This is a genomic window from Leptolyngbya sp. ST-U4, from assembly GCF_039962215.1.
Classification (GTDB): domain Bacteria; phylum Cyanobacteriota; class Cyanobacteriia; order Elainellales; family Elainellaceae; genus Leptolyngbya_A.
The window spans coordinates 1-57,434 of sequence record NZ_JAMPKZ010000024.1; the positions used below are offsets into that span (position 1 = coordinate 1).

Annotated in this window: 52 protein-coding genes (1 of these 52 running past the window's edge); 23 read left to right on the plus strand and 29 right to left on the minus strand. The window is 50.5% G+C overall.

Annotated features, from left to right (window positions below; all coding sequences use genetic code 11):
* Positions 1-306 precede the first annotated feature (306 nt).
* On the plus strand, positions 307-912 hold the full coding sequence (locus NDA02_RS22265; RefSeq protein ID WP_190793072.1) for a hypothetical protein: 606 nt from the start codon (positions 307-309) through the stop codon (positions 910-912).
* A 126-nt stretch (positions 913-1,038) separates the two neighbouring features.
* On the opposite strand, the gene NDA02_RS22270 is transcribed toward NDA02_RS22265, so the two are convergent.
* The gene (locus NDA02_RS22270; RefSeq protein ID WP_199296683.1) at positions 1,039-1,428 is read right to left on the minus strand and encodes a CAP domain-containing protein; all 390 of its coding nucleotides are present in this window, start codon (positions 1,426-1,428) and stop codon (positions 1,039-1,041) included.
* Positions 1,429-1,778: 350 nt separating this feature from the next.
* On the opposite strand from NDA02_RS22270, the gene NDA02_RS22275 reads away from it, so the two are divergent.
* Positions 1,779-1,973 carry a DUF2795 domain-containing protein gene (locus NDA02_RS22275; RefSeq protein ID WP_190793074.1) on the plus strand — a complete coding sequence of 65 codons (195 nt, stop codon included), beginning with the start codon at positions 1,779-1,781 and terminating at the stop codon, positions 1,971-1,973.
* A 155-nt stretch (positions 1,974-2,128) separates the two neighbouring features.
* On the opposite strand, the gene NDA02_RS22280 is transcribed toward NDA02_RS22275, so the two are convergent.
* From NDA02_RS22280 to NDA02_RS22300, 5 genes are all read right to left on the minus strand, one after another.
* A complete protein-coding gene (locus NDA02_RS22280; protein ID WP_190793075.1) occupies positions 2,129-2,332 on the minus strand; it encodes a hypothetical protein in 204 nt (67 codons plus the stop codon).
* 190 nt (positions 2,333-2,522) lie between these two features.
* Positions 2,523-3,950 (minus strand): ATP-binding protein, encoded by a 1,428-nt coding sequence (locus tag NDA02_RS22285; RefSeq protein WP_348255925.1) that lies wholly within the window; start codon positions 3,948-3,950, stop codon positions 2,523-2,525.
* A 14-nt stretch (positions 3,951-3,964) separates the two neighbouring features.
* Positions 3,965-4,345: a response regulator gene (locus NDA02_RS22290; RefSeq protein WP_190794956.1), complete on the minus strand. Its 381-nt coding sequence runs from the start codon at positions 4,343-4,345 to the stop codon at positions 3,965-3,967.
* A 166-nt stretch (positions 4,346-4,511) separates the two neighbouring features.
* A complete protein-coding gene (locus NDA02_RS22295; protein WP_348248197.1) occupies positions 4,512-4,964 on the minus strand; it encodes a DUF4383 domain-containing protein in 453 nt (150 codons plus the stop codon).
* Positions 4,965-5,433: 469 nt separating this feature from the next.
* On the minus strand, positions 5,434-5,982 hold the full coding sequence (locus tag NDA02_RS22300; protein ID WP_348255927.1) for a TetR/AcrR family transcriptional regulator: 549 nt from the start codon (positions 5,980-5,982) through the stop codon (positions 5,434-5,436).
* Positions 5,983-6,130: 148 nt separating this feature from the next.
* Here NDA02_RS22300 and NDA02_RS22305 point away from each other — a divergent pair, with 148 nt between their 5' ends.
* Positions 6,131-6,748 carry a glutathione S-transferase gene (locus NDA02_RS22305; RefSeq protein ID WP_348255929.1) on the plus strand — a complete coding sequence of 206 codons (618 nt, stop codon included), beginning with the start codon at positions 6,131-6,133 and terminating at the stop codon, positions 6,746-6,748.
* A gap of 9 nt (positions 6,749-6,757) precedes the next feature.
* Positions 6,758-7,375: a pyridoxamine 5'-phosphate oxidase family protein gene (locus NDA02_RS22310; protein WP_348255931.1), complete on the plus strand. Its 618-nt coding sequence runs from the start codon at positions 6,758-6,760 to the stop codon at positions 7,373-7,375.
* A gap of 124 nt (positions 7,376-7,499) precedes the next feature.
* On the opposite strand, the gene NDA02_RS22315 is transcribed toward NDA02_RS22310, so the two are convergent.
* Entirely contained in the window at positions 7,500-7,739 is a 240-nt protein-coding gene (locus NDA02_RS22315) for a TfoX/Sxy family DNA transformation protein (protein WP_190794952.1), read from the minus strand.
* A 60-nt stretch (positions 7,740-7,799) separates the two neighbouring features.
* Between NDA02_RS22315 and NDA02_RS22320 the strand changes: the two genes are divergently transcribed.
* The 3 genes from NDA02_RS22320 to NDA02_RS22330 are packed head-to-tail and all read left to right on the plus strand — an operon-like array spanning position 7,800 to position 9,686.
* Entirely contained in the window at positions 7,800-8,237 is a 438-nt protein-coding gene (locus tag NDA02_RS22320; protein WP_348255933.1) for a nuclear transport factor 2 family protein, read from the plus strand.
* Between the two features lie 12 nt (positions 8,238-8,249).
* Positions 8,250-8,789: a GNAT family N-acetyltransferase gene (locus NDA02_RS22325; protein ID WP_190790052.1), complete on the plus strand. Its 540-nt coding sequence runs from the start codon at positions 8,250-8,252 to the stop codon at positions 8,787-8,789.
* Between the two features lie 3 nt (positions 8,790-8,792).
* Entirely contained in the window at positions 8,793-9,686 is an 894-nt protein-coding gene (locus NDA02_RS22330) for an EamA family transporter (RefSeq protein ID WP_190790053.1), read from the plus strand.
* Between the two features lie 68 nt (positions 9,687-9,754).
* Here the strand turns inward: NDA02_RS22330 and NDA02_RS22335 are convergent, their stop codons facing one another.
* Positions 9,755-11,089, minus strand: coding sequence for a peptidoglycan-binding protein (locus tag NDA02_RS22335; protein ID WP_190790054.1), 1,335 nt, complete (start codon positions 11,087-11,089; stop codon positions 9,755-9,757).
* Positions 11,090-11,547: 458 nt separating this feature from the next.
* On the minus strand, positions 11,548-11,718 hold the full coding sequence (locus NDA02_RS22340) for a hypothetical protein (RefSeq protein WP_190790055.1): 171 nt from the start codon (positions 11,716-11,718) through the stop codon (positions 11,548-11,550).
* 419 nt (positions 11,719-12,137) lie between these two features.
* Here NDA02_RS22340 and NDA02_RS22345 point away from each other — a divergent pair, with 419 nt between their 5' ends.
* On the plus strand, positions 12,138-13,511 hold the full coding sequence (locus NDA02_RS22345; RefSeq protein WP_190790056.1) for a leucine-rich repeat-containing protein kinase family protein: 1,374 nt from the start codon (positions 12,138-12,140) through the stop codon (positions 13,509-13,511).
* Positions 13,512-13,529: 18 nt separating this feature from the next.
* On the opposite strand, the gene rppB is transcribed toward NDA02_RS22345, so the two are convergent.
* Together rppB and rppA are read right to left on the minus strand one after the other, a co-directional pair.
* Positions 13,530-14,972 (minus strand): two-component system sensor histidine kinase RppB, encoded by a 1,443-nt coding sequence (gene rppB / locus NDA02_RS22350; RefSeq protein WP_348248155.1) that lies wholly within the window; start codon positions 14,970-14,972, stop codon positions 13,530-13,532.
* On the minus strand, positions 14,962-15,663 hold the full coding sequence (gene rppA / locus NDA02_RS22355) for a two-component system response regulator RppA (RefSeq protein WP_348248156.1): 702 nt from the start codon (positions 15,661-15,663) through the stop codon (positions 14,962-14,964). Before rppA ends, rppB begins: the two co-directional genes overlap by 11 nt.
* 260 nt (positions 15,664-15,923) lie before the next feature.
* Here rppA and NDA02_RS22360 point away from each other — a divergent pair, with 260 nt between their 5' ends.
* From NDA02_RS22360 to NDA02_RS22390, 7 genes are all read left to right on the plus strand, one after another.
* Positions 15,924-16,139, plus strand: a complete 216-nt coding sequence (locus NDA02_RS22360; RefSeq protein WP_348255935.1) for a hypothetical protein — start codon at positions 15,924-15,926, stop codon at positions 16,137-16,139.
* Between the two features lie 423 nt (positions 16,140-16,562).
* Entirely contained in the window at positions 16,563-17,351 is a 789-nt protein-coding gene (locus tag NDA02_RS22365; protein ID WP_348255937.1) for an acyltransferase, read from the plus strand.
* Between the two features lie 179 nt (positions 17,352-17,530).
* Positions 17,531-17,968 carry a hypothetical protein gene (locus NDA02_RS22370; RefSeq protein ID WP_199296336.1) on the plus strand — a complete coding sequence of 146 codons (438 nt, stop codon included), beginning with the start codon at positions 17,531-17,533 and terminating at the stop codon, positions 17,966-17,968.
* Positions 17,911-21,165 carry a DEAD/DEAH box helicase gene (locus tag NDA02_RS22375; RefSeq protein ID WP_199296335.1) on the plus strand — a complete coding sequence of 1,085 codons (3,255 nt, stop codon included), beginning with the start codon at positions 17,911-17,913 and terminating at the stop codon, positions 21,163-21,165. Before NDA02_RS22370 ends, NDA02_RS22375 begins: the two co-directional genes overlap by 58 nt.
* 651 nt (positions 21,166-21,816) lie before the next feature.
* Entirely contained in the window at positions 21,817-23,709 is a 1,893-nt protein-coding gene (locus NDA02_RS22380; protein WP_348248160.1) for a DUF4394 domain-containing protein, read from the plus strand.
* 201 nt (positions 23,710-23,910) lie between these two features.
* Positions 23,911-26,838: a GAF domain-containing protein gene (locus NDA02_RS22385; RefSeq protein ID WP_348248161.1), complete on the plus strand. Its 2,928-nt coding sequence runs from the start codon at positions 23,911-23,913 to the stop codon at positions 26,836-26,838.
* Between the two features lie 209 nt (positions 26,839-27,047).
* On the plus strand, positions 27,048-28,238 hold the full coding sequence (locus NDA02_RS22390; protein ID WP_190793483.1) for an MFS transporter: 1,191 nt from the start codon (positions 27,048-27,050) through the stop codon (positions 28,236-28,238).
* Between the two features lie 69 nt (positions 28,239-28,307).
* On the opposite strand, the gene NDA02_RS22395 is transcribed toward NDA02_RS22390, so the two are convergent.
* Positions 28,308-29,966, minus strand: coding sequence for an AarF/ABC1/UbiB kinase family protein (locus NDA02_RS22395; RefSeq protein ID WP_190793482.1), 1,659 nt, complete (start codon positions 29,964-29,966; stop codon positions 28,308-28,310).
* Between the two features lie 193 nt (positions 29,967-30,159).
* Here NDA02_RS22395 and NDA02_RS22400 point away from each other — a divergent pair, with 193 nt between their 5' ends.
* The 3 genes from NDA02_RS22400 to NDA02_RS22410 all read left to right on the plus strand — a co-directional run bounded on the left by NDA02_RS22400 (position 30,160) and on the right by NDA02_RS22410 (position 33,843).
* Positions 30,160-30,339 (plus strand): YqaE/Pmp3 family membrane protein, encoded by a 180-nt coding sequence (locus NDA02_RS22400; RefSeq protein WP_190793481.1) that lies wholly within the window; start codon positions 30,160-30,162, stop codon positions 30,337-30,339.
* Positions 30,340-31,144: 805 nt separating this feature from the next.
* Positions 31,145-32,617, plus strand: coding sequence for an aminobutyraldehyde dehydrogenase (locus NDA02_RS22405; RefSeq protein ID WP_190793480.1), 1,473 nt, complete (start codon positions 31,145-31,147; stop codon positions 32,615-32,617).
* Between the two features lie 170 nt (positions 32,618-32,787).
* Positions 32,788-33,843 carry an ABC transporter substrate-binding protein gene (locus NDA02_RS22410; RefSeq protein ID WP_190793479.1) on the plus strand — a complete coding sequence of 352 codons (1,056 nt, stop codon included), beginning with the start codon at positions 32,788-32,790 and terminating at the stop codon, positions 33,841-33,843.
* 546 nt (positions 33,844-34,389) lie between these two features.
* On the opposite strand, the gene NDA02_RS22415 is transcribed toward NDA02_RS22410, so the two are convergent.
* Positions 34,390-34,842, minus strand: a complete 453-nt coding sequence (locus tag NDA02_RS22415) for a cupin domain-containing protein (protein ID WP_348255939.1) — start codon at positions 34,840-34,842, stop codon at positions 34,390-34,392.
* Positions 34,843-35,364: 522 nt separating this feature from the next.
* Here NDA02_RS22415 and NDA02_RS22420 point away from each other — a divergent pair.
* From NDA02_RS22420 to NDA02_RS22435, 4 genes are read left to right on the plus strand one after another with little or no spacing between them, the layout of a single operon-like run.
* A complete protein-coding gene (locus NDA02_RS22420) occupies positions 35,365-36,228 on the plus strand; it encodes an ABC transporter permease (RefSeq protein ID WP_348255941.1) in 864 nt (287 codons plus the stop codon).
* Positions 36,225-37,028 (plus strand): ABC transporter permease, encoded by an 804-nt coding sequence (locus NDA02_RS22425; protein WP_190793476.1) that lies wholly within the window; start codon positions 36,225-36,227, stop codon positions 37,026-37,028. The genes NDA02_RS22420 and NDA02_RS22425 overlap by 4 nt, the downstream gene beginning before the upstream one ends.
* A gap of 40 nt (positions 37,029-37,068) precedes the next feature.
* Positions 37,069-38,169, plus strand: a complete 1,101-nt coding sequence (locus NDA02_RS22430; RefSeq protein ID WP_190793475.1) for an ABC transporter ATP-binding protein — start codon at positions 37,069-37,071, stop codon at positions 38,167-38,169.
* A 6-nt stretch (positions 38,170-38,175) separates the two neighbouring features.
* Positions 38,176-38,571: a RidA family protein gene (locus NDA02_RS22435; protein WP_190793474.1), complete on the plus strand. Its 396-nt coding sequence runs from the start codon at positions 38,176-38,178 to the stop codon at positions 38,569-38,571.
* A gap of 111 nt (positions 38,572-38,682) precedes the next feature.
* Here NDA02_RS22435 and NDA02_RS22440 read toward each other — a convergent pair whose 3' ends face one another.
* The 7 genes from NDA02_RS22440 to NDA02_RS22470 form a co-directional block, all read right to left on the minus strand.
* Positions 38,683-39,804, minus strand: a complete 1,122-nt coding sequence (locus tag NDA02_RS22440; protein WP_348255943.1) for a glycosyltransferase — start codon at positions 39,802-39,804, stop codon at positions 38,683-38,685.
* Positions 39,805-40,574: 770 nt separating this feature from the next.
* A complete protein-coding gene (locus tag NDA02_RS22445; protein WP_348255945.1) occupies positions 40,575-41,756 on the minus strand; it encodes an MFS transporter in 1,182 nt (393 codons plus the stop codon).
* A gap of 8 nt (positions 41,757-41,764) precedes the next feature.
* On the minus strand, positions 41,765-42,112 hold the full coding sequence (locus NDA02_RS22450; RefSeq protein ID WP_348255947.1) for a hypothetical protein: 348 nt from the start codon (positions 42,110-42,112) through the stop codon (positions 41,765-41,767).
* Positions 42,096-43,700 carry a cryptochrome/photolyase family protein gene (locus NDA02_RS22455; protein ID WP_348255948.1) on the minus strand — a complete coding sequence of 535 codons (1,605 nt, stop codon included), beginning with the start codon at positions 43,698-43,700 and terminating at the stop codon, positions 42,096-42,098. The genes NDA02_RS22450 and NDA02_RS22455 overlap by 17 nt, the downstream gene beginning before the upstream one ends.
* Before the next feature lie 199 nt (positions 43,701-43,899).
* Positions 43,900-45,045: a DNA topoisomerase IB gene (locus NDA02_RS22460; RefSeq protein ID WP_348248167.1), complete on the minus strand. Its 1,146-nt coding sequence runs from the start codon at positions 45,043-45,045 to the stop codon at positions 43,900-43,902.
* A gap of 158 nt (positions 45,046-45,203) precedes the next feature.
* Entirely contained in the window at positions 45,204-45,587 is a 384-nt protein-coding gene (locus NDA02_RS22465; protein ID WP_190789599.1) for a BON domain-containing protein, read from the minus strand.
* 225 nt (positions 45,588-45,812) lie between these two features.
* The gene (locus NDA02_RS22470; protein WP_190789598.1) at positions 45,813-46,022 is read right to left on the minus strand and encodes an acetyltransferase; all 210 of its coding nucleotides are present in this window, start codon (positions 46,020-46,022) and stop codon (positions 45,813-45,815) included.
* A 359-nt stretch (positions 46,023-46,381) separates the two neighbouring features.
* Here NDA02_RS22470 and NDA02_RS22475 point away from each other — a divergent pair, with 359 nt between their 5' ends.
* Positions 46,382-47,095 carry a hypothetical protein gene (locus tag NDA02_RS22475; protein WP_348248168.1) on the plus strand — a complete coding sequence of 238 codons (714 nt, stop codon included), beginning with the start codon at positions 46,382-46,384 and terminating at the stop codon, positions 47,093-47,095.
* On the opposite strand, the gene NDA02_RS22480 is transcribed toward NDA02_RS22475, so the two are convergent.
* From NDA02_RS22480 to NDA02_RS22520, 9 genes are all read right to left on the minus strand, one after another.
* Complete coding sequence (locus NDA02_RS22480; RefSeq protein ID WP_348255949.1) at positions 47,092-48,204, minus strand: glycosyltransferase; 1,113 nt, start codon at positions 48,202-48,204, stop codon at positions 47,092-47,094. The two genes, NDA02_RS22475 and NDA02_RS22480, sit on opposite strands and share 4 nt — an antisense overlap.
* A 7-nt stretch (positions 48,205-48,211) precedes the next feature.
* The gene (locus tag NDA02_RS22485; protein ID WP_199296749.1) at positions 48,212-49,420 is read right to left on the minus strand and encodes a glycosyltransferase; all 1,209 of its coding nucleotides are present in this window, start codon (positions 49,418-49,420) and stop codon (positions 48,212-48,214) included.
* On the minus strand, positions 49,420-51,624 hold the full coding sequence (locus NDA02_RS22490; protein ID WP_190793753.1) for a glycosyltransferase family 9 protein: 2,205 nt from the start codon (positions 51,622-51,624) through the stop codon (positions 49,420-49,422). Before NDA02_RS22490 ends, NDA02_RS22485 begins: the two co-directional genes overlap by 1 nt.
* 14 nt (positions 51,625-51,638) lie before the next feature.
* Complete coding sequence (locus tag NDA02_RS22495; RefSeq protein WP_190793754.1) at positions 51,639-52,445, minus strand: glycosyltransferase family A protein; 807 nt, start codon at positions 52,443-52,445, stop codon at positions 51,639-51,641.
* Positions 52,446-52,505: 60 nt separating this feature from the next.
* A complete protein-coding gene (gene waaF / locus NDA02_RS22500; RefSeq protein WP_190793755.1) occupies positions 52,506-53,621 on the minus strand; it encodes a lipopolysaccharide heptosyltransferase II in 1,116 nt (371 codons plus the stop codon).
* A 33-nt stretch (positions 53,622-53,654) separates the two neighbouring features.
* Entirely contained in the window at positions 53,655-55,154 is a 1,500-nt protein-coding gene (gene rfaE2, locus NDA02_RS22505; RefSeq protein WP_190793756.1) for a D-glycero-beta-D-manno-heptose 1-phosphate adenylyltransferase, read from the minus strand.
* Positions 55,151-55,909 (minus strand): HAD family hydrolase, encoded by a 759-nt coding sequence (locus NDA02_RS22510; protein ID WP_199296750.1) that lies wholly within the window; start codon positions 55,907-55,909, stop codon positions 55,151-55,153. Before NDA02_RS22510 ends, rfaE2 begins: the two co-directional genes overlap by 4 nt.
* Positions 55,910-56,055: 146 nt before the next feature.
* Positions 56,056-56,781: an SDR family oxidoreductase gene (locus tag NDA02_RS22515; protein WP_190793757.1), complete on the minus strand. Its 726-nt coding sequence runs from the start codon at positions 56,779-56,781 to the stop codon at positions 56,056-56,058.
* 111 nt (positions 56,782-56,892) lie between these two features.
* Positions 56,893-57,434, minus strand: partial view of a glycosyltransferase gene (locus NDA02_RS22520; protein WP_190793758.1) — the end only. The gene runs 1,429 nt beyond the window's last position; 542 of the gene's 1,971 nt are visible here — the last part of the coding sequence; its start codon lies beyond the right edge, outside the window; the stop codon is at positions 56,893-56,895.

The window sequence follows — 57,434 nt, forward strand, 5'->3', positions numbered from 1 at the left end:
TATGGTACGGTGGACCCACCCTGACCCATCCCGAACTCAGGTGTGAAACGCTGAAACGGCGACGATAGTTGGAGGGTTGCTTCCTGCAACAATAGCTCGATGCCAGGGTAATTTTCTGAAATCTCCCCCTTGTGATTATGCTTGGGGGAGATTTTGTTTCGCTCGATTTGAGGCTTAGGGCGTAAGTAAGTATGATCACTTTACTTTTTTAACCCATACCTAACGATCGACGAGAACAAGAAAACAGATAGGTTATGATTCCCTCAGAAGTGAGGACATTGAAAGATGCGCTATCTGAGAAATCTTATGCAAAGCAGTTGCGGTAAAAGAGTTAGCTTCTTGATTGGTGGGCTGCTTGTTGCGCTACCTGTGATCCCGATTGTAGCAGCAGCACAAACGCCTGGGATTAATCCCTGTCCACGTATCTACTACGAAGAGCCATTTAACAGCACTCGCCGTGTGCCGCAGGGGTGCCCACCGAATGCTGCTACTCTTCAAGAGACTGGACAAAGTCCAGCTACCTCTGCTCCTGTACCTGGTCAAATTTTTCCGGGAACTGCGCCAGAACAGGCTCCTCTGCCAGAAACTGTTCAGTCGCCAAGCGCGTTTGTTACGCCTATTAATGGAACAGTTAGCATTGAGTTAATTAATAATACGAATACTAATGTAACTTATGAGGTGCTGGGGGTAACTGATCAGCGATCGCTTGTGGGTGGTTCGCAAGTAACCCTTCAGGGGCTACAGGTTCCAGTTAATATGACCTTTGTGCGTCCTGATGGTGGATTTGTTACAGTGACACCTCGCCAGATTGCTCCAGGAGTTCTAGAAGTTACCCTTGTTGAAGCAGTTGATGTTGATGCTGGACAGGGTGCATTGAATATTCAGCGCGACGGAGGGGTATTTCTAAGTTAGATTTCTGTATTTTGCGAGTGCTAGTGTTTTGAACAATTCTTTGATTTATTATGGAGTGAGTGGGTGAACGATTTGATGTTTAGGCACCCCTCACATTTTTTGTTTAAATTTGCGTTAATCAGGTTGTTATGGAATTGAACGCAGAAAGATCTGCGTGACCCAATAGGAGTTACCAATACGCCAAACTCCGATGCCTGTTTCCCGATACTCCGATCGCAGTATGTTTGCTCGGTGTCCTGGGCTATTCATCCACCCTTCAATTGCCGCAGGAACGGGCTGAGCGATATTAACACTCCGAAATAAGTTTTCACCTACTATCCAGTAGAAGATGTTGGCGGAACGAACGCGATCGGAAACAGAGTCTCCATCGGGGCTTGTGTGGCTGAAGAACTTGCGCTCTGCCATCTTTTGGCTGTATTTCCTAGCGACAGAAGCAAGCCGATCGTTATGATTCAGCTCGGTTAAGCCTTGCTGTTGACGAATTGCATTAATCTCTTGCCAAATTTGCTTCTCCACTATGGCAATGGATGAAGATTGAGCCGGAGTTGGTGTAGGTTGCGAAGCAATCTCTTTTAGGATAGGAAGTTTCTGTGAAGCTTCCTCTAAGAAATTTTGAACGGACTGACAGCCTGAAAACACAAAAGGCAGCGTGAACAGAAGACTGCTTTTGATAAACCAATTAATTATTTTTTGAGGCAGACGGGAAGGAAAGGGCGATCGATTCATGGTTAGGAGGGGAAGAGAAATTAACAGCTTAGCAAGACAGGCTAATACTTGCTTGGTTAAAGGGATTCCGTCAATAGTAGGATGAAGCAACGGAAACCGATCGTTTAGAAAATAGAGGAAAGAATTATGAGGTTTTCGTCATGGCAAAAGCAAATCCGATTGAGATTCAGAAAGACCTAAAAGGGATCGACTATCCTGCGACTAAGGAGGATATTCTCAAACACGCGAAAAAGAACGGCGCAGATAAAAATGTGCAGCAGATTTTAGAACAAATTCCGGATCAGGAATATGCGAAGCCAACAGATGTGAACAAAGCGATTGGCGAGTTGGAATAAGCTGAGATTGCTATTTGCAAGTGTTTGTTTGTAATTATTCTGCTAGGGGTGTTGAGGTAATGCATTTTATGTGTCTCATATAGGAATGCCATTCCTACACCCCGTTTTCGATTCGCTAACGATCGCTATATTTGCCGTTGAATATAGCTTGTTATTCAGCTTTGTCTTGCCAGAATTGCTCCAACAATCAGTGCGATTAGAATTGGAAGAAAGCTGGGAATCGCTACCAAGAGACCCCATTTCCCGAATCGAATTGGTTGATTGTCTGCCCTAAGCAGCGCAATGACAGCAGCAATGCCAAGGGCAACCCAAATTACACCAAACCAGATGAAGATCAGATAGGCTGAATCACCGCGCATCGTTTGATTTTCCCTGCCCTTGTTCGTTACGTTGATTAAACCGTTGTGAACTGTTGTGAAACATTTACTTGCACTCAAAGCTGACGATTGCGCATTGAAATTTACAACTCATTCACGTTAGCAATTTTCTGGCTTGTTGTGTTTTTATGGTGTTTCGCGCGATCTAACTTAGCGATTAAGCTTAAGTGATTTAGCTTAATGGATGCAGCGGCAAGCAAATTATAAATTTTGCACCCTGTCCAAGAGAACTGCTTGCTGTAATATTGCCGCCGTGCGCCTGAATAATGCGTTGTGCGATTGCTAGCCCTAATCCTGTGCTGCTTCCCTTTCGCGATGGATCGCCCGTGTAGAATTGTTCAAAAATTCGTGGCAATGTGTTTTGATCAATGCCTGGTCCCTGGTCTTGAATGGTAATGATGGCTTGCTGACTATTCCGTATTCCAGCGATAAAGACTTGAGAATTTTCTTTTGAATGTTTGATTGCGTTGTCTAGAATGTTTAATAACGCTTGCAGAAGTCGCTCCGGATCGCCGGTTAGGGAAACTTTTGTAACTTTCAGGTGCAGCGACATTCCACGGCTTTGCATTCGCGTTTCTACCGCTCGAACTGCACGATCGATTAATTGCTGGAGATCGATTGTCTGTTGCTCTAAAAGGGTTGCCCCTGCTTCTAACCGCCCCAAGTCCAGTAGATCGTGAATCAATCGGGCTGATCGTTGCGTTTCATCACTAATCGTTTGAAAGAAGCGATCGCGCAGATGAGGTTCTTCTACGGCTCCATTTTGCAGTGCTTCAACGGTGACTTGAATATTGCTAATGGGGGTACGAAGTTCATGCGAGACATTTGCTAGAAAGGCACGACGCTCCTGATCGAGAGAGGCTAGCCGTTCACTCATTCGATTCAGTTCGATCGCTAACTCATTTAATTCATTGCTTTGATGGATACTCAACTCGTCGCCAAAATGACCACCCCCTAACCGAATTGCAAAGTCTCGCATGGTTTGAATTGGAATTGCAAAACTTCTGGCTAACCGATCGCTAATCACCGCGCAGAGAAACATCGTCAACAGCAGGGCACCGATCACAGTCCACCACAGCAAGGAGAGCTGCCGCTGAAATTGTTCTAGCGTCACTGACATTCTCAGCACTCCTAGAAGCTGCCCATTGCGCTGAATTGGTCGCGCCACGTATAGGCGATCGTCGTTTGATAATATGCCTTTCGCTGTTCCTTGAACGGTTTGATTTTGTAGAGCTTCCCGCACCCCTGGCACTTCTAGCCAATTTATAATACGACGGTCTTCGGTAGTAGAAGAGGCAAGAAGTTGACCCTGAGAATCAAAGACACGCACTATTACTGTTTCGGCTTGACCATGGAGTTGCATAAGCTGCTGAACGCGCTGAAGATTCTGCTGTTCCAGCTCGTCTGCCACACTTTCACCGATCGCTGTTGCCCAATTTCCTAAATCGGTCTGCCGCATCTCTATGAAATAGGTGGAGAGCGATTGCAGTAGGAAACCAGCCATTAATGAAGTTCCTAACCCAGTAAGCAGCCAATAGGTCACTAGCAGCTTTGTGTGTAGAGAATTCCATTTGATTGAGCGGAACAGTTTAAGCTGCATTGTTGCTAATCTACCTATCGTAGGTCCTCTCCTGCCGATTGCGGTCGCAAAACTGCTTTGATCCGCGCTAATAGTTCACCAGTATTAAAGGGTTTTGTAATGTAGTCGTCTGCTCCAGCATTAAGTCCCCACGCTTTATCGATATCTTGATCTTTTGCAGTCAGCATGACGATCGGAACATTGGAAAAAGCCCGAATTCGCCAGCACACTTCCATGCCGCTCACCTCCGGCAGCATTAAGTCCAGCAAAATTACATCGGGAACCTGCTTATGAAATAGTTTTAATGCAGAAGCACCATCTGATGCGGTTGTGACTTCGTACCCCTCTTTCTGCAAGGCATAAGTCAAGCTATCGCGCAGCGGTGCTTCATCATCAACAAGTAGAACGTGAGGCATAACCAATTCAATTACTCTACTAGCAAGATTATAATTCTTGTGTCTATTTTCATCCTCCTGTTTGAGTGTACAGCTTACTACGCGGTTCTGAAACAACGTCTAATCAGGTCGTGAATCGATACACTGAAACACGAATTTAACGAATTTAACGATCGCCCATTCTTCCTCACATTGAAAGCCGCCCATCATCCCGCAACCCTGATGCGCTGCGAGTTCTAGTAAAGCCGAAATAAGCAGCAATGAGGGCAGTTACAGCGTGCAGCCAGATATCATGACCAAAGATGGGAATTAACCCAAACGTTGTATTCAGTACGGGGAGGAAGCCCATGATCGTGAGCAATCCATAGAAAATCGCCAATCCCCGGCAGTAAGTTCTTGCACTGCTATATCGGCGGTAGGAAAGTAGTCCCCAAAACCCAACTGCTAAATGCACAATGTTATGCAAAACGTTGATTGGAAAGAGACCCATCAGATAGCCATAGCCTGCATTAACAGCCAGTTGAGGAGCAGCACCGGGAGTTGCAACCATACCAGGAATGAAGCCGAGAATTCCAACCAGAACGTATACGATGCCGCTAATAAAGCGAAATATCGTGCTCCCATAGACGCTCCTTTGAATTGGAAAAAGAGGTTTCGTAAGATGTGGGCTCTGTTCACTTTTCTACTCACCTTTTTGCTCACTATGATGAATAGTAAGTGTGAGGAGTGTGAATTGCTTTATCTTCGAAAGCCGATCGTCTTTTCACCTCAACCTTAAGTTATGGCTAGTACCATAATTCCTCTATCTATAGGAACAAATTCTTAACACTGCAAGGTTATTTATTCAACAACTGTTGAAAAAAATAGTTTATGCCAGCGCTCTAGGGATAGAGAATAGGAAAAAGCAGCATAAGGTTGAACAACATCAGAACGAGATTTAGTTAATCAAAAACCGCTTCTATCTTAAGATAGAGAACGATTCCTACCAAAGGGGTAAATGATTTTGGTATGGTGTCGGTTGTATCTATTGCCTATTATGAAAACCTCTGTTCAAGCTGTTTTGCTATCGATCGGCGACTAAGATTCTAAGCAAAGCTTTAAACGGAAATTTATCCATTTCTACAAAGCTCCTTGGGCAATTGCTGCATCACTCGCTGAAACGGAGCTGAATTGTTTAATGCTTGAGATAAAATCAATGCTCCTTGAATAGCGATCACTGCATTCTCTCCTCGCTGGTGAGCCAGGCTTTTATTCATTCCCGCTGCGGTAAGGACATTGGCGATCACATCGATCCAAATTTGATAGAGGGCTTGGACGCGATCGTGAAACACATCACGGGCAGAACCTAATAAGAGAATGGCTGAGAGGCAGGGCTGTTTTCCTCCGTCGTACACTTCACTCAGGCGATCGCACATCTGCTGTAGTTGAGCTAGCGGATCGCCTGGGGTTTTAAGCTTTTGCACAATGTTTTGATCCATCCAGCGTTCCAGGTAATCCAGTACCGTTTCAACCATTTCATCTTTGCCGCCAGGGAAGTGGTGGTAAAGGCTGGCTTTCCCCAATCCGGTTGCTTCAGAGATTTTGGCTAGCGTTGCGCCATCGTAGCCGTGTTGCCGAAACAGACATAACAGGGATGGAATGTAGGTTTCTTTCGGCATTGGTTTTTTTGGACATTGAAGGGTTGGCGTGAAAGGTTGGCGTTGGCTGATTGACATTATACCGAACGAACGGTACAGTTAGTTATACCGAACGAACGGTACAGTTCAACTGTATAGTTTTTGGAAAGAATCAATTAGGCAAACCATCATGATTCAGCTTTACGGTCACGAACTGTCTGGCAACAGCTACAAAGCCAAATTGATGCTGTCGCTGCTGGGTTTAGAGTCTGTTTGGATTAAAGTCGATTTGCTAAAAGGCGCACGCAAACAGCCTGAATTCCTGGCACTCAATCCGTTTGGACAGGTTCCGGTTCTGGTAGATGGAGAAATGGTGCTGGCAGATGCTCAAGCAATTTTGGTGTATCTGGCTCGGCAGTATGGCGGCGAATCCTGGTTGCCGTTAGATCCAGAGGGGATGAGTCGCGTGATGCGCTGGCTTTCCACCACTGCCGGAGAAGTGCGTCAGGGTCCAGAATCGGCTCGTCTCTATCACTTGTTCAAAGCCACCAGCATCAATCTGGAACGGGCAACTCAAAAATCAGAATTTATTCTGACGCAGCTAAACGATCGTTTAGCAGAACAAAACTGGCTGGAATTGGGACATCCTACGATCGCCGATGTCGCTGTGTTTCCCTATGTCGCGCTCGCACCAGACGGCAAGATTGATCTTACGCCTTACCCCAATGTGCTCGCCTGGATCGATCGCATTAAACATCTTCCCGGTTTTGTTGGCATGACTGGCATTTCGGAACCCGTTACCGCTTAGGAGAACATCATGTCCCGCAAGTTTGGCGAAATTGCCTTTACGCCCGAAGTGAAAGCGGCACAAGCAGAACGCGGCTCGCGTCAAACCTACGAAAAATACATTGCGAATGGTCCTGCAAACGATGCGATCGCTCCAAAAGTTGCAGATTTTATTGCACAGCTCGATGGCTTTTATTTCGGAACGGTCAGCTCTAACGGCTATCCTTATATCCAGTTTCGCGGCGGTTCACCAGGATTTCTAAAAGTGCTGGATGAGAAAACGCTGGGCTTTGCTGACTTTTCGGGCAATGTGCAGTACATCACGATCGGGAATTTATCAGGGAACGACAAAGCGTTTTTGTTTTTGATGGATTACCGTCATCGTAAACGCATCAAGATTTGGGGCAGAGCCGAATTTATCGAAGGAGAATCAGAATGGACTGAACGACTGCGCGTTCCCGGTTATCCTGCGGTAATTGAGCGATCGATTCTCTTTCATGTAGAAGCCATCAGCGAAAACTGTCCGCAGCACATTCCCATCCGTTATTCAGAAACTGAAGTCGAAGCAATGATAGCTCCTTTGCGCGATCGAATTGCTGAGTTGGAACAAGAGCTAGAACGTAAGTTAGAACATGAGCTAGAACATTAGTCTGGAGCAACCGCCTGGAGTAACCGCCTGGAGTAACCGTTTAGACAAACGACTTCATAACCGGTTATTTGAACAGTGGCAGTGATCCTGCATCGCTCCCGAATGCTGCTTTATGTTTAGCGAGTTATGTCTCGTGAAGCTGCTGTCGTAGTTCCTGCTTGCGTTTCTCTGGAATGTCTCGCCAATCGATATTCAGAATTACCCCTTTTAATGCCCAAAGCAGGTTGAGCGAAACAAGCGGATGATTTTCACGAATCAACTGAAATGCAGTTATTGCGCCACACTTCTGTAAATCATCTAATGTATCAATGTCAATTTCGTAAAGCCATTGACGCGAAACCTTACCAATATTTCTGATCTTCACTACGTCAGCGTTCTCCTTCGTTGTATTCTATTCATTTCAACTGCTGGGAAAAATTTAACTATGTCTGATTCAACTCATCGTCCTCCCCTGCCTCCATTCACGCTGGAAACTGCAAAGGCAAAAGTGCAAGCCGCTGAAGATGCCTGGAACACGCGCAATCCTGAACGAGTTGCTTTGGCATACACCGAAGATTCTGAATGGCGAAATCGAGCGGAGTTTATTCATGGCCGAGCGGCGATCGTGGAGTTTCTCAAGCGCAAATGGGCAAAAGAACTCGACTATCGTTTAAAAAAAGAACTTTGGTGTTTTATGGACAATCGAATTGCGGTGCGATTTGAATATGAATGGCACGATGACTCTGGCTTCTGGTATCGCTCCTATGGCAACGAGAATTGGGAATTTGCCGAAAATGGATTGATGATGCGGAGATATGCCAGCATTAACGATGTGCCGATTCAGGAATCCGATCGCAAGTTGCGCTGGGAGCGTTCAAGCTAAAGAGGAAAATCATTGCAAACTTCCCTCCTTTTCACCTACCTGGCTGATTATCCTCACTTCATTGGGACGATCGCCGCATGGCTGCATCAGGAATGGCACTCGTTTTACCCCTCAGAAACCGAGGCGCAACTTACCGCAGAGCTAGAGACGCACCTGAATCGCGATCGATTACCTTTAACGATCGTTGCTCTAGAAGAATCGCCGCAGCCTAAACTCATTGGCACAGTGACGCTGATGCACGGCAAAACAGAAGCTCCACCGAAGTATGCAGGGTGGTCGCCCTGGCTTGCTTCGCTCTATGTGATTCCTGAAAAACGGGGGGAGGGGATCGGTCGTCTGCTGGTGCAGCGTGCGCTGGAGGAAGCCGATCGGCTCAAATTGCCCTTAGTTTATCTATGGACAGAGCAGACCGAGTTAATGAACTGGTATCGACGGCAGGGCTGGCAGACGATCGCCCAAACAAAATTTCAGCAGCAGCCCGTTCAAATCATGCGATACGATCGAAAGGTTTTTCAGGACATTGGCTTGCCTGGAATCGCACACAGGAAATAGCGCATGGCTTTTGCTAAACGGCATCTCGCATTTTTTGCCCTCGTTGCGCTGGCGATCGTCTGGGGCTATAACTGGGTCGTGATGAAAATCGCGCTTCAGGATGCGTCGCCGTTTGACTTTGCCGCGCTGCGAGCGTTTTTTGGGGCGATGAGTTTGTTTTTGGTGCTGCGGGTGCAGGGAAAATCGCTCAAGCCGGAGGTGCTGCCAGAGACGATCGTGTTTGGGCTACTGCAAACCACCGGAGTGATCGGACTCATTCACTGGGCGTTGGTTGGTGGCGGGGCGGGCAAGATTGCGGTGCTCAACTACACGATGCCGTTTTGGGCGTTGCTGTTTGCCTGGATTTTTCTTAAAGAGCGGCTGCACGGTAAACAGTGGCTCAGTGTTGGCTTTGCGCTGGCGGGACTGCTGCTGGTGCTGCTGCCCTTGAGTTTCACCAGCGATTTATTCAGTAAAGGCTTGGGCATTTTGTCGGGAATTTGCTGGGCAACGAGCGCAATTTTTCTGAAGCGGTTGACCCAGCGGCGATCGATCGACCTGGTTTCATTTACCGCATGGCAAATGCTGATCGGCAGTCTGCCCCTGATCCTGATTGCGCTCACGGTGTCCGATCGCCCGGTGCAGTGGACAGGCTCTTTTATGGCTGCCTTGCTTTACAACATTATTCCGGGAAGTGCAGTGGCGTGGCTCCTATGGTTTTACGCGCTGCGGCAACTGCCCACGGGGGCTGCCAGCTTAGGGACACTTGCAGTTCCGGTCGTCGGAGTCTTTGCAGCTCGGACTCAGCTTGGCGAAATCCCCTCAATGAGCGAGTCGATCGGCATTGTGCTGATTTTGCTGGCACTGCTCCTGAATGCAGTTCCGGGGCGATCGTTCAAAGCCGCCTCAAAGGCTTAGCCTGGATTGGTTAACGCTTAGAGTAATGCTTGGAGCAATGCTTAGCGCAATGATTGCGATCGTCTGTTCTAAAACAAAGGCATTCCTCCCGTTCCCAGGAAATCGCTTTCGCTCAATCCATAGCTGCGCTGGGCATCGGCGATCGCACCTTCGGTCGTGGGAGTCATTACTCCGCTTAGATCTCCGGGATTGTAGCCGTTTGACTGAAGCCGTCTTTGCAGTTCGACGGTGCTATAGCGTCCTTCTTGCAGGTTTTGCTGATAGACCAAACGCGCTTTTTCGGCTTCCAGACGGGCTTGCTCTGCCTCGCGGCGGGCTTGTTCTGCGGCAATTTGCGCCTGCTGCATCTGCTGGATATATTGCACTTGAGCCGGACTGTTGGGCTGAGTTGCGGCTGAGGGATTGGTTCCCGTTGCGCTGCTTAAAGTGGCATTCACCTGGGGTCCGGCAATGCCATCCGCGACCAAACCCCGCGATCGTTGAAATGCAGTGACGGCGGCTTCGGTCTGGGCATCAAAAACGCCCGAAATCGTTCCCACGTAGAAGCCAAGCGACTGAAGCTGAGTTTGAAGGGTACTTACCGCCGCCCCGTTAGAGCCCACCCGTAGCAAGCTTCCTTCAGGAGCGACAGAAGAACCGATCGCCGCTGGTGCAGGGGAAGTTGGCGCAGCCGGAGCAGATCCAGCCGGAGTAGATCCAGCTGAGAACGAGCCTTGCCCCCCAGCGCGACGCAGTGCCGCCGTCGTTTCTGCACCCACCACGCCATCGGCAGTTAAACCATTTGCCTGCTGAAAGCTAATTACGGCAAATTGAGTTGCCCCATCAAACACGCCAGAAGCAGAGCCGCTGTAGTAGCCCAGGGCTGTCAGCCGACGCTGCAATTCTGCGACCTGATCGCCAGAATCGTTGAGCTGGAGAAAATCACGGGGTGCGCTGCTAGTCGCTTCCGATGCCGAACTGCCTTGCCCTAATGCTGCCTGCGTTGCGGCTCCTGCAATGCCATCGGGGGTCAAACCATTTGCCTGCTGAAACTGGCTCACGGCTGCCTGGGTCGCAGTCCCAAAAAATCCAGTAATTTCATCGCTAAAAAATCCGAGCCGCGTCAACTGTCGCTGAAGGTCGGCAACTGCATCGCCACTATCGTTGAGCTGCAATACCCCATCTCCTGCTGGAACTGCCTGTGCCAAGTGAAACGGGGCAACTTGCCCCCTGGCTGTGGGATCAGCAGCCAGACCTCGCTCTGCAAAACTTCCTGTTCCCAAGCCGAGTGTCAGTGCCAGCAGCAAAAACACGCGCCGCGCTGTCGATCGATCACTTTTCTGCGGCTTGGACGATCGTTGAAACAGGCATAGTCTGAGCATCGCGGAACGAGGAGACGAACGAGCAGGCAGGGAATGGGTCATGAAAAGCCTCCTTGAGATCAGGCAAGAAATGCAGTAACCGAGTCGTGAAAAGCAGTGCAGGAGCAGAATCTAGTGAAAGTGCGCGAAATAAAGCGAAAGAGATTACAGACTTAACCGATCGACTAAAGACGGGATGCAGGGGTGCAACCCCCGACCAGAGGCACAGCCCCCACCTTGGATAAAAGAACCCGACGAGTGACAGCTATAATACTAGCGGTAGAGTGGAAAATCGGTAAATTTCCCGCTTCTTCTTTACTAATAGCGTAAGGTAACCAATAAGCCGCCTCAAGCAAATTATTCTATGCGATTTCTTCTAAATTGGTTTAAAAGCAGAAAGCCAACCTCCGAAGAAGCTGGCTTATTTGCAAAGAAGTATGATCTAAGATGACAGGAAGAAAATAACTCAGATACCGAACCGGAGACAGTCTGCTCTGGAAGTCTTTTGAACAGAATTCTGCTTAACAGTAGTGATCAATCACGAGAGCAGTGACGATCGCACAACCCGTAAGCACTAGAGCGATGAGGGGATTTTGACCCTGGCTTACGGCAAAAGTGGCAGGAATGCCTGCGCCAATTCCGGCAGTTACTGCGGCAGCGACCCAGTCTTTTTGTGTGTTGTTATCGTACATATTTCGAAAGGTTGGTTATCTGTGGCTGTTGTTGTTCACGCTACCACTTTCTACCTATGCCTTTTGGAGAAGACTTTTGGATTGTAACCAAGCGATAAGTTCAGATACCTTTCTTCATTAAATAAGCTTAATAATACTTAAAGTGTTGTATCTGAGCAGGGGGTGAACGTTGCACATCGCCTCGATCGCTCCGACGATTTCTCTTTCTGATTCCCACCTTTCTGATTCCCAGCTTTGGCAGACTTTATGCTCCTTATCATGCCCTTTATCATGCCCCTCATCTCCCCACCCTTTATCCCCGGTCTTCTCCTTGAGGGTTGGGAGGCATCGATCTCGACTTCTCAAATCCTCCCTGGTAAGGCTATAACCGGGTAAGGCGATAACAGGCTGGGACATTAACGCTATTAAGCCCTTCAGGAATGAAAACGCTCGACTTACTGCAAACTGGACAACTTGCTGGAACCCGAAGACTTAATCTTGCTGCCGAACTAACGGAATTTCCAATGGAGATTCTTGAGCTAGCAGATTCTTTAGAGATTTTGGATTTGTCAAATAATCATCTGAAGCGATTGCCTGACGAATTTAGGCAGTTGAAGAAACTGAAAATTGTTTTCCTTAGCAACAACGATTTTGAAGAAGTGCCGGAAGTGCTTTCTCAGTGTCCCCAGCTTTCAATGGTGGGCTTTAAGTCGAACCGGATTACCGCACTCCCTGAAAATGCCTTGCCGCCGCTGGTGCGCTGGCTGATCCTGACGGATAATCGGCTTCAGCAGCTTCCCGCTTCGATCGGTCAATTGTCCAGGCTCCAGAAGCTCATGCTTGCCGGAAACGAGCTGCGATCGCTCCCCGATGAACTGGCAAACTGTCAAAATCTAGAGCTAATTCGTTTGGCAGCAAACCAGCTCACTGCACTGCCCGTCTGGCTATCGACGTTGCCCCGGCTATCCTGGCTAGCTTATGCCGGAAATCCGTTTTGTGATTCAAGTCGATTGTCTTCGCTGCCTGACACTGGTTTACCCGATTTCGATTCGTCTAATCCTGATTTGCTTCATATCAAATGGACAGATTTAATGCTGGGGGAACCGCTGGGACAGGGAGCTTCAGGCATTATCTATCAGGGAACCTGGAATTCTGGTGTTCATCAGAGCGTAGAAGTGGCGATCAAGCTGTTTAAGGGAGAAATTACGAGCGATGGGTTTCCCCTAGACGAAATGCGTGCCTGTATTGCGGCAGGAACCCACCCCAATCTGGTGCGAGTTTTAGGAAAGGTGATTCACCATCCGACCCACAGCGCAGGGCTGGTGTTCTCATTTATCCCGCCGCGCTACAAAAACCTGGGTGGACCGCCCAGCCTGGAAACCTGTACAAGAGACACTTATCCGCCTGACACGGCGTTTACTTTGCCTGTGATTCTTCGGATTGCTCAGGGCATTGCCGCAGCCACAGCACACCTCCATGCCAGGGGTATAATGCATGGCGACCTTTATGCTCACAATATTCTGGTGGACGAAACCGGGGAAAGTCTGTTGGGAGATTTTGGCGCAGCCTGCTTTTATGATCCAGCTGATCGCTTCCTCAGTCGATCGCTGCCCTCCCTGGAAGTTAGAGCATTTGGCTGCTTGCTCGAAGATTTGCTGGATCGATGTCGCCCTGCCCCCGATCATCCCGACCAGATTAAGGCGATCGAGCACCTGCGTCGTCTTCAGCAGGACTGTATGAACCCGGTTCCCGCTCTGCGTCCGCTGTTGCCCCAAATCTGCGCTGCTTTAGCGGCTTTCAACAATGGTTCATGAGCTACTGAATACTCATGCCTACTTTATATCAGGCTTCATATCAGACTTAATACCAGACTTAATATCGGAAAACGGTAGAGAAATGGTAAAGACACTGCCCTGATTCAGCTTGCTCTCTACCCGAATGGTTCCTTTATGTGCCTGCACGATCGATCGCGTGATTGCTAGTCCCAGCCCGGTTCCTCCTTTGTGCCGCGATCGTTCTTGATCCGCTCGATAGAATCGATCGAAAATATAGGGCTGTGCAGCAGCAGGAATTCCAATTCCGGTATCTTTCACCCGAATGACTGCCTGAGATTGTTCAGTCGTGAGTTGAATTGTAATCTGACCTTTTGCAGGCGTGTAGTGAATTGCATTACTGAGCAAGTTTGCAACAGCACGATACAGTTGCTCTGCATTTGCCAAAACATGAATTGTCGAAGAATCAATTTCTGTTACCAATGTAATCTCTGCTGCGATCGCCAATGCTTCAAACTCATCGACCAAATCCGTAATCATTTCATTCAAAGAGCAAAGCTCAAAGGCAGTTAAATAGCCTTGTTGCTCCATTTGAGTGAGCATCAGCAAATCCTGCACTAATTTAGTCAGGCGATAACTCTGACGACTCAAAATTTGCAAAGCTTCCTTCGAATCTTCCAGGGTTAACTGGTCAGAACGTAATGCGGTTTGGACGATCGCCTGTAAGGCAGCCAGGGGTGTCCGTAGCTCGTGGGCGGCATCAGCTGTAAATTGCTCCATCTGCTGATAAGAGTGCTGTACAGGACGCATGGCTAATCCTGCCAGCCACCAGCTCGCAAAGCCAATCAGTCCAATGGCTAATAAAGTGATCACGACCAAAGCAATTTCAATCCGCATGAGGTAGCGATCTAAGCTGCTTAGCGAGCCAGCCATTTGCATCGAACCCCACTGAACCCCGTAGCGAGTCTGCAAGGGAAAGAAAGAGTCATGATAATATCTTCCCTGACTATCTCGTTGCGTTTTCCAAAAATTTGGTTCTTGACAAACTGAATTGTCGATCGGCACGGAGAGATAGCCAACCACTTGCCTGGAATTAGTCCAGAAGCGAATGCAATACGGCTCTTCGGTTAGCCTGGATAACATATCTGCTTTACTCAATGCGGCTTCTGATTCGAGCAACTGCGATTGATTCAAGAGAGCAATATCAGACAGACAGTTAACCGATGTGCTGCACAAACCGGGCAACTGTTGGTAGGTGGCTGGCTCAAATGCTCCAGCTTGTTTGAGAGTTGGCTCCATCAGATTTTCGACGTCTCTGGCGAAGTCTGCCATGTTTCCCACCAGATTTAGCCATCGAGCACGAACGACCAGGCGATGAACGACCAGCCCGGAAAAAACAACAATGAGCGTCATGATCACGGTGTGCCACGCTGCCAACCGCCGTCTCGACAAGTAGAATGATTTGTTTTGTAATAATTGATTCTGCGATGGTTTATTTTGCATAATCCGGGTGCAGCCGATAGCCCATACTGGGTAAGGTTTCAATAAAGTCAACACACCCTTTTTCTGTCAGCTTCCGTCGCAGCAGGCGAATTTGAGCCGCAACAACATTGCTGCCGACCTCAGCATCCATTTCCCAGATTCGGGACAGAAGCTGGTCTTTGGTTACGATCTGATGGGGATGGTTCATAAAGTATTCTAAAAGCTGGAATTCTTTGTTTGTGAGCAGGATTGGCTCCAGTCTGCCATCGGGCTGCTGATAGTAAACGGTGCGATCGGTGTAGTTGAGCAAAATCTGCCCAATTTGAAGCTGCTGCACTGGGATGGCAGGCGATCGTCGCTGGAGTGCCCGCATCCGAGCAAGCAGTTCTTCCATCTCAAAGGGCTTGACCAGATAATCATCGGCTCCCGCATCCAGTCCCATAATCTTGTCCTGCAACCGATCTTTGGCAGTCAGCAGCAAAACGGGCAAAGGATTGTGCCGCTGGCGGAGTCGCTGGCATAGCTCAATTCCGGTGATGCCGGGCAGCATCCAGTCAACCAATGCGATCGTGTACTGGGTTCCTTGATTTTGGAGATATTCCCAGGCTTCGTTGCCATCCTGTGCCCAATCGACAATGTATTTTTCTTGCTTGAGCGCCCATCGGATCGCAGTTCCTAAATCCGGCTCATCTTCTACCAGTAAAACTCTCATTGTCTTGTTTAGCGTCGGCTATTTTGACCTTAGCACAGCCGTTCACCCTACTTGTACAGTACTTGTACAGTCGCTTATACAGCCTTTTTCACTTTCGTAGAAACCAGGAATGGAAAAGCTCTTGCGCCTGACCAGGACTTTGATTCTGGGTTCTGGCAGAAACCACATTGCTCGATTTCATACCAATTTTATCGCCGCCTGTCATTGTAAATTTACAAGCTGTTTCATCCCTGATTCAAATCCTATCGGGTTCAAATTTTATGTCGTACCATCTGCTGTCACTAGAACATTACCAACCTTCACTGCGGCGGCTGTTGTATCGCCTAATGGAACTCTTGATGCTGGGGGCGATCGTGACAGGCTACTGGATGTATGACTGCTATGAATCTGGTCAGGCAGCTTTAAAGCAAGCCTTGATCGATCTCGCTCATGCAAACTTCACCGGGTCAAACCCGAAGTCGGAACAACCTTACTAGCCTGTACTGCGGCGGGCATTGCATAGTCTGGTCGGGCTACTGGTGCTGGGGGCGATCGTGACAGGCTACTGGATTACGGCCTTAGCTAAATTCCACATGGAGTAGTTTTTGCTGCTGTACCTGATGTTCTCCTCGATCGTGTCTATTTTATTGGTTAATGCCTTTCACTTCAGCAAGGAAACAGGAATGAATACACAGATATGCTGTCATTGGTTATTAGTTGCTGATTATTGATTTTTGATTAACGGTTATTAATTAACAATCATTCATGATGGGTGATTAGCCAATTGATAATGCGTGATCGATCGTTGACGAATAACGAATGACGGATAAATTTAGCTCTGGTTCAATCTGGCTCTCATTAATTTCCGGTTGATTTTATTTATCTATTTACCAACACATTGAGAAATCTGGAGAAAAACGATGGCTTTCCCTCATTCTGCTGCGTCGGCAACGTGGTTACGGTTAAAGGAACTGCTGCTTACAACGGCTCTGGGCTGGATTCCGCGTAAGCCAGGGATCGTGTTCCGGGGTTTTGCCTATCGGCAGTTGTTTAACCAATTGGGTCGGTCGGTGATGATTGACTACGGCGTGGAGTTGCGCCAGCCCAATCAGATCAAAATTGGCGAGGGTGTATATCTGACTCATCACGTTTGCCTTGATGCAAGCGGTAAAAATAATTCGATCGTGCTTGAAGCAGATTGCCATCTTGATAGCGGGGTTCGCTTGAGCACCATGTCAAACAATAGCCAGATTGTGCTGCATCAAAATGTCGGTCTCGATCGCGGCGTTGATATTCGTTCCCTGGAAAATGGATTGGTGGAAATTGGCAAAGGAACTTACATTGGTCCCTATGTGTGCATGGCAGGTCCAGGACACATCAAGATCGGCAAGCAATGTATGATCGCCTCCCACACAGGCATTTATGCCAACAATCACAACTTTGATGATTTGACTTGCCCAATCGTACTTCAGGGCGTGACCACCGAAGGCATTGTGATCGAAGACGACTGCTGGTTAGGGACAGGCGTAAAAGTGATGGATGGCGTGACGATCGGACGGGGCAGTGTGGTCGGGGCAGGGGCAGTGGTGACAAAGGATATTCCGCCTTATTCAGTGGCAGTGGGCGTTCCGGCAAAAGTGATTTCACGCCGGGATAAGGATTTGCAAACTCAGCTTAAAGCAAGCCGCAGTGAATTTGCCATGAATTAGTCTTTATGCTGGGGTCGAAGGGGCTTCCTCTTTCCTTTTCAGAGGAGCGATGTAAAATGAAGCAATCCTGGCAGGCAAGACTGCATGATCAAGACTGCATGATTGAGTGAAGCGGCTGCGATCGAGTGTTCTGAGTGTTCTCTCAAAGAGTACTCTAGCAATGAGCAGGGTTTCGCTGAATGGCAGAAGCTTCTGCACGATCGAAGCTGCCTGGTTCAATGTGCTTGATTTCAAGAGACTTGATTTCAGGATGCTTGATTTCAAGAGGCTTGATTCCATCTGCCCAATTAAATTTGCTGCCCTGGCGCATGCTGCCAAAATTCTACAAGCTTGTAGAACGACTCAAAGTTAAGGAAGGGATCAGCAAATTTGTTGAACTGCTCTACTGCTCTGCGGTGAAGCAGCCCTCGCCCCTTCGCCTTAAACCTTTGCTGGCATGGCAATTCTACACGGCAACTGGATTACTCACCGTTCCTTTCCCAGCGATGCAGCCCCCCAACCCGATGCAGCAGATCAATATTTCTTGCTTTGGGGAGAAACTTGGCGGCGCGTTGAGCCGATGCAAAGTCATTCCTCGGTTGGTGAAGGTCACTCAGGGGCGATCGACTCAGGCGTAACTGATTTTGGCCTCAACCCGTTTTGTATGACCGAGGCAGAGCTGCGCGACTGGCTGCGATCGCTGCACCAAGCCCGTACCCTGAATTGGACGATTGCCGAATTTGCGCTGGAAGTGCTGATCCCAACCGGAAGCCGTTCCCGTAAACGAGCTGCTACGGTTGTAGAACCTGTGTCCTCCCCCCGCTGGCAGTCGGTTTCGATCGCCCTACCCACCTACCTTTTTCCTTCAGAAGACCCTGAACACAATTCGCCTGCGGTACTGCCCCAGCATTCAGTAGCAGATGTCTTGCCCGAAGAATCTCAATCCTCAGAAAATTTGCCTGAACTTCAGCTTCAAACCTGGCAGGTGCAGGGTATTCGCTTAACGATTGATGAAGCCCTCGCTTTTTTGCAGTCCCTTCCACTCAGTTCCGTGAATGACGATCTCACGTCCTGGATGGGAGCCGATTTGCGCTTCTGGTCGCACATCCGCCGCTGGCATTTAGACCTGATGGCACGCGCCAAGTTTTTGCCTTTGCTTCAGCCGCAGGACGATGGGGCGATCATTCACTGGCAGGTGTTGATCGATAGCGCAGTTGATCAGGCGCGCCTGGAGCAGTTTGCCCGTCAGATGCCGCCCCTCTGTCGCACTTATTTCTGCCGGACTGATGAATTGGAATTGTCCTGTGAAGAGCTAGAAAATTCGGTTTCTCCGATCGATGCCCACACGCTGCTGCTGAACTTTCTCAATCAGGCGACTCATACGCGGTTGCGGTCGGTTGCTGCCGTCACGCCGCTGCCCACCACCACCCTGATTAAAGATCTGCCGCTGAAGGAATGGCTTCAGGCATCGGGCACACAGCCAATTTTGACCGCCGATCCGGTGAGGCTCGATCGCCTGCAAAACACGCTGAAACAGTGGCTTGCTCCGGTTCAGCCCTATCTCTCCCAGCAAATTGCCGCCTTTCGCACCTGTTTCTATCTGCATCCGCCGAGGGAAGGTCAGCAGGACTGGACGCTGGAATATTTCTTGCAGGCAACGAATGACCCAGAATTTCTCGTTAGTGCCCGCACCGTCTGGCAGAACCCGGTGGCGCGGCTGGAATATCTGGGACGGACGATTGACGCCCCCCAGGAAACGTTGCTGGCAGGCTTAGGCTTAGCATCGCGCCTGTATCCGTTGCTGGAACCGAGCCTTCAGCAGCAACAGCCCCAGTCCTGTCTCTTGAATCCGCTCCAGGTGTATGAATTTATCAAGTCCACTGCCTGGCGATTGCAGGATAGCGGTTTCGGTGTAGTGCTGCCGCCCAGTCTCTCCCAGCAGGAAGGATGGGCCAATCGACTCGGACTGCGAATTCAGGCAGAAACGCCCAAACTTAAACCCAGCCAGCGTCTCGGGCTGCAAAGCCTGCTGAACTTTAAGTGGGAACTGACGATCGGCGGACAGCGACTTTCCAAAGCCGAATTCGATCGCCTCGTCACCCTCAACACGCCCCTGGTGGAAATTAACGGCGAATGGGTCGAGCTGCGATCGCAGGATATCCGCGCCGCCCAAACCTTCTTTGAGAGCCGCAAAGACCAAATGGCTCTGTCGCTAGAAGACGCACTGCGGATCAGCACAGGGGATACCCAGGTGATCGAAAAACTGCCCGTCCTCGGCTTTGAAGCATCTGGTGCCCTGCAAGAGCTGGTGAATACGCTGACCAAAGGCAACCAGAGCGTCGAACCCATCCCGGTTCCCGAAGCCTTTCAGGGAGAGCTGCGTCCCTATCAGGTGCGGGGAGCCTCGTGGCTGGCATTTCTGGAGCGGTGGGGCTTGGGAGCTTGCCTTGCTGACGATATGGGTTTAGGAAAAACCCCCCAGTGTATTGCGTTTCTGCTGTACCTTCTAGAACAAGACGCGCTGACCGACCCGGTGCTAATTGTCTGTCCCACTTCGGTGCTGGGCAACTGGGAACGAGAGGTAAAGCGATTTGCGCCCGATTTGAAAACTCTTGTGCATCACGGTGACAAACGCTCGCAGGGCAAAGCTTTTGCCAAAGCCGTCAAAGGCAACCATCTCGTCATCACCAGCTATCCGCTCGTTTATCGCGACTTAAAAGATCTGCAAACCGTTTCCTGGCAAGGCATCGTGCTGGACGAAGCGCAAAACATCAAAAACGCGGACGCCAAACAATCGCAGGCAGTGCGGCAGCTCCAGGTGCAGTTTCGCGTTGCCCTCACCGGAACTCCCGTCGAAAACCGACTGGCAGAACTCTGGTCAATCATGGATTTCCTCAATCCGGGCTACCTCGGGCCCAAAAACTTCTTCCAGCGACGGTTTGCCATCCCGATCGAACGATACGGTGATACTGCTTCGCTTAAAACCCTGCGATCGCTCGTTCAGCCCTTTATGCTGCGCCGTTTGAAGACCGATCGCTCCATTATTCAGGACCTGCCCGAAAAGCAGGAAATGACCGTCTTTTGTGGGCTGACTTCCGAGCAAGCCGACCTGTATCAGCGATTTGTCGAGCAGTCGTTGACCGACATCGAATCCGCCGAGGGCATCCAGCGAAAAGGTAAAATCCTCGCGTTGATTACCCGCCTGAAGCAAATCTGTAACCATCCGGCTCTGCTCGGAGACGAGACTGCGATGTCTAAAGCGGCTCACCTCGATGCCCACTCCGGCAAAGTGCAGCGGCTCGAAGCCATGCTCGAAGAAGTGTTGGCAGAAGGCGATCGATCCCTGATCTTCACCCAATTCGCTGAATGGGGCAAACTCCTGCAAGCCTATCTGAAAGACCGCTTCAGCCGCGATGTGTTCTTCCTCTACGGCAGCACCGCCAAGAAACAGCGCGAAGAAATGATCGATCGCTTCCAGAACGATCCGCAGGCTCCGCGCATTTTTATTCTGTCCCTTAAAGCAGGCGGCGTTGGACTCAACCTTACCCGCGCCAATCATGTCTTTCACTTCGATCGCTGGTGGAATCCCGCAGTCGAAAACCAGGCAACCGATCGTGTCTTCCGCATCGGGCAAAAGCGCAACGTTCAGGTGCATAAATTTGTCTGTAACGGTACGCTGGAAGAGCGCATTCATGAGCTAATTGAAAGCAAAAAAGCCCTTTCGGAACAGGTTGTGGGAACTGGGGAAAACTGGCTGACAGAGCTAGATACCGATGCGCTGAGGAATTTGCTGTTGCTCGATCGATCTGCCGTCATTGAGGACGAGGATTCCTAACTGTTCTCCTTCAGGTAAAAGCAAAGTGAGCACTGCTGAATCCAAGGATGAATGGTGGAGTCCCAAACCGCCCCTCACCCCCATCCGATAGGGAACTGCCAGTCCCTTCAATAAGTCCCTCGCCCCCAACAGGAGACTAGCGGCAGCGAGATTGAGGGGGAGGGTTGTAAAAGTGGGATGCTGCCTATGCGGTAGCACATCGTTGTGCGGGTTCTCACTAAAAACCCCAGCTCGATCGCACGTTTTATTGCCTTTTTTATTGCCTTTTTACAGAGCCGCTTTCCCTCCGAAATAATCGGTGAATTGAGGCAATTGGGTCGTGTGCAGGGATTAGCACGATCGATGAATTCTAAGGATTACAAATGAGGAATAGCGATAGTGAAAAAAACAGGCTTGTAAATGCTTTCCTTCAGCACAAACAATGGCAAAAAAAGTTTGAGTTTGAAAATTTTGATGCGTTTATGGGCATGATTAGCTCTAGCAAAGAAATTGCCTGAATCCAGAAATTATTTGATTCCAATCGTTGCTTTCTGACAAGCAGCTAGGGAATTTCTATGTCTTTTTCAGGCGGCTCTGTGTTGCTCAGGCATTAGTTCAGGAAGTTGTTTCCTGGCAGCTTCAATTTATGGATGCGAAGGAAGGTTAAGACCTATGGCGCAAGATTCAGGCTACAAATTTTCAGAGGCAATTAAGGTTAAGCTCGATCAAGGAAAGCTTAATCTTAATGGAGCAATCAGCTCCTCTGGCGAATTTGATATCTATCAATTTAAGCTCAAGCAACGCAGCAAATTTGATTGTGCTCTCAACCTTGACGATGACGATGTTGAGCTAGCTTTATTCGATCGTCGAGGCAATCAAATTTCGGTTTCAGACAATGATGACGGCGACGATGACGACGACAATAACTCAAAGTTTCGTACCCGTTCCAGAGTTCAAAACAGCCCGCTGTCGATTAAAAAAACGCTGAGGGCAGGACTCTACTTTCTGGGGATTCGATCGCTTGAACAAGACACTGAAACCGAAGCAACAGAAATTGAGTATTCCTGTGATTCTTCTGCAATCGAGCTACCCGGACGCACCCGCAAAGAAGCACTAAAGATCAATTCCAAAAAGCTGAAGCTTAAGGGATCTTACCGCTATTCGGGGACGCTCAGCAGCGACAGCCCAGTTGGGTTTTATCAATTTAATCTGACCCAACAAAGCAGTTTTAGCAGCTTCGTGAAAAGCCTCGGCGATGATGTGGAAATTGAGCTGTATGACAGCAATCAGCAGCAAATCACAATTTCTAACAACAGCCTTCAACTTCTGGATACGGGCAAATATTTTGTCAAGCTGAGCCTGAAGGTAAAAAGCGAAAGCGTTGATTATAAGCTGAAGCTGAAGTTTGATGCAGTGCCGATCGACTTTAGCGGCAACAATGTCAGTGCGGCTCGTGTTGTTTCCGCCAGTCCCAGTGTCAGTGTCTTCAAAGATTATGTTGGTGTGCTAGATTCAGACGACTATTACAAAGTGAATATCGCATCGCCGAGCAGCCTCAATCTAGTGCTAGATGGTTTAGCAGCTGATGCCAATTTGGAAGTGCTGGATCAGAGCGGGACGGTGGTTGGCAGTTCAAATGTCCCAGGAACCGCAAAAGATCTGGTCAACCTGAGCCTAAAGGGTGGCACTTATTATGTGCGTGTCACTGCGGGCGCAAACGCTTCAACCAGCTACAATCTCAGCTTTACCTCTGCTCCACTAAAGCTATTTGGCTTGACCAGTGAGGGCACGAATGTGGTTGCGTTTAACCCCGATCGCCCCACCGACACGGTTCAACTGGGCATTACAGGCTTGGCTGCTGGAGAAACGCTAAAGGTAGTCGATTTCCAGTCCTCAACGGGTGACTTGTTTGGTTTGAGCAGTGCTAACAAGCTCTACAAAATCGATGTAGCAACAGGGGCGGCGATCGCAATGACGCTGTCCACGTCCGGCACAACTTCTACCACGCCCTCTACTGGGACATCTACCAATCCACTTGCCCTGACAGGCACAGCCATCGGGTTGGACTGCGACCCCACCAGCGGCAACATTCGGGTGGTCACCGATGCCGATGAACATCGTGTCCTGACGCCAGTATCCGGCTCAACCAATACCTTTACCGTTGTTATGGATACAGCCCTTGCCTATGCAACAGGGGATGCCAATGCTGCCCAAAATCCTAACGTAACGGCTTTGGCCTATAGCAACAATTTCAGAGGTTCGACCTCTACAGCCCTGTATGGTATCGACACTACTCTGGATGCCCTCGTGCGTCTGGCTGAAGTGACTGCTGCCGTTGTGCCTGCTCCTGGTAATCTTACAACCGTGGGTGCGCTTGGTGTTGATTTCAGCCCCAGTGCTGGTTTTGATATCTTCACCGACAGTAACCTGAGCAACACGGCTTATGGAATGTCGGGTTCTGACCTGTATAGCATCAATCTGACTAGCGGTGCAGCAGCGAAGCTAGGAACAGTGGTGGTCAACGGGATACCCACTCAGCTCGTTGGCATTTCGAGTCGCGTTTAGGTCTGAGAAAATCTCCGAACTCAAACTCGCCCGAACTTGAAACGATCGGCGAAAGCGATTCAACAGAAGTTCAATGCAGCCCTGCTAGGAAGGTTTCGCTTTCATTGGCAGGGCACTCTTTCTTGGAGCAGGGCAACTCTTTCTTGGAATAGTTGGGAATCCTAGCCTTAAGAAACCACGCACAATTTTAGTGCCAACTCTATGCTGTCGTTCCCGAATTCTGATCATTCTTTTACTCAAGAAACTTTACTGCTCCGTATTACCAATCGCATCCGGCAATCCCTGGAGCTTCAAGAGATTTTAACTACGACCGTTGCTGAAGTCCGAGCCTATCTGGGAACCGATCGCGTAAAAGTCTATCAATTTCAACCGGATGGGCACGGAATTGTGATCGCCGAGTCGCTGAGTAGTGATCGCTTACCTTCGCTGCTGGGGCTGCATTTTCCGGCGGATGATATTCCTCCTTATGCTCGCGAACTGTTTGTGCGGGCACGCCAGCGTAGTGTTGTGGATTTGAGTACCCATGCGATCGGCATCAGTCCGCTGAATTGCCCGGAAACCGGGGATCTGATCGATCAAACAGATATTCGCTATCGTCCGGTTGATCCGTGCCATCAAGAGTACCTGATGGCAATGGGTGTCCAATCTTCAGTCGTGGTTCCGATCGTTTTAGAAGGCGAAGCGGCAGGTCCGTACCACCCCCCCTCGCTCCAGCCGCCGAATCAGCTCTGGGGGCTACTGGTTTCTCATCATGCTGAACCGCGATCGGTAAGCGAGACAGAGTTGCAGTTCATTCAGGCGGTGGTGGATCAGGTGGAGGTGGTCATTGCCCAGTCGATTCTGCTCGACCACGTTCGTGCCCAGGCGCACCAGGAATCCAATATTAATCAGGTCACTGCGCTGCTGCAAACCTCGCCAATGGTGAACTGGCAAGATGTCCTTCAAGCCGCAGCAAGTTCGCTGGAGGCAGACGGCAGGCTTTATCTCGTTGCCAGTGAACAATTACCCACAGAGTCCCCCAGAGAAATTTATACGATCGGTGAGCAGCCTGCCCTGCTTGATTCCATTCAGCAGCGATCGATCGAGGAAAATTTACTCTGGCAGAAATATATGTGTTCAGGAATGGATACATCTGTAGATGCGACGGGCCATCAGCCCTGGTCAGTGGAATGGATGCGTACCGTTTACGCACTGGGAAAACCCGCTCAGTCGATCGCGACTACGGCTTCCTGCTGGGCAATTCACGACATTTATCAAGAACCTTTATTTCGTACGCTTGCCCCCTTCTTTAGCAACACGACGATTCGCAGTGCCCTGATCATTCCGCTCAGGCAAGGCAGCCAAATCCTGGGCTGTCTCACTTTCTTTCGCCGGAGCATTGATACCGAGACACTATGGGCGGGGTATCACAATCCTGATACTCGTCAGTTAATGGCGCGGCAATCGTTTGAAGTGTGGAGGCAATTGAAGAAAGACCAGGCACAGGAGTGGACAACAGCAGAGATTAAATATGCTCAGGTTTTGGGAGAACGGTTTGCAGCCACGATCAAGCAATATCGTCTGTATCAGCAGGTGCAAGGTTTGAATGCCAGCTTAGAGCGGCAGGTCGAGGAACGCACTCAAGAAGTGAAACACCGATCGGAGCAGTTAGAACGATCAAATACCGAGCTAGAGCGGCTGGTCGAACGGCAGACCATGTTTGTTCAAATTGTGGCAAAAATCCGCGACTCACTGGATATTGAAACGATTTTTAGAACCACAACCGAAGCAGTGCAACATCTGCTAAACACCGATCGCGTGGTGATCTATCGGTTCGAGGCGGATTGGAGCGGGGAGTTTGTGGCGGAATCGGTTGCAAAGGGTTGGGATGCTCTGCTAGAAAAGCAGCTCGACAACTCAGCATCACGCGACAATATCAGCGATTGCACTGTGAAAAAATTGGGTTGTCGCTCGGTAGATACCTATCTGCAAGATACGCAGGGCGGGCACTATGGGCAGGGGTCAACTCAACGAGTGGTCAAAGATGTTTATGAAGCAGGTTTTTCACCCTGCTACCTGGAGGTGCTGGAGTTTTATCAGGCAAGAGCCTATGTAATTGTGCCGATCGTCCAGAGTGAGAAACTGTGGGGATTACTCGCCGCTTACCAAAACTCAGGTCCGCGCAATTGGGAAGATCTGGATATTGCGCTAATGCAGCAAATTGGTTTGCAGCTCGGAGTCGCGCTTCAGCAGGCAGAATATTTATCCGAAATTCGGAATCAATCAAAACAGCTTGCAAATACGTTAGAAGAACTTAAACAAACTCAAACTCAATTAATTCAAAGCGAGAAGATGTCGAGCCTGGGACAACTCGTGGCGGGCATTGCTCATGAAGTCAATAATCCGATCAATTTCATTTACGGCAATTTAGCACCGCTTCAGGAATATACTCAAACCCTACTCGAACTCCTCCAGTCTTATCAACACCACTATCCTGATCCGATGCCCGCTCTGCGCGAACAGCTTCAGGAAAGCGACCTCAGCTACATTCAAGCGGATGTTCCCAAGCTTTGTGCATCGATGCGAATTGGGGTAGATCGAATTCGCAGCATCGTTTTGTCCTTGCGAAATTTCTCGCGTTTAGACGAATCTGAAGTCAAATTGGTTGATTTGCAGGAGGGATTGGAAAGTACACTGCTGATTTTGCAGCACCGCTTGAAGCCAGCAACTTCGGGAACTGCGATTCGCCTTGAGAAACACTATGGTAAACTCCCCCCTATAGAATGCTACGCCGGACAGCTTAATCAGGTGTTTATGAATTTGATCAGTAATGCGATCGACGAATTACAAGCTGCTGCGATCGAAAGGGATGCATCATCTGTAATTACGATCTCAACCAGCTGTATTGATCAGGATTGGGTTGCAGTGTCGATCAAAGATAACGGACGAGGAATTCCAGAGCGGGCTGAAGCCAAATTATTTGATCCCTTTTTCACCACTAAACCCGTTGGGCAAGGCACGGGATTGGGGCTATCCATTAGCTACCAGATTGTGAAGAAGCACCAGGGACATTTACTTTGCCAGTCTCAGCCGGGCAAGGGAACAGAATTTGTCGTAAAGCTTCCTGTCAGGCAAGCAGCAGCACCCTGACCTGAACCGCCCGCTTACCTGTGGAAGTGACATTGGGCAATGCCTGATCTATTTCTACTGAGGGCTGATTGAATGAGCGTTGCAATTTATGATCGCATCGTGAATAAAGACAGCGACCTAGAGGTGGTAGCAGCTTGGTGAGCAGAAATGCGGTGCAAAGCAGTCCTCCCTGGGCAATCGATTAACGTGCGGAGTCTGAGGGAACCATCATGAAGCGCAACGCTCCTCCTGGTTGGATTGGTGTTGGACTAGCGTTTTATGCCTTTATTGCGATCGCGATCGCAGAAGGTGGTTTGGGCGTGCTGCTGCCCTCGATTCTAAACACCTACAACCTAACGACAGCAACCGTAACCGCCCTGTTTTTTAGTCAAATTAGCGGTTATGTGGTGGCAGCCCTTACCAGCAGTTTATTGAGTCACCGCATCGGGCTGGCTCGAATGATTTTGCTGGCAGCCGTGAGTGTAACCACCGCGCTGTGCATTTATGCTTCAACGCCCTATTGGTGGGTCATGGTATTCACCGGAACGCTGCTAGGATTGGGCATTGGGCTGATTGACGCAGGCATTAACACGTTCATTGCCGATAAACAGGACAGCGGCAATCTGATGGGATTGCTTCATGCGTTTTATGGCATTGGAGCACTTTCAGGTCCGGCGATTGCGACAATTTTGCTAACGCAGGGAGTGAGTTGGCGATCGGCGTATTGGGTGTTTGCTGGAATGGTGCTGCTGTTAGCCATTGGCATGGTGTGGGTCGTTTCCCAGCGTCATTCGTTTATGGATTCATCCGCTCTGCCTTCTGATCAAAGCGCGAGAACCAATCTGCATCTGGCATTAAAAGAACCGACTGTGTTAGTCGCAGGGCTGCTGTTGCTTGTCTATGTGGGTACGGAAGTCTCTGTAGGAAATTGGGCTTTTACGGTGCAAACCCTCAGTCGCGGTACATCCGTTGCGATCGCAGGATATAGCATCACCGCCTACTGGTTTGGACTGACGCTGGGACGATTAACAATGGGGCAACTGATAAGACACATTGGCGCAATTCGGCTCATTGATGCGTCTCTCGCCTTGCTCACCGTCGGTCTGCTGATTTGGTGGCTCTTGCCTGGCCAGCTCTGGAGTTTGCCGCTGATTGGGTTCGCGCTGGCTGCTATTTTCCCAGCCACAATTTGGCTGATGCCCCGTCGAGTTCCATCTGCGCTGGTTCCAGCGGCGATCGGCTTTTTAACGAGCGTGGGCAGTGTTGGAGCGGTGAGTATTCCCACCGTAGTTGGCTGGTTGGCAGACAAAATCAATTTGGAAATCATTCCGATGCTGATGGTGCCACTGGCGATCGTCATGATGATCCTGCATCGCTGGCTCGCCAACCATACCGCTCGTCAAACCGCTGAACACCAATAATCAGGAAGGGTGCGGCGGGCGGTTTAATTCTTTTATTAAATCCAGTCGAGTAATATAACTAGCGTCACCTTACTCAAATCTGCCCGATCGCATAATCGTCACGATCAGCCACAAGCCCAGCAGGCTGGCAGCCGCAAAGAAGATGTTGCTGAGCAACTGAAGCTGGGGTGTTTGTTGTCCACTGGCGACGATCGCGGCTCCGATGATCAGCGAACCCACTACGGTACTAAACGAGCGGCGATTGGCAGATTCAGCGATCGTGCGGCGCAAGGCATTGAGATCCTGAATTGAGAGATTGAGCTTGAGCGTTTCGGAGGTGAGACGATTCAGCAGGAAGGCAACCTGGCGCGGCGAGTCGAGAGACAACTGCTTGAATTCCAGCGCGGTTCGCAGAGCAGACTGTAGGGGGTCGTTGCCGACCAACTGGCGGCGAAACAGGTCACTCATGAGCGGACGGACTTCTGCCATCAGGTTGATGTTTGAATCGAACTTGCGTCCTGAGCCTTCTAAGTTGGCGATCGACTTGGTTAAAAGTCCTACGTTGCTGGGCCAGCGCAAGTTGTTGATCCGGGCTGCTTCCAGAATTTGCCCAAACGCTTCGCCCACGTTCAGGTTTTCCAGGCTGAGACTGTAGTATTGGCGCAGGAGGCGATCGTAGTCTTGCTGAAGTTTCGCCAGGTTAATCGGTTGGGTTTGATCCATCCGGTCGGCAAGCTGAAGCGAAATCTGGGCACAGCGCTCGGGGTCGAGATCCATAATTGCTAGCACCAGCTCCACCATGAGCGACTGCATTCTGGGATTGAGGTTGCCCATCATGCCGCAGTCCAGAATTCCGGCTCTGCCATCTTCCAGGTAAAACAGATTGCCAGGGTGGGGATCAGCGTGAAAAAAGCCGTCTACAAGATACTGCTGCAAAAATGCCCGAAAAACTGTTGTCGTAAAGGCGCGGCGTTCTGCTTCTGGGTCGCCGTTAAAGCCAATGCCTTTTAGCTTTGCCTGCAAAATGGGTACGCCATCCAGCCATTCCAGCACCAGAATTCTTTTGCTGGTCAGCTCATGGTAGACCTTGGGAACGACAATTTTATCGGGGTCAAACCAGCGGCTTTTCGACAGGTTGCGGCGCAGATCGTCAGTGTAGGTGGCTTCCTGGGTAAAGTCGAGTTCATTTTGCAGCGATTTACTAAACTCGTCTGCCAGGTCGGTGATGTTGTAGCGTTTGCCAAAGTCAGTGGTCGAGAGCAGTGCCGCAATTCGCCGAAATACGGCAATATCTCGCGCAACGACGGCTTCAATACCAGGACGCTGAAGCTTAATCGCAACGGGCTGTCCGTTCTTGAGTATGGCTTTGTGAGTCTGGGCGATCGATCCGGCGGCGATCGCATTAAAGCTCACCGACTCAAACAGCTCCTCAAACGGCTGGGGAAGCGACTGGCGCAGCACGATCTCAATGTCATCCCAGGGGACGGGCGGCACATTGGACTGGAGCTGGCTCAACGCCTCAATGTAGCGGGGCGAGAGCAGATCGGGGCGCGTGCTGAGCAACTGTCCCAGCTTGACGTAAACCGGGCCCAGATCGGTCAGAATATTGCACAAAACTTCAGGAGCTGGAATCTCAGGTTCGCCGCCCTTGCCCAGTGTGAGAACCTGGCGCATATAGTCCCATCCGTGCCGGATAAAGACTTCGATAATTTCGCGCTCACGAATGCCAGAAGGCAGGATTGCGGTCATAGCTTTAAGCAGGTAACTTTGGCCGAATAACAGATAAAGAGCAAATCGATCGAGCAGTTACACTTCTTCACGATAGCGCAGCCCGCTCAGCTCAGCAAAAGACACTCGCGTTTGAGAGCTTGCCCTGCTAAACTGCAAATCTCTATCTAGGATGGAAAATAGTTCTGTTTTAATCAAACCTCTGGAGGAAGAGATGAACTTGATTCGCATTATTTGCGCGATTTTTCTGCCGCCTCTGGGCGTGTTCCTGACGGTTGGGATTGGCAGCGCGTTTTGGATTAACCTGCTGCTCACGCTGCTGGGCTACATTCCGGGCATTATTCATGCCATCTGGATTATTGCAAAACACGATCGCGGTAGAGCGATTTACTAGATTCACGAACGGATTGGCTCACTGAATCTTTGTTGATCCGCTGCCAGTTTCTATCAATTCATTAAACCGCTAGCGTTCTGCATAACCTGTTGCAGTTGGGCGATCGGCAGTTGGGCTTGGGCAAAGGGATAAGGATGCGTTCTCAGTTCAGCATCTCTTTTTCAGCTGCCCACTCTCGCTGCTGGCAGAATCGCTCCATTTTTTCTTCAAGGTTGCTTTAAAGGAACCAAAAGTGCTGCATCGTCCCCTAAATCCCCCAGCTTTGAGGGACTTTGGATATTCCTCCGAGCCGTTCGTTTCCCCTTCCAGAATTGGCCCGTTAGAGGGGTGGTTTGGGTCACGATGATGGCTTTTTAAACATCCTCCTATCTCCCGCTCCGTCTGAAATTCATTCAGTTAGCTGCTATTTATAAAAAAATCTTGTGTTCTGGCGTTCTTTAGAGTGACGCAGATTGAAGCGAAAGTTGATCTTAAAAACAATAAAAATTGTTGTGATTGGTTTATCTGTTTGGCTGTGAAATCAGTTGTCAAATGAGTGGTCGACTGTAATCAACGGAGAATGAATTGGGGGATGCAGAGGACGATCGCTTGAGCTTGCGTTCTCTCTCAAAACAAATTGAAGCCACTCGTTTAGATGTCCGTTTGTAAAGAAAGTCTGCCTGGGTGTAATGAGTTGAAAGGAGTATCTAGCAACACCTGTACAAGCTGTGATAAGTGTTATCGTCTTCTGTCAAACGTTCGGCAATGATCTAGAGTCAAAGAGCGTTGTGTTAATTCTTGAACTTTTTAAACTTCAGGTGATGTTATGGAAAAGTTAACGCATTACCCAATGGTGATTGGGAGTGACTTTATCACGACGGGCAGTGAAGATTTGATTGATCCGGCATCGGGAAAGCCGTTTGCATCAGTGGCTTGGGGAACAGTTGCCGATGTCGATCGCGCAGTGAAAGCGGCAAAAGTGGCCCAGAAAGAGTGGGCAGCTCGTTCTTGGGGAGAGCGAAGCGTTGCTTTATTGAAATTTGCTGATGCGCTGGAAGCAAAAACAGACGAATTAGCAAGATTGGAAAGCCAGAATGCGGGCAAACCTCTAAAACTCACACTGGGCGGCGATATCCCATTTGCGATCGACAATCTGCGCTATTTTGCTTCAGTGGTGCGGCGGCAAGAAGGCGTTGCCGGAGGTGAGTATGTAGGCGGATTTACCAGCTTTATCCGGCGAGAGCCGATTGGGGTTGTGGGCGCGATTACGCCGTGGAACTACCCGTTTATGATGGCGATCTGGAAGCTGGCTCCGGCACTGGCAGCGGGAAATGCAGCCGTGATTAAACCTGCTCCCAACACTCCTATTACGACGATCGAGCTGGCTAAAATCGCGCTGGATGCTGGCTTGCCCGCCGGACTGATCAACGTGGTGACGGGCGCAGCCGAAGTCGGAGAAGCGATTTGTATCCACCCTGACACGCGCATGATTAGCTTTACGGGCAGTACCCGAACCGGAAAGCGCATTGCAGAGCTGGCGAGTTCAATGGTGAAGCGCGTCACGCTGGAGCTGGGCGGCAAGGCTCCCTTTGTGGTGTTTAGCGATGCGGATATTGAAGCGGCTGCAAGAGGTGCGATTCCGGCAGCGTTTATGAATACGGGACAGGACTGTACGGCAGCAACCCGAATCTATGTGCAAAATGAGGTATTTGATCAGTTTTTGAGCCGCCTGACCGAGCTAACGCAGCAAATTAAGTTTGGTCAGCCCTTTGCTGAGGATACGGATATTGGTCCGCTCACCAGTGAAACTCAGCGACTTAAAGTGCATGGGTTCGTGGAAGAAGCGCGTCAGCAGGGAATTAAGGTGGCAACGGGTGGCACGCTGCCCGAAGGAGAAGGCTACTTTTATCCGCCAACAATTCTGGTGGACGCGCCTCAGGCGGCAAACTGTGTGCAGGAAGAAATCTTTGGTCCGGTAATTGTGGTGAATCGATTCACCGATGAAGCCGAAGCGATCGAGCTAGCCAACGATATTCCCTACGGACTGGCAGCCAGTGTATGGACGACGAATGTGCAGCGAGCGATGCGGGTCACGGCAGTCCTAGAGTTTGGCACGGTTTGGGTGAACGATCACCTGCCGATCGCCAGCGAGCTACCACACGGTGGCTTTAAGCAAAGCGGCATGGGTAAGGATATGTCGTACTATGCGCTGGAGGAATACACGATCGTTAAGCACGTCATGTTTGATATTACGGGCGATCAGAAGAAGGCATGGCACTCGGTGGTGTTTGATGGCTAATTTGCCGTTGATTCTGAAGGTTGAGTTTTGGGAGAGTGGTTGAGCCGTGTTCTAGGGGCTATATCGCCCCCTAAATCCTCTAATGTTGGGGGCTTTGAATCAATTGGAAGCCTTCTGGTATTGAAGAGTTGAGGGCTGCAAGGTTTCGATTTCGATCAGGAGAAAGGTTTATGTTGTACCGCTTCAAGGCACTCCTTTTAACCGGAGTTCTCAGTTTTTTAGCGATCGTCTTAAGCGTGCCTGCTGCTCAGGCAGAAAATTGCACTTTATCAGCGATCGTCTGGGAAGGTTACACCGATTCGTCTTTTGCTCAGACTTTTGAGCAGCAAACGGGCTGTGCTGTGAAGGCGACCTATGCTGGATCGAGCGACGAGATGTTTGCCAAGTTTCGTACCGGAAAAGGTCGCAATTATGACATTATCTCGGCGTCGGGTGATATTACGGAGCGGCTGTATCGGGCAGGTTTAGTGCAGCCGATCGACCCCAGTAAATTGAAAAACTACGATTCAGTATTCTCGTCGTTTCGCGGCGGCAACTGGAATACGTTTGATGGCACACCCTATGGCGTAACGTTTGCCTGGGGTCCGAATGTCATGGTTTACAACAAGGAGAAGGTTAGCTCGGAGCCGAAGAGCTGGGATGTGCTGTTTGACCCGCAGTATGCCGGGAAAATCTCGCTGCCGGATAACCCGATGACGATCGCCGATGTTGCGCTGTGGTTGGGCAAGCCCGATCCCTATCATCTGAGCGAGCAGGATCTGGCGGAAGTGAAGGCGAAGCTGCTGGAACTGCGTCCCCAGGTGCGAAAGTTCTGGACGACGGCGGGGGAACTGGCGAATCTGTTTCAGTCGGGAGAGGTGGTGATTGCCCATGCCTGGCCCCTCACTTATACGCAGCTCAGCTCTGAAGGGTTTCCGGCTGGAACGGTGAGTCCGGAAGGCAAACTGACCGGATGGACAGATTCCTGGATGATTTCTAAGAATTCGCGCCACGAAGATGCAGCTTATGAATGGGTTGATTTTATCCTCAGCGGCGAGGGGCAAAAAGGTGTGATGGATGTGACCGGATATTCGGGCGCGACCGAGTTAGGGGCTGAGGCGATCGGCAAAGACCGTGCTCACGCTTTATTTATGGATGATTTGTCGCTGCATAGACAGATCAAGATGTGGCAGAGTGTGCCGAACTATGACCAGTGGGTGCAGGTGTGGAATGAGGTTCGCTCTTAGCTTTTAGCCGAATTTGACCCTGCGACAAGCTTCAAAAAACTTCAAATTCCTCTGTTTTTTCCCAATGGATGAGGCAGAGGAATTTTTTAGGCTTTTGCTTTTCGTTACAGGTATCCTGGCAATTCACAACATTGCAAAGAAATGGACGATGCTAATTCGGGATTGGAAACCTGCTCTCAACCGTTTTGCGATTGAGTTTTGCGACTGAGTTGGGCGATCGTTTGCCAATCTAGCTTCCTACACCCTGACACAAACGATTTGACATGCCCTATGCTTCAGCGATGTCCTACCCCCAAACTGCTGTGCCTGTAAAGATGATTGCATTACTATCCTGACAAGCTGCCCCAGAATCAGCCATTGCCTGGGTGACTAGCAGTTGCACCATTTCTTAAAACGTGTCGTAGGTGGCGATTTTAACTTGATATCCAGAATATCCAGCCTGTTTCAATCCTTGTCCAAGGGCAATGAAGGGTTGAATATCCCCTTGGGCTTCTGTTGTTAAAATCGTAATTCTCCGAACGACTTCAGTATGAGTTCCTTAATGGGTTACCAAAGCTGCAAATCGTACTTAGTAAAGATTTCCTCTAAAACAGTTCGATCAGGTGGAAAGCTAGTAATTCTTGCACCAACTTCTTGATAGAATTCGGCAGCGGCAGCAGGTGAAACGATGATCAGAACACGAGCGATCGGGGAAAGCACCTTAAAAGTATGCACAGCATTTGTAGGAATGTGGGTCACTGCACCTGCTGTAACAACATGCTTACGACTGCCTAAGGTGACTTCGAGTTCGCCTTCCAGGATGTAAAACGTTTCCTCCCAAGGATGGCTATGGAGTGGTGGTTCTCCATGCGCCGCATCGATCATCTCAAACACGGCGTACTGACCATTCGTATCATTTCCAGCTAGCTTCCATACGAGTGTGTGAGTCAGCATAGTATGCATATCCCCTTCACCCGATGCAAGGAGTTTAGGTTTAGCGTGCTGTACTGCGGTCGTCATAGTGCTTCTCCGAAAAAACAAATGGGTTACTTGTTGTTGATTCATCGGTCGAACCGAACGGCTTGTTCGATTGGTTACATAGTAGGCTGCGTATTCCGGTTGCAATTCACCCAATTGGGTAGCCTTTTTAGACCGTACTGTATGACACGATGGATGGATTTGTTCATGTTGTGTTGTGCCTGAAGAAGCTAGGCAGGCTGCCAAAGCAGAACAAATTTTGCAAGGAACTTTACAAGAATTTTTGCGAGATGGCTATGCTGTTGAGGTTATTCTGTTGAGACTATTCTGCTAAACACAGGGGAAGTAGACATCGGAGGGCAAAAAGACACAACGGAGCTTGTCTAACTTAACGATTGGCTAGTTTTTGCGACACAATCGAACTTTGTAAATGTCGTATTTGGGGGCAAGCTAGGATGAGGAAATAGGCGAGCTAAAGTCTCTGTTTTATCTTTGCTTTGGTTCACCCAAATTCTTGCTCAAATTCTTGCTCAAACTTCTACTCAAATTCTTGCTCAAACTTCTGTGACTGTTATTCCTGCTCGATCGCCTCGTTCTGCTCAAACTGGACTGTATGCATCTTTGCTGCCGCCCCTGCTGTGGATGTCGCTGCTGTATTTTATTCCGCTCGGATTGCTGCTGGTTTATAGTGTCTGGCAGCTGGAATCGTTTGAGATTGTCAAGACGCTGAGTTTGAAAAATTTTCAGACGATCGCCACAAACGCTGCCTACCGCACGGTAATTTTGCGAACGGTGCTGACTGCGCTGGGGGTGACGCTGATAGATGCGGTGATCGCGCTGCCGATGGGATACTTCATTGCAAAGCACGGCGGACGCTATCGCGGGCTGCTAACGATGCTGGTGATTTTGCCGCTGTGGTCGAGCTATTTGGTGCGCGTCTTTGCCTGGAAGATTATTCTGGGCTATAACGGTGTTTTGAATACGGCGCTGCTGTCGCTGGGCATTTTACACGAGCCGAGTTCGCTGTTTCTCTACAACCGGTTTTCGACGCTGCTGACGTTTGCCCATGTGTGGCTGCCGTTTATGATTTTGCCGATCGTGACTGCGTTTGAGCGGTTGCCCAATTCGCTGCTGGAAGCTTCGGCAGATCTGAATGCAAACCCCTGGACGACGTTTCGACGGATTATTCTGCCGCTGGTCACACCGGGCGTCCTGGCAGGGTCGATCAATGTGTTTTCGCTGACCATGGGCGATTTTATTACGCCGAGTCTAGTTGGCAGTCCGAACGGGATTATGCTGGGCAACCTGATTGCATCGCAGTTTGGCGTAGCGTATAACTGGCCTCTGGGTGCAGCGTTTGCGCTGGTGGTGATGACCATTGTGTTTAGTGGGCTGACGATCGCCCTTCGCAAAGGGGCAAGTTTATGAACAAACAAGCTGTACGGGAATTGCCTCGGTCTCAACCAAAACCCTGGTTGCTAGGCATTTGGACAGTGCTGGTGTTTGTGTTTTTGTATTTGCCGATCGCCGTCCTGGTGCTAATGAGTTTTAACCGATCGCGCATTTTGTCGCTGCCCTTCAAAGGATTTACGCTGAACTGGTATCAGACTGCACTTCGAGACACGGCTTTGCAGGTCGCGCTGATCAATTCGATCAAGGTGGCAGCGACGGCGACGATTCTGGCAACGGTTTTGGGCTTGCTGGCGGCGTTTGCAGTATATCGGTATCAGTTTTTTGGCAGAAATGCCTTTCGGATCGCGCTCAATTTGCCGATTTTGCTGCCGGGAATTGTGACCGGAGTGGCAATGCTGGCGTACCTGTCAGACCTAGGGTTTGAGCTATCGCTCTTGACGGTGATTCTGGGTCATGTGGTGTTTGGGCTGCCTGTTGCCTTTGGTCCGATCGTGACGCGATTAAGTCAGTTTCCCCACAGTCTGGAGGAAGCTGCTTATGATTTGGGGGCACTGCCGGGGCGGGTGTTTATTGACATTGTGTTTCCCTACATTCGCAGTGCGATCGTGGCGGGTGCGCTGCTGGCGTTTACGCTGTCGTTTGATGAGGTAATTGTGACAATCTTCCTCACCGGACAAGATAATACGCTGCCGATGGAGATTTGGGGCAGACTGCGAACCGATATTACGCCGGAAATTGCGGCGATCGCGACGCTGATTTTGCTGGGAAGTGGGGTACTGGTGCTGCTGAGCCAGCGAACCTCCCCCGCGGACTAACCTGCGGCGAATTAAGATAGGGAGAAGTCAGGAGAAAAACATGAAGGCGAAAAGCGTCGTTTACCTGGAGTCGGTCAGCAAGATTTACCCATCAGCAAAGGGTGAAGTTTATGCAGTGCAGGATGTAACGATCGACGTGCAGCCGGGAGAGTTTTATTCGCTGCTAGGGTCGAGCGGTTCCGGGAAAACGACGACGCTGCGAATGATCGGTGGGTTTGAAATCCCGGAATATGGACAGGTGTACATTAGCGGAGAACCCGTGACGACGCTGCCGCCCTATCGCCGCAATGTGCATACGGTGTTTCAAAACTATGCCCTGTTTCCGCACATGACCGTTGCCGAAAATATTGCCTATCCGCTAACGATCGCCAAACTGCCCCGTGCTGAGATTGCGCCCCAGGTAGAAGCGTCGCTGAAAATGTTTCAGATTCAGGAATTGGGCGATCGAAAACCGTCTCAGCTTTCGGGGGGTCAGCAGCAGCGGGTGGCGTTGGCGCGGGCATTAATCAGCCGTCCGAAAGTATTGTTGTTGGACGAACCGCTTTCTGCGCTGGATGCCAAAATTCGAGAAGAAGTGCGGCAAGAGCTAAGAGAGCTTCAGCGTCGGCTCAATCTCACCTTTATCTATGTAACGCACGACCAGGAAGAGGCTCTGGCTTTATCCGATCGCATTGCCGTGATGCACCGGGGCAAAGTCGAACAGATCGGGACACCAAAGGAAATTTATAATCGTCCGGCTTCGCTGTTTGTGGCGCAGTTTATCGGCAAAGCGAATTTTCTCACGGGAACAGTACAGCAGGTGGATGAAGGAATGGCGATCGTCGAAGTTAACGGTCAGTTGCTCAAAGCAAGCCTACCCCGTGACCGCTTCGCTGATCAAAATATCCAGATTAATCAAACAGTGACGCTGATGATTCGTCCAGAACGAATTCAGATCAATCAAAATGCTTCTGCTGATAACCGGGTGAGGGGAACGATCGAATCAATTACCTATATTGGTCAATCGTTGCAGATTCAAGCGAAGACTGATTTGGGAATGCTGATGGTGACAGAACTTTATAGCGGAGGCGATCGATCGGATGAAACGCTAACGCTTTCCTGGAATTCAGAAAATTGTGTGGTCGTTCAAAAGGAGCATTAAACGCAAATGAGCCGTCAGCTAATTTCTTCGGGTTCATCGTTTGAGCGGGAAGTCGCGTATTCCAGAGCAGTTGTGGATGGAGGTTGGGTTTTTGTTTCTGGGACAACTGGATTTGATTATCAAACGATGACCATTTCTGACAATGTGGTTGAACAAGCCGAGCAGTGTTTTCAAAATATCAATGCTGCCCTGATTGAAGCAGGATGTACGCTGCAAGATGTGGTGCGGGTTCGCTACATTCTGCCAGATCGCGCTGACTTTGAGCCTTGTTGGAGTGTGTTTCGGCGGTATTTTGAAAATGTGCGTCCTGCGTCCACCATGTTTGTTGCCGGACTTGCCGACCCGCGCATGAAGATCGAAATTGAAGTGACTGCTCGTAAACTGACCGCTCGTAGATTCTAGAGTGCAGAAGCAATAAGAAAGCAGGGGCAAAACTCCTGAGAATCATGCCCCCACATCTTTTCACTCCTATAGTTGTGATCTGCGGTTTTAGATACGGCGATCGCGACAGAACTAAGCGGCTGCGAGTATCGTTTCAGCTTCAAGTGGTGCTAAAGGGGCAGCAGTGCGGATCAAACCCTCTATCTTGTGAACGAACTTGTTCTCGGTGAAGTAGGCTCTATACGCTTCGCGGGCATTGTGAGCAATCTGCTCTGCCTCGTCAGGATTTGCCAGATAGTAGCGGCACTTCTCTTCGAGATCTGCAAAGTCCCACCGCACCGGAACATAGGTTTTGCCAGGGATAAAGATATTGGGTTCAACATCAATGTGATCGACCAGAGGCTTGATCAGCAGGCATCCGTGGCAGGCTGCTTCATAGTCGCGCCAGGTAATTTCTCCCCAGCCAAACGGGCTAAACGCAATGCGACTCCGCTTCAGATCGTGCAGATATTGCCGGGATGAGATGGTTTGCTCACCCGAAAATTCGCCGCTCACCGAGAGCGTATAGTCAGAAGCCATTCGCTTGAGCGCTTCGACACCCAGCATCCGGTGCTGACCATACCATTCCAGGTTGTTTCTTGGCCCGTAGGACACATGACAAACGACATCGATGCTCTTTTTACTGCCCTGGTTCCAGAACATTGGCTTATGGAACAGTGCTTCCTGGAACCGCTTGGTCAGGGTCACGAACCAGCCCGTTTCGATTCGGGATTCATAGCCTGCCGGAACTTCAGATTGGACAGACCAATCCTTAATGTCGTATCCCAGCTCATTCACTAAATAATCGGTGATGACCGTCCCCCCCTTCAGCGGGTTCAGATATTGGCTGACATCCTTGAGTCGCTGATACTTCAGGAAGCGATCGACATAAGGCAAAACGCCGAAAAAGCGGCTGCTGGTTTGATCGAACGGGTCGATAAAGACAATCAGCGCATTGGGTTGACGATCGCGAAACTTCTCCATCACCAGGGTGACATCGCTCGGATTCTCTCGCCAGCAGGGGCGCACGAAATACGCATCGGCGGTTTGCAGGCTTACCGCTTCAATCTCTTTTAGAGAACGCGCCTCAACATGCTTAAACTCAAAGCCCAGTTCGCGACGCAGACATTGCCGATTATCAAAGAACGGAAAGAGCTGGGAGAACGGAATCGAGTCCGTCTTGATATCTGTGCTGCCGATAACGATTGCTTTCATACTGCTTCTGATGAGGAAAGGAACGAAAAATGGCTGAAACCTGGCAGGAGTAGGGAGGCTTTGGAATACGCGCTAAGACGTAAAAGTCTGCCAGCAATCTATGACCAATTGCCAAACTGGTTTCACTGATAAATCGTGGTATGAGCGACGGTGGCTGTGCTGAGATCTACCCTTCCAGGAAGAAGCAACCTCTCTCAAGAAGCGGCACAATAACTTTGTAATGTGGCCCTGGAAAGTAGTGTTGCACTGATAAATCTTTTACAACTAAATCTCCTGCAACCAGAGACCTCAGCAGATAGGAGCCATCGATAAGCTTTTCATAAAGAAGTTCTACCGTATTTACTCTATCCGTACTGGTGAAATCCGATATGCCAGCATTATCACCAATGTCACCTGCTCTAAGCAATAGTTCATAGGCTGGAGAATGTGAAGAAGGGGGGAAGTTTTATGAAGAAGAGCTAAAGCGACCGAGTTGGACGCCTGGTAGCTCTACTGTATTACTGGAACATTACTGGAACTAGTTATGTCAGTATTATTACTATCCTGCTCGCCTTTCGCAATAATGGATGGACTAGAAAAGGTAAAGAAGCGAGAGAATTTCGTAAAGGAAGTTTAAAGCTAATTTTTAAGGTAAAGCCCCGAAGAGAATTCAGTAAAAGAACTTTATAAAGCTAATTTCTGATGAAAAGATAAGTATCTGGCTTGGACTGATGGCAGCATGATGATGGCACAAGGACGCCGTTGTCCTGGGTGATGATTGCCAGCCTGCCTTACTTGTCCCTTGTCCGATCGATTGAAGCTGCTGGAGAGCAGTGTTCCGCATGGGGAAGCGGTTGAGCAAACTGCCGCAGCGCAACCAGACTTGCTCCACTTCCCAGACTGCCCAGGATGAGAAATAAGTCATTTAACGGCAGCACAGCAACGAGCAGCTGTACCCCTGCCCCCCCTAAGGTCATGCCCCCGTCAAACCCGGCGAGAAAAACGCTGTACACCCGACCGCGAACCGCCTGCGGAGCCGACAGCGACACCACGGCAGACAGCACCGGAAACAGAGAGCCAAATCCCAGCCCATAAACGATCGACCATAGCATCAGCCACTCAGGCGCGATCGATAGCCCTATCAGCGCTGTCCCCGAACAAAAGATGCCCAAACTCACAATCCATCGGCGAGAAAGGCGGTTGCCCCATCGCCCCAGCCCAAACCGAACCAGCACCGCAACCAGTGCATTCAGGCTATAGAAGAGGGCAGCATTCGGCACAAACAGCGGTAGAAAAGTCACGACTGCGCCATGCAGAAATGAATTTGTAAAAAACAGCAGCGTCGCGTCTCGCACCGGATAACGGAGAATCGTCTTCCAGGGAAAGCTACGGTTGACGATCGCCTGACGGTTTGGCGGTGGAGAGGACGATTTCCAGGGCAGCGGCAGACTGAAAACAATGCCAACCAGCGTCAGAGCCCCCATCAGCAGCACCGTGTGGGAAAAGCCGCCCTGCCGAAACACCAGCGATCCCAGCAGCGGACCTAGCGAGAAGCCGATCGTATTACTCATTGCCAGATATCCCAGCAACGCCGTCCGACGCTCTGGGGGAACCAGATCCACCAGCAGGGTTTGAGAAGCTGTGCCAAATGCCGCCTGACTAATACCGTGCAGCACCCGCACCCCCATAAGCCAGAAAGGAGTCGGCGACCAGAGATAGAGCGGCAAAATTGCCAGCATAATACCCAGCCCTATCCAAAGCACTGGTTTACGTCCCCAGCGATCAATTAGCCAGCCAATGGGCGGACGAAAAAACAGCAGCCCGATCGCCATTGCCCCCACCACAAACCCGAGCGGCGCATCCTGCCAGCGTTGGTTTACATAAAGCGGCAACACCGGAAACAGCACCGTTACCTGTGTGAAGTACACCAGCATTCCGATGCAGATGCAGAATAAGGACAAGCGATGAGGCATACCTCATCCTATGGTTTTTCTGCCGTTTCTGCGGGTTTGGGCAGGCTCGATCGCTGCTCCCTTCTCCAGGTAAGGCTATTCTGATTGAGCTGTTCCAGATAGGAATTAGGTTGAGTAATAATGGCTTCTGCGAGATCGATCGCCTGCTGGAGCTGCAATGCGGTGAGCTGTTGGTAGGCGGGAACCTTACCGCGTTCCAGAACTTCGTACCAGCATTGTCCCAACAAATTATCGAGGATGATGCGCTGAAAGCAGTGGTTATCGCTGACGGGAAACCTGCGCTGTTGTGCAAGCTGGGGCAGAGTACGATTCGTCAGTTCAAGATAGCGGCTGCGAAGTTCAAGCAGATGGGTCATGTGGATCAGGCTTAGAAGAATGGGGCGTGCAGGGCAGGAGGTATTCGGTTTGCTGATGGTTAATACGCCAGTCAGCGGCCTGCTGCTGGATTTGCGCCAGTTCTTCAGATGCGATGCGATTTAGGTTGAGCAGAATGTGCTTCATGCGATCGTTGTTTTGGAGCTTGGAATGGTGCCGCGCCAGAAAGTCCCAGTAAAAGAAATTGAACGGGCAGGCATCCGCTCCGGTGCGCCGTTTGGGGTTGTAATCGCAGTGCTTGCAGTAGTCGCTCATTGTGTTGACGTAGTTCGCCGAGGCAGCGTAGGGCTTAGATGCCATCAGTCCGCCGTCGGCGTATTGTCCCATGCCAATCACGTTTGCCTGCATTACCCAGTCGTAGCCGTCGATAAAGGCAGTGTGGAACCAGTCCTGCAATTCCTGCGGTGAGACTCCGGCGATCAGAGCAAAGTTGTTGAGCACCATGAGCCGCTGAATGTGGTGGGCATAGCCGATTTCTTTCACCTGATGGACAACCTGATGAATACAGTGCATTTGGGTTTCACCTGTCCAGTAGAAAGCAGGCAAGGGCTGATGGTGGTCGAAGAAATTGCGATCGGGATACTCCTCGCCCATGTAGTGATAAATGCCGTGCATATATTCCCGCCAGCCCAGAATTTGCCGGATAAAGCCCTCGATGCTGCTGAGCTGCCATTCACCCTGGGGATCGTTGTGCTGGCTGTCGTAATAGCCCTGCTCGGCTGCCTGAATCACCTCGATCGGATGCAGTAGTCCCAGATTGAGATAGGGCGATAGCATCGCGTGCCACAGGGTTTGCTCGCCTGTGATCATCGCGTCCTGGTACGGTCCGAAGTTTGAGAGGCGGGTTTGAATAAAAAAGTCGAGCACTTGCCTTGCCTGCGATCGCGTTACTCCCCAGCGAAAAGGCTCGATCTGCCAGTAGGTGTTGCTCTCTTCGAAGGCGGGAGACTGTTTGAGCCAGTCGATCACGTCTTGGGTAATGGCATCCGGTTCAAACCAGAGGGCTTCGGGCAGCGTTAGTTTTCCTTTGGGCGGCTTGCGATTTTCGCGATCGAAATTCCACCGACCGCCGAGGGGCTGCTTCCCCTGCATCAAGATATTGAAGCGTTGCCGTCCCTCGCGATAAAAGTCCTCCATAATCAGCCGCTTGCGGGAGTCTGCCCACTCCGTGAAGGCTGTCTCTGTCCAGATAAAGCGATTGCTGGGCGTGAAGGTGACCGTGCAGGGGAGATCAAGGGATTGAATCAGCAAGCGAAAGGGGCGATCGGTGGGGGTCATCACCCGCAGTTCGGTAATCCTATATTCCGCAATCCAGGCTTTGAGCGGCGTTTCAAAGTCTTCCTCGATTCGATATGTTACCTGCCATCCGGCTTCGCGAAGCTCCTGAGCAAAGTGGCGCATCGCCGACCAGACCAGGACGAGCTTTTGCAAATGGTAGGGCAGCTTTTGCGCGTGGCGAACAGATTCAATCAAGAGAACAGGCGTTTCCTGCTGACGCGAAAGACAGCTTTGGAGCGCAGATTGTTCTAGCCAGAGCTGATCGCCAAAAATCCAGATGCCGATCGTCATTGAGAAATGAGGGGGTGAGGAATTAAGGAGTGTGAGCGGTTCCATTGTCCCCTAAATTGCCCAGGCTGAGGGGCTTGGACATTTGGAGGAGAGCCTTTTCCTGAATTCGCGATTGTAGCGGCATCGGCGATCGCAATTGAGCCAGCCTAAAGGACTGGAACGAAGCTTACCGCTCAAACAGAACCTTGTAAAAATTTCCTCAAGCCGCGATCGACTTTTGCTTACTTTTCGCTGATTTTCGCTTCGGCTTTTCCGCTTCGGGCTGCAGGGCTGCGGTGTAAGCTTCTAGGACGGCGAGTACGGCGCGTTCTTCCTGACGGAGTTGATATTTAGCAGCTTCCACAGCTTCGATCGCCTCTTCAAGCTCGATTAGCGATTGGGTCAGGTCGAACAGCTTTTCTTCCAGGTAGGCATCCAGAATACTGGGGTGGACGTAGTATTTGCGACAAGTGGCTGGACGATTGCCCAGGCGTTTAGCGGTGTTTTTGATAGCTTCGGTAACGTTCTTTTTTGCCTGCGTTTGAGAAGAAAACAGTCCGATCATGTGCAGTTCTTGCAGGGCATGAACCGTGCCCATCCAGGTACGAAAATCTTTGGCAGTGAAGTTCTCTTGGGTAATCTCGTAAAGATAGTCGTTTACGTCTTTAGAGTCGATCGTCTGACGTTCACCGTTTTCGTCGATGTATTGAAATAATTCTTGCCCCGGTACATCACGACAGGATTTAACAATGCGGGCTAAGCGTCGATCGCCTAATTCAATTTCGTGTTCTACACCGCTTTTTCCGCGAAAGTGAAATACAATCTTCGTGCTGGTGACTTCGATATGCTCATCACGCAGCGTGGTGAGTCCAAAAGAATCGTTCGTTTGGGCATATTCTTCGTTGCCCACCCGGATCAGGGTTTTCTCTAAAAGCTGAACTACAGTTGCCAGCACTTTTTCACGGCGCAGACCGGGCAGGCGCAGATGGCGATCAGTTTGTTCGCGAATCAGGGGCAACGCCTGAGCAAAGCGCACCATGCGATCGAATTTAGTTTGGCTGCGGATTTTGCGCCAGTCAGCGTGATAGCGATACTGTTTGCGTTCTTTTGCATCGCGTCCGGTTGCTTGCAAGTGTCCGTCGGGTAATGGACAAATCCAAACGTCTGTCCAGGCGGGCGGAATAATTAATGCTTTGAAACGCTCTAGTTCTTCAGGATCCTGAATTGGACGACCATCTACGCCAAGATACACAAATTCATCTCCCGATCGTTCTCGACGAATGCCGGGAATCGTATCGCTAACATAGCGTAAACCAACTGCTTTAGCGGACTCGATCGGACTGATAGTAGATTCGGCGCTCAACATAGATTCTGATCCAAAAGATTCTGCCCTAAAAATTAGAAACAGGGCTAGATGCGCGATGCAATCTGCCCCTTTGTCGCTTTTTGGGAGGTAAGTTGAAACGTTAAAACGAGTTTGTGGTACAGCCTCGATCGAACGAATCAGTTTGGTGTTTTTGATGCTTAACCGACCGTCACCTGGCTGGTATCAACATTTGTTGCACCACTTACTCCACGGGCAACAGACGTCATTTTTTGCACGATTTCCTGATTTGGGGCTTTTCCTTTCAGAACAACCGTGCCGCCTGTTTGAGCCACATAAACCGTGTCAATGTCATCAATGCCCGGATCTTGGTCAAATGCCAGCGCAACTCGCTTTGCCAGACCGCTCTGATCGTATTCCCCGTTCAAGCCAACCCGCTCCGGAGGAATTGATTCCTGACCGCCTTGAGCTGCCGTTGCTGCATTACCGCCTTGAGCTGCCGCTGCTACATTTGCTTGAGGCTGAGCCTGAGCTTGATTTTGCTGAGGCTTCTGAGCTCCGAATAATCTTTGTAGCCAACCCATTGGCTGTATCTCCTCAAAATGGTGTTCACTATCCGTCCGCAGACGATACTTTTATTAGAAACAATTCATTGCAGTCAGCAATCGATCTAGAGACATAGGGAGTTTTTACCCCCTTATCTCGCTGCTTGAATCCTGCTTGAATGCTTTTTGATCATGCCTGATCTAAGCAAAGCGAAAGAAAACTGCAAGGCGAAAGAAAACCGATCGCCTTAGTTCGAGCAATAATTAGTTCGAGCGATAATCTGCATCTCGCCAGCAGCGAGGCAGCTCTTCTCCAGAAGGAAAAACTAGCGTGTCTTTCCCAATTTCTTCGGGCGGCTGTTCTTCCTGACCTTCCTGAATTCTGCCTTTAATCGTGTCGTGCGACGGGTTAATTAGCTCTTCTGTATCCATCACTTCGATTAATACACCCGTTTGTTTGTCTTGTAGAATCATTGTTTTAAGTTGAGATCTTTACTTTACTTTGAAAGTAACGAATGAAAGAACGGCTTATCCTCTATCAAGAGGGACAGTTTCCATAAACAGGTACCGAGAAATTGGAGAAATTGGATAAGTCTTAGGAAAGAAATCCGCTTAACGATGAGCAGACTTCCCTCGCAGGAAGGACGGTTGACGAAAACAGAATCCGATACGGTAAGGGGTAAGTTCGGTGAGAAGTGAGTCCCTGCAACGTTCCCTTGCTGAATCGGTTTCTTGCTGAATCAGCAGAACGACTTTGTGAGAACTGCTCTGTGACCAGAAGCTTGCGACTAAAGGCTTAAGCTGGGTGTTTTAGATAAAATTGGCAAACCGCTATGAGTAAACAGGTTATTGATCCACGAATTGCTCGACGAAGTGATCGACGACGCGAAGCCGTAATTAATCCTCATCCCGACCCGATCACCGGAGAAACTGGATCGCACCCGATCGCAACTGGAATTGGGGCAGGAATTGTCGGCACAATCGGGATGCTGGTGGGTTCTGTGACGGGTCCGGTGGGAGCGATTGCAGGCGCGGCGATCGGCAGTATTTTGGGTGGACTAGTGGGTAAGAGTGCTGCCGAAGCCACCCATCCAACGATCGAAGATTACGACGTGCAGGTGATTGAACCGCGCGATGTTCCCCGTGGAAGTGTTGCCTCGCATCGCCGAATTGAGCCTGTTTCTGTTCAAGCGGTTTATGCTTCTGGGGCCACCCCGCCAACGGTCGAGCAGTCCATTATTCATGCGGCGCTGCGCGGACGGAATTCTCTGGTTGCTAACGAAGATCAATACTGGCAGCAGCATTACACGGCACAGCCTTACTATCAATCGGGGTTGACCTACCGGGATTACCAGCCTGCATATCGTCTGGGCTACGAAGGCTACACGCGCTATCACGGCACAGGCATGAGCTACGACGAAGTTGAACCCGAACTTCAGCAGCAGTATGAGCAAGAGCGGCGATTGTCCTGGTTAGGTTGGGAGCAAGCCCGTCCTGCGGTGAGAGCAGGCTGGCATCGACTCGAGCAGGCATTTCGCGGTCGCTAATCCTTAGGACGAGGCACTTTCAATCGGGGAACTGGGGGACGATCGAGCAACTCTCGCCAGAGGGTTTCGTAGCGGCACGTCATCGTTCCCACTGTGAAGTGAGCCAGAGCCGTATCGCGGGCTTGCTTGCCGAGCTGATGCCGAAATTCGGGATTGTCTCGCAGGCGTTTGAGCGATCGAGTTAAGCCGTCTACATCGTTTTTGTCGATCAGCAGCCCTGTTATCCCATCTTGAATCGCTTCCGGCATACTGCCAACTCGGGTTGCAATCACCGGACGCGCCGCCAGCATGGCTTCGACCATTGCCAGGGGAAACCCTTCCGATCGTGAAGGCATCGCCACCACGTCAAACTGGGGCAAATAAGACTGCGGGCGATCGACCCATCCTGGCATTTCCACTCGATCGCGAATGCCCAGATCGCTTGACAGCTTTTCCAGATTCGATCGTTCGCCGCCATCTCCCAAAATCACCGCCCGCACCTGGGGAACCCGTGCCACTGCTCGTAGCAAAATATCGTGTGCCTTCATCGCATCGAGTCGTCCGATACTGCCGACGGTGATTTGTGCTGGGTTCTGATATGCAGGCAACTCCGGTTCGCCCCCATCCGGCACCCCATTAGGGATGGAAATCACACTGTTTCTGCCCAGCGCGTAGAAATCTTCCATCTTAGTTGCGCTTGCCTGACCCACTGCCACATGAGCATCCGATCGCAAACCAAGGGCACGAGTTCGCCACAGGGTCAGCATATCCGTTGTCCGCAGGGGAAGCTGATCGACCCGCACCACCCGCACCTTAGGTAAGGACAGAGCTGCAGCTAAACCGATCGCCCCCGCCCAGGGTGTACACAAGTTGCAGTGAATAATATCAGGATGTAGCTGTTGAAATGTGCGGCGATGTTCTAAGAATGCTCCTATACCAGAAGCAGGAAGAATAAAGCGATCGATCTCTGAACGACTCGCAGCAATAAAATGAACAACCTTTTCATCAACACCCACAACAGTCAGATGAATTTCTGAAGAAACGGTTGCAGCCAGATGCGATAAACTGATCTCCGCGCCGCCAATTCCCGCAGAGTCGGTATAAACAGTGACGCGCAAAGTTGAAGTCATTTCTCTTTCAACTCACATCGCGATAGATTTGCAAATGTTTCTCAGCGATATCTGACCAGGAAAAAGACTGGCTGAACTCACAACCCACCTGAGCAAGATTTTGACGCAGTGAAGCATCAGACAGAATATGAGTAAGCGCAATCGTTAATTCTTCAACGGAACGGGGAGGGATAAAATAAGCGATCGAATCTGGCAATTCTGGATCAGGTGGACTTGCATAAGTCGCAATAACAGGAAGTTGATGCTGCATTAATGCCAGAAGCGAACCGCTCTTGAGCGTCACGCCATGATTAAAAGGTAAGACTCCGATATCTATACCTGATAAGTAGTCGGATACCGATCGCTCATCTAAATATCCGGTCATGTGAACGCTTGGTTGAAGTTGAAGAGAAGCAATGTGAGACTCTAATTTTTCCCAGTAGCGATCGGCTTCTGTACCTCGCAGTGCCAAACTTTCTACACCGCCGATCAGAAGCAGTTTTGCTCGCGGAATTTGAGTGATTACTTGCTGAAAAGCAGACAGCAGCGTTTCCAGTCCTTTTACCGGGTGCAGGAAGCCGAAAAACGCCACAAGCAGCGAATCGTTTGACCAGTTTAACCGCTGAAGAATTCGTAATTTTGCGTCGGTTTTATTGTGTTTTGCTTGCTCGATGTTGGGGGCGATCGGGATGCGATGGAGCCTTTCTTTTAGGGCAGGAAGCCGTTTAACGATCACTTGTTCTGCATCATGGTTTGTCGTAATTACGGCATCACTCAACGTGAGCAGAAAGCCGTCTTCCTCATCCCACCAGCCGCGCTGCTGTCCCCATTGCTTGAGGCGATCGAGCCACTGGGCAGGAAAATAGTCTGGCTCCCAGTTCCACCAGCCGTATTCGTGAATGGTGGTGACAATCGGCTTGTGCCAGCACGTAAGCCGCAGCAGCAAAGGCAGCAGAAAAATCGATCGATCGAAGCCGTAGGTTCCCGCTGCGTGTTGCAGGTGCAGCAGGTCTGCGTCGGTTTGATGAACTGCCCGAACCAGGGAAAAAAGTTCGGTGATGTGCCAGCGATCGATCGCGCCTTTCACGGTTCGCTCACTGCCATTTGCAACCGATCGAGTGGTAAGGACGATCGACTCAACCCCGGATAGAGCCAACCTTTCGCGCAGATGCTGAGTGTAGTGTGCAACTCCGCAGCGATCGGGCTGGTAGGTTCCGGCAATCAGGGCGACACGCATCAGCAATTCTCCACAAAGGGAAGTTCAGATTCCAGAACAGGTTCCAGGACAGGTTTCAGAACAGAGAGGGCAGCCTGCACGATCGCTTCTGGCTCGATATCCAGACACTCCAGGTGGTAGGGACAGGCAAAGGCATAGCAGGGGCTACACACCGTCGGACGACGCAGCAGCCGAGAAGGACTATAGCGGGGTTGCCACTGGCACTCGTATTCGGTTCCGGCAAACATGACGACATTGGGCACTTGCAGCGCATCCACGATATGCATGGTTGAAGTGTTGTTGGTCAACACCAGTTTTGCGTTGGCAATCAGGGCAACCAGTTCCGGCAGGGTTGTCATTCCCATCAGGTCAACCGCTCGATCACCCAAAATCGATAAAATCTCCTGCGATCGATCGCGGTCTTTTTCAACGCCGGTGACAATCACTGACCATCCGGTGAGGTCGCTGAGACGACGGGCAGCTTCCGCAAAACGATCGGGGGCATAGTTGCGCGACTGGCAAGTTGTCCATGGATTGAGCAGCAGGTAGGGTGTTTCAGCAGGGATGCCTCTGGTATGCAGCAGATGAGCGATCGCGGTTTGTGCTTCTGGAGAAATGTGCAGCGACAGGGCGCGATCGGTGACGGTAAACCCGATCGACTCGACTAGCCGCAGATTGCGATCGACCTGATGAATTTCGTCGGGAGCAGGCGGAACAGCATGGGTGAGCGTTCCCAGATCGGTTTCTTTGGATTCGCCCAGTCGTAGAGGAATGCCTGCCAGCGCACAAATGAGAGCTGCCGGATGGGGACTCTGGCTAAAGCTAGTGAGAATGATGACAGCATCAAATTGCCTTTGTCGCAGCCTGTCGATCAAGTTCCATTCTCGTGCCGGGTCAAAGTCCAGCCGTCCGAGATCCTGCCACAGCACCCGCCAAGGCAATCCTGCATCAATCCAGGGCAGCAAAGGTTCCGTGAGCATTCCGCCTGGACTTGCCATCAGCGTAATCTTTGCATCAGGCAGATTTTCCCGCAAGGCACGTAGCGTTGGGGTTGTCATCATCACATCGCCGATGTTGTCCAGCCGCATCACCAGCAGATTCTTCACCGATCGCCAGTCAGAATTTGACTCCGTGGGGGAGGGGGGCAAGGGCGTTAAAGAGGCAATGGCTCCTAAAGGGGAACTGCTTCGCCTTGGATCAGGAGCTATTTCTTTGCAACGGGACAGCAGCGATCGCGCAGCCTCCAACACTTGCGCCGGAGTAATTTCATCCAGGCAGGTTTGCCATTCCAACGGACAGTTGCCGCTATACCAGCAGGCTTGCTCGGTGAAATTGTGAATTCGACGATCGCCGCACTGCGGATAGCCCTGAAGATTTACATGGGGTTCCGGCTGCCCATAGCGTCCGTGCCAGGAAGGTCCAAATAAGGTGATAGTGGGCGCGTTGACTGCTGCCGCAATTCGCACGGGTCCGGTATCCGCTCCGATGACCAGATCGGCAAACGAGAAAGCGGCTGCTAACTGCCGCAAACTACCCCGCTCCCAAAGTGAAACTTTGCCGTCTGAACCATTGCCACCTATTGCCTCTGCGATTTGCACTGTCTGATCGCGATCGGCTCCCACCACAATCTGAATCGATGCGCTGTACTGCTGCTGAAGGGCTTGCCCAAGCTGCACAAAATCAGCCTCCGCCCAGCGTTTGATTGCCATTCCCGCATCAATGCAGAAGAACACCAGTGGACGATAAGCTGCCCCGAGCTGCCGCTGTGCCTCCAGCTTCTCCGATACCGTCAGATGAAGCTCTGCCTGACGCTGCATCAACGCTGGCTGGATCAGTCCCTCTTGCTGAAGGATCGCCAAAAATCGATCGCTCACCAATTCATTCTCAGGCGGCGATCGCCAAAGATTCGTGGCGACCTGCTCCGCGTTTGACTGCTGTACCGCTTCTGCAATGCCGTCATAGGTGGTATCCGTGACGATAAGATCAAACGATTCGCTGGCAAGCAGGCGATCGAGCGAAGCTCTTGCCTCGCCCCGTGGTGCAATCACAACCTGATCGATCAGCGGATCGGTCTGCAAAAGCTGATCCCCAGGAGCAAAGGTGAGAACCGTGACACGAGCTGCTGGATGGGACTTTGCCAGTGCATGAATTGCAGGCAGCGCAATGATCAAATCACCAATGCCGCCCAGGAGTTCGATGAAGAGGATGCGGTAGGTGTCACCCATAGATCTAACACCAATTAAATTGAAAGCAACTGTGGTGCATCATTATGCCGATCGTGAATGGTTGTAGGAATCTCCTGGTGATACACGCCGGAGGGCATCACACCACAGCCACCGTAGGTAGACATGACTCGAAGCTGCGCCAATACGTCTTCGCCGCAGTGGTTTTCTGGCAGGTCACGCCAAAACTCGAAACTGCCCACGTTTAGCAATTTGGCCCGATCGTATAAAACGCAGCCGCCGATCCAGGCAACGCGATATTTGCGGGGGCGATCGGGCGTAATGTTATGCTGCTGCTGGACGTGATAGAGATTTGCGGCGTTGTGTAGTTTATATCGCTCCCATTGGGGCGTTCCCGATCGCACGATTTCTGGCTCAACTGCTCCTTCCCACCACTCCAAAATTTGCTGATGCGGACGGACATCCTGCTTGAAGCTTAAACCGATCACCGCCGAGCCGACAAAACCACACTGCTCCTGCTGAATCGTCTGCATGAGTAGCCCGATGACCCACGGTTCTAGAATGAGATCATCGTCCAGAAACAGCACATAGGGAGCCGTTGCCTGATCGAGGAGAAATTGCCGATGTTCTGCGAGGCCGCGCCGAGGTAGATGCCTGTGGGTGGCGATCGAATGTCCGTGTGCTTCCAGAACGCGCAGGGCTGCAATCACTTCTCCAGACTGGAATGTGTTGTTCGTTTCGGTTTGATCGGAAACAATCACACGAAAATTAGTAAACGTCTGAGCGCACAGACTGGTTAACGTGACTGCTAAGGCAGCAGAACGATTACAGGTTGGAATCAGAACATCTAAAGCCGGATTCATAAAGACAATACAGAATGATTTCTAATTAACCAGCAAGAATACGATACTAATAATTTGAAACTAACAAGGAATTAAAGAGCCAGTATCGATCGCAGGAGATATATCTACCTCAGAGAGCAATTCGATCGCCGCCTTAACGACATCATCGGGATCAACAAGTCGCAAACAGTGGTGATGTTCTTCAGGACAAACGCTCTTATAACAAAGGCGACAGGGAACTTCATGATACAGAACACGATTGGGAACACGCCAGGGAGTATGCTGAAGATTCGTTAGTGCATATAGGTCTACCACAGGCGTACCCACCGCAGCCGCCAAGTGAGCGGGTCCAGTGTTATTAGAAATAAGCAGTGGGGCGATCGACAACAACGCTGCCATCTCCGATAAATTGAGGCGATCGACCAGCGAAACAGAATTTGCCTGCATTTCCGTCTGGATGAACTGCACCAGTTCCCGTTCCGGCGTGGTTCCCGTCAAAATTACCTGCAAGCCGAATTCCTGCACGAGTCGCCGCGCTGCGATCGCAAACAGCTCGGGTGGATAGCGACGCGAAGGAGCCGTTGCCCCTGGATGAATCACGACCCACGGCTGCTGTAAATCTACCCCCTGAGCTGCTAACAGGTGGCGAACGCGATCGACTGCTTCTGCGGGGATCTGGAGCTTCATGCGATCGTCTTCGAGGCTGAAGCCAACACTGCTGACCAGATCAAGCTGTCGCTGTACCTCATGGCGAATCATCTGTTCCGGTTCCGGGTCTTTGATCCAGTTGGTGAGCAACTGATAGGAATTTTCGTGACAGTGCGCCAGCCGCAAAGGAATATCTGCCATGTAACACAAAAACGCCGACGGCAAAGGATTTTGGCTGTAAACGGTAAAGATAACGGCAGCATCAAACTGCCTCGATCGCAGCCGCTCGATCATTTGAAATTCAGGCTGGCTATTGGGTCGTGGTGCGGTCGCTTTGAGCCAGGGAGCATCGTAAACAATCACGTCATCGATTTCGGGGATCAGGGGGGCGATCGTTGCACCGGCCTGAGAAGTCATTAGCGTGATTCGGCGAGGAGAATCAGAAGATGTTTTTAAGGCACGCATTGCAGGCGCAGTCATTAACACATCGCCGATCGAATCCAGCCGAACGCAGAGAATATTTTGGGCAGTGTTCCAGGAAATAGACATGGGAATGGAGTCAGGAATAGAACGGGGAATGAGTTAGCGATAAAGCTGGGGTGGAGATGGGGCAGCAGAAACAGAACGAATTTGCTCGATCGTGCGCGTGGTCGATCGATTTTCTACAAACGAGAGAATGTGAACAACACCGCCCAATTGCTCAACCAGGGGAGCTTCCGGCAATGTTTCTCGCGTATAGTCTCCGCCTTTAACAAACACATTGGGGCGAATGATTTCAATCAAATGGTGGGGAGTCAATTCAGAAAAAGGAATCACATAATCCACGGATTCCAAAGCAGTTAAGACGGTGAGGCGATCGTCTAACGCATTCACAGGTCGCCCCATTCCCTTAAGCTGACGCACGCTTTCATCGCTGTTCACGCCGACAATCAGCACATCACCCAACGCTTTTGCCTGCTGTAGGTAAGTGACATGACCGGAATGCAGCAAATCAAAGCAGCCGTTGGTAAACACAATTCGTTTTCCAGCAGTGCGGTGTGCTTCAAGGCAGCGAACGATTTGAGCGCGATCCAGGATTCGCTTGTTTGATACCGCAGGACGATCGGGCTGGAACTGCTGCCGTAATTGATTCGCTGTGCAAACGCTGGTTCCAGTTTGCTGTACCACTATCTGCGTTGCTGTCTTGGCAATCTGAGCCGCGATCGACACCGAAGCCTGCGCCGCCAAACTCAATGCCAGAGCTGTAATAAACGTATCACCCGCCCCAGAAGTGTGATTCGCAGGCACAGGCTGAGCTGGAATCTGAATCGGAGAACTCCCCGTCTGAAATAAAACTGCGCCTTCGCTATCCAACGTTACCGCAACGATTTTCGCGCCTGTGAGTTCCAACAATCGATCGCCACAAGGCAAAACTTGAGCCACCCGATCGCCCTTCTGAACAGGCAGTTCGAGGAGGCGGATTGTTTCCCCATAATTCGGCTTGACTGCCGTAGGTTTGACGCGCTGATAATTCGCAAGCTGCTTGGAATCGATCACCAAAGTTCGATCGTGCTGTGCCTGTAATTGGGCGATCGTCTCAATTAATCGCGGCGTGAGAATGCCATAGCCATAATCGGAGAGAATCACTGCATCCACTTGCGGAAAAAGCTGCGTCAGGCGATCGATTATCCCTGTTTCCAGCTCTGCTGAAATTGCCGCCGTGCTGCCCTGATCAAACCGCAGCAAAATCTGATTTTGTGACACAATCCGCTGCTTTGCCAGCGTCGCCCGATCGTGCGAAACGATCAAATGATTTCCCTCAAGCGATCGCTGCTGGAGGCTGTGCAAAAGCCGATCGCCTTCCGAGTCCTGCCCAATCACTGACAATAAAACTGGACGTGCCCCAAACGCTGCCACATTCGCCGCCACATTTGCCGCCCCGCCGGGAAAATCCTGTCGCTGATCAATCGCCACAACCGGGACTGGAGCCTCCTGACAAAGGCGATTCGCATCCCCAGCCAAATACGCATCCAGCATAACATCGCCAACCACCAGGACGCTAAATGACGACCAGCGATCGATCGAAGAAAGCAAATCGTTCATCGGCAAATCGGAGGGAGAGTGGATGGAAAAGGGAACGAAAGAGAGAAATCAGAACGATCGATTGCGAGAATCACACGAGCAGCCGCACCCAAATCAGAAACAAGATGATGCGGTAAACGCTGTGGAGATAGCTGCCACTCGGTTTCATTACCGTTATCGATCAAGATAGTGCGACAACCCGCGGCACGTCCGGCAGCCACATCATGCAAAATATCGCCAATAAACCAGGACGTACTCAGATCAATCTGGTGATCCGCTGCCGCCTGAAGCAGCAAACCCGGCTCCGGCTTTCGACAGGAACAGTTTATCGTATACGGGGCGATCGTTCCGTCTGGATGATGCGGACAATAATAAAACCCCGCTAACGGAATCCCAAACCGAGCAAGCTCCCCGGTGAGATGCTGTTGGACGATCGCCAGAGCCGTTTCCTCAAAATAGCCTCGTGCAATTCCTGACTGGTTCGTAATGATAAACAGCTTGTATCCCGCCTCATGGAGTCGTTGCAAGGCTTCGATCGCCCCTTCGCACCACTGAATTAAAGCCGGGTCAACGTTGTAGGGAACGTTCTCAATTAGCGTTCCATCTTTATCGAGAAAAACCGCTTTTTGAGGGAGAGTTTGCATTGGCAGGTTGCTTTTTTTGATACTGCTAATTGAGTGAGCGGTTTGAGTCAGGGTTCCGGCGTTCCAGATTGCCCCTAAATCCTTTAATTCCTGGAGGGCTTTGAAGTGGCTTAGCTTGCTTGGCGAACTCATAGAAGTGCCTTGTTGGGGGTTAGGCAAGAGTTTTCCTAACAGTCCTATTTTCACATTTGCAAGTTGCTCTTCTGAATCTCAAAGCCCCCCCGAATTGGGGGATTTAGGGGGCGGTGTAGAATCTCCAATGCGCTTTAAACAACCGCTTAGGGCCAGGAAGACTCCCGCATCGGAATCACTGTCACCTCTGGAATGACTGTTTCGGCAGGTTGCAGCAGCACATAGCGAATCGTGTCCGCCACATTGCGCGGATCTTGCAGCACATTTGGATCGAGCTCCGGAAATCGATCGAGCAAGAAAGGTGTTCTCATTCCGCCTGCCACGATCGCCGTTACCTTCACCCCATGCGGACGACCTTCAACGTGCAGCGCATGGCTCAAACCCATTAGTCCCCATTTACTCGCATGATAGGCAGATGCATTTGCCCAGGTCCGTTTAGCTGCCGTCGATGCCACATTCACGATATGCCCGCTGCCCTGCTGCTTCATGAGCGGAAAGACCTGCTTTGCCAGAATAAACGGAGCGCGTAAATTCACACTCAAAATTCGATCCCAATCATCGATCCCCATTTCTTCGATCGATACCGTTAAATCCGTTCCGGCATTATTCACCAGAACGTCAATTTTGCCGTGCTGATCGATGATTTTTTGAATGCTGGTCTGAATCTGCTGCTCGTCTGTAATATCTAGCGACAAAGCATACGCCTCTAACCCGCGATCGCGTAGCTTTTGCGTCAACGGCTCTGCCAGATCCATCCGAACGTCCGCAGCAACAACGATCGCCCCCGCTTCTGCTAAACTCTCACAGATCGCAGCTCCCAAACCGCGTCCGCCACCAGTTACCAGCACTACTTTTCCAGTCAACGTTTCCATTTCAATTCACTCCTATCAATTCGTCTCAAATTTATTCATTGCACAATCCACGATCGCCCCTCATCCCTTTATCTCCTCATCTCCTCACCCATCCACCCCCTTATCCACCCTTCATCCCCTCACTCCCCCAGCCTTCAACCCCATCCCTTCTACACTCGCCATCGTTCTCTCGTACTGCGGCGTTTCCCACTGTCCTAATCGAGCCGTTTCATTCGGGGCAGCAGCAAGCAATTGTTCCTCGATCAGTTCGCAGAGCAGGTGCATCACCATCAACTGCACTTCCTGAATGCGCTGAGTCTCGATCGCCGGAACCACGATCGCAATGTCTGCTAAGTGCCGCAGTTCACCACCCTCTCCGCCGAGTAGGGCGATCGTCGTCAGGTTTGCCCGTCGTGCAGCTTCAAATGCAGCAATCACGTTTTTCGATCGTCCGCTGGTACTGATGCCGATCAGCAGATCGTGCGGCTGGGCAAAAGTTTCAACCTGACGCGCAAAGATATTGTCATAGCTGACATCGTTTGCCCAGGCGGTGACAAATGCTGTGTCTGCTGTTAGTGCCATTGCCGGAAGTCCGGCGCGATGGGGACAGCAAAACCGCCCAACCAGTTCGGCTGCCAAATGCTGAGCGTCTGCCGCACTGCCGCCATTACCGC

Excerpts from the sequence above, each read along its gene's own strand:
- NDA02_RS22265 (WP_190793072.1), top strand. The coding sequence starts at position 307 with ATGCAAAGCAGTTGCGGTAAAAGAGTTAGCTTCTTGATTGGTGGGCTG.
- NDA02_RS22275 (WP_190793074.1), top strand. The coding sequence starts at position 1,779 with ATGGCAAAAGCAAATCCGATTGAGATTCAGAAAGACCTAAAAGGGATC.
- NDA02_RS22280 (WP_190793075.1), bottom strand. The coding sequence starts at position 2,332 with ATGCGCGGTGATTCAGCCTATCTGATCTTCATCTGGTTTGGTGTAATT.
- NDA02_RS22285 (WP_348255925.1), bottom strand. The coding sequence starts at position 3,950 with ATGCAGCTTAAACTGTTCCGCTCAATCAAATGGAATTCTCTACACACA.
- NDA02_RS22290 (WP_190794956.1), bottom strand. The coding sequence starts at position 4,345 with ATGCCTCACGTTCTACTTGTTGATGATGAAGCACCGCTGCGCGATAGC.
- NDA02_RS22300 (WP_348255927.1), bottom strand. The coding sequence starts at position 5,982 with ATGCCGAAAGAAACCTACATTCCATCCCTGTTATGTCTGTTTCGGCAA.
- NDA02_RS22305 (WP_348255929.1), top strand. The coding sequence starts at position 6,131 with ATGATTCAGCTTTACGGTCACGAACTGTCTGGCAACAGCTACAAAGCC.
- NDA02_RS22310 (WP_348255931.1), top strand. The coding sequence starts at position 6,758 with ATGTCCCGCAAGTTTGGCGAAATTGCCTTTACGCCCGAAGTGAAAGCG.
- NDA02_RS22320 (WP_348255933.1), top strand. The coding sequence starts at position 7,800 with ATGTCTGATTCAACTCATCGTCCTCCCCTGCCTCCATTCACGCTGGAA.
- NDA02_RS22330 (WP_190790053.1), top strand. The coding sequence starts at position 8,793 with ATGGCTTTTGCTAAACGGCATCTCGCATTTTTTGCCCTCGTTGCGCTG.
- NDA02_RS22335 (WP_190790054.1), bottom strand. The coding sequence starts at position 11,089 with ATGACCCATTCCCTGCCTGCTCGTTCGTCTCCTCGTTCCGCGATGCTC.
- NDA02_RS22340 (WP_190790055.1), bottom strand. The coding sequence starts at position 11,718 with ATGTACGATAACAACACACAAAAAGACTGGGTCGCTGCCGCAGTAACT.
- NDA02_RS22345 (WP_190790056.1), top strand. The coding sequence starts at position 12,138 with ATGAAAACGCTCGACTTACTGCAAACTGGACAACTTGCTGGAACCCGA.
- rppB (WP_348248155.1), bottom strand. The coding sequence starts at position 14,972 with ATGCAAAATAAACCATCGCAGAATCAATTATTACAAAACAAATCATTC.
- rppA (WP_348248156.1), bottom strand. The coding sequence starts at position 15,663 with ATGAGAGTTTTACTGGTAGAAGATGAGCCGGATTTAGGAACTGCGATC.
- NDA02_RS22360 (WP_348255935.1), top strand. The coding sequence starts at position 15,924 with ATGTCGTACCATCTGCTGTCACTAGAACATTACCAACCTTCACTGCGG.
- NDA02_RS22365 (WP_348255937.1), top strand. The coding sequence starts at position 16,563 with ATGGCTTTCCCTCATTCTGCTGCGTCGGCAACGTGGTTACGGTTAAAG.
- NDA02_RS22370 (WP_199296336.1), top strand. The coding sequence starts at position 17,531 with ATGGCAGAAGCTTCTGCACGATCGAAGCTGCCTGGTTCAATGTGCTTG.
- NDA02_RS22375 (WP_199296335.1), top strand. The coding sequence starts at position 17,911 with ATGCAAAGTCATTCCTCGGTTGGTGAAGGTCACTCAGGGGCGATCGAC.
- NDA02_RS22380 (WP_348248160.1), top strand. The coding sequence starts at position 21,817 with ATGGCGCAAGATTCAGGCTACAAATTTTCAGAGGCAATTAAGGTTAAG.
- NDA02_RS22385 (WP_348248161.1), top strand. The coding sequence starts at position 23,911 with ATGCTGTCGTTCCCGAATTCTGATCATTCTTTTACTCAAGAAACTTTA.
- NDA02_RS22390 (WP_190793483.1), top strand. The coding sequence starts at position 27,048 with ATGAAGCGCAACGCTCCTCCTGGTTGGATTGGTGTTGGACTAGCGTTT.
- NDA02_RS22395 (WP_190793482.1), bottom strand. The coding sequence starts at position 29,966 with ATGACCGCAATCCTGCCTTCTGGCATTCGTGAGCGCGAAATTATCGAA.
- NDA02_RS22400 (WP_190793481.1), top strand. The coding sequence starts at position 30,160 with ATGAACTTGATTCGCATTATTTGCGCGATTTTTCTGCCGCCTCTGGGC.
- NDA02_RS22405 (WP_190793480.1), top strand. The coding sequence starts at position 31,145 with ATGGAAAAGTTAACGCATTACCCAATGGTGATTGGGAGTGACTTTATC.
- NDA02_RS22410 (WP_190793479.1), top strand. The coding sequence starts at position 32,788 with ATGTTGTACCGCTTCAAGGCACTCCTTTTAACCGGAGTTCTCAGTTTT.
- NDA02_RS22415 (WP_348255939.1), bottom strand. The coding sequence starts at position 34,842 with ATGACGACCGCAGTACAGCACGCTAAACCTAAACTCCTTGCATCGGGT.
- NDA02_RS22425 (WP_190793476.1), top strand. The coding sequence starts at position 36,225 with ATGAACAAACAAGCTGTACGGGAATTGCCTCGGTCTCAACCAAAACCC.
- NDA02_RS22430 (WP_190793475.1), top strand. The coding sequence starts at position 37,069 with ATGAAGGCGAAAAGCGTCGTTTACCTGGAGTCGGTCAGCAAGATTTAC.
- NDA02_RS22435 (WP_190793474.1), top strand. The coding sequence starts at position 38,176 with ATGAGCCGTCAGCTAATTTCTTCGGGTTCATCGTTTGAGCGGGAAGTC.
- NDA02_RS22440 (WP_348255943.1), bottom strand. The coding sequence starts at position 39,804 with ATGAAAGCAATCGTTATCGGCAGCACAGATATCAAGACGGACTCGATT.
- NDA02_RS22445 (WP_348255945.1), bottom strand. The coding sequence starts at position 41,756 with ATGCCTCATCGCTTGTCCTTATTCTGCATCTGCATCGGAATGCTGGTG.
- NDA02_RS22450 (WP_348255947.1), bottom strand. The coding sequence starts at position 42,112 with ATGACCCATCTGCTTGAACTTCGCAGCCGCTATCTTGAACTGACGAAT.
- NDA02_RS22455 (WP_348255948.1), bottom strand. The coding sequence starts at position 43,700 with ATGACGATCGGCATCTGGATTTTTGGCGATCAGCTCTGGCTAGAACAA.
- NDA02_RS22460 (WP_348248167.1), bottom strand. The coding sequence starts at position 45,045 with ATGTTGAGCGCCGAATCTACTATCAGTCCGATCGAGTCCGCTAAAGCA.
- NDA02_RS22465 (WP_190789599.1), bottom strand. The coding sequence starts at position 45,587 with ATGGGTTGGCTACAAAGATTATTCGGAGCTCAGAAGCCTCAGCAAAAT.
- NDA02_RS22470 (WP_190789598.1), bottom strand. The coding sequence starts at position 46,022 with ATGATTCTACAAGACAAACAAACGGGTGTATTAATCGAAGTGATGGAT.
- NDA02_RS22475 (WP_348248168.1), top strand. The coding sequence starts at position 46,382 with ATGAGTAAACAGGTTATTGATCCACGAATTGCTCGACGAAGTGATCGA.
- NDA02_RS22480 (WP_348255949.1), bottom strand. The coding sequence starts at position 48,204 with ATGACTTCAACTTTGCGCGTCACTGTTTATACCGACTCTGCGGGAATT.
- NDA02_RS22485 (WP_199296749.1), bottom strand. The coding sequence starts at position 49,420 with ATGCGTGTCGCCCTGATTGCCGGAACCTACCAGCCCGATCGCTGCGGA.
- NDA02_RS22490 (WP_190793753.1), bottom strand. The coding sequence starts at position 51,624 with ATGGGTGACACCTACCGCATCCTCTTCATCGAACTCCTGGGCGGCATT.
- NDA02_RS22495 (WP_190793754.1), bottom strand. The coding sequence starts at position 52,445 with ATGAATCCGGCTTTAGATGTTCTGATTCCAACCTGTAATCGTTCTGCT.
- waaF (WP_190793755.1), bottom strand. The coding sequence starts at position 53,621 with ATGTCTATTTCCTGGAACACTGCCCAAAATATTCTCTGCGTTCGGCTG.
- rfaE2 (WP_190793756.1), bottom strand. The coding sequence starts at position 55,154 with ATGAACGATTTGCTTTCTTCGATCGATCGCTGGTCGTCATTTAGCGTC.
- NDA02_RS22510 (WP_199296750.1), bottom strand. The coding sequence starts at position 55,909 with ATGAGTTCGCCAAGCAAGCTAAGCCACTTCAAAGCCCTCCAGGAATTA.
- NDA02_RS22515 (WP_190793757.1), bottom strand. The coding sequence starts at position 56,781 with ATGGAAACGTTGACTGGAAAAGTAGTGCTGGTAACTGGTGGCGGACGC.